Source organism: Nostoc sp. CHAB 5836 (assembly GCF_020829445.1).
GTDB lineage: Bacteria > Cyanobacteriota > Cyanobacteriia > Cyanobacteriales > Nostocaceae > Nostoc.
In genome coordinates this window covers 1-53,185 of sequence record NZ_JAIVFV010000032.1, presented here as the reverse complement: position 1 = coordinate 53,185, position 53,185 = coordinate 1, and the positions used below count along the sequence as shown (strand labels likewise).

The 53,185-nt window shown below is 41.7% G+C and carries 49 protein-coding genes, 1 other RNA gene and 1 pseudogene; 30 read left to right on the top strand and 21 right to left on the bottom strand.

What is annotated here, in order from left to right:
• Positions 1–288: 288 nt before the first annotated feature.
• The 3 genes from ssrS to LC605_RS09440 all read right to left on the bottom strand — a co-directional run bounded on the left by ssrS (position 289) and on the right by LC605_RS09440 (position 2,211).
• Positions 289–472: non-coding RNA, 6S RNA (gene ssrS / locus LC605_RS09450), on the bottom strand.
• A 60-nt stretch (positions 473–532) separates the two neighbouring features.
• Positions 533–1,723: a 5-(carboxyamino)imidazole ribonucleotide synthase gene (locus LC605_RS09445; RefSeq protein ID WP_229547305.1), complete on the bottom strand. Its 1,191-nt coding sequence runs from the start codon at positions 1,721–1,723 to the stop codon at positions 533–535.
• A complete protein-coding gene (locus LC605_RS09440; protein ID WP_229547304.1) occupies positions 1,720–2,211 on the bottom strand; it encodes a pentapeptide repeat-containing protein in 492 nt (163 codons plus the stop codon). The genes LC605_RS09445 and LC605_RS09440 overlap by 4 nt, the downstream gene beginning before the upstream one ends.
• Before the next feature lie 1,086 nt (positions 2,212–3,297).
• On the opposite strand from LC605_RS09440, the gene LC605_RS09435 reads away from it, so the two are divergent.
• Positions 3,298–3,621, top strand: a complete 324-nt coding sequence (locus LC605_RS09435) for a hypothetical protein (RefSeq protein ID WP_229547303.1) — start codon at positions 3,298–3,300, stop codon at positions 3,619–3,621.
• Positions 3,622–4,006: 385 nt separating this feature from the next.
• Here LC605_RS09435 and egtD read toward each other — a convergent pair whose 3' ends face one another.
• From egtD to nagA, 10 genes are all read right to left on the bottom strand, one after another.
• On the bottom strand, positions 4,007–5,041 hold the full coding sequence (gene egtD / locus LC605_RS09430) for an L-histidine N(alpha)-methyltransferase (RefSeq protein WP_229547302.1): 1,035 nt from the start codon (positions 5,039–5,041) through the stop codon (positions 4,007–4,009).
• A gap of 190 nt (positions 5,042–5,231) precedes the next feature.
• Positions 5,232–6,542, bottom strand: coding sequence for an ergothioneine biosynthesis protein EgtB (gene egtB / locus LC605_RS09425; protein ID WP_229547301.1), 1,311 nt, complete (start codon positions 6,540–6,542; stop codon positions 5,232–5,234).
• Entirely contained in the window at positions 6,517–7,305 is a 789-nt protein-coding gene (gene egtC, locus LC605_RS09420) for an ergothioneine biosynthesis protein EgtC (protein ID WP_229547300.1), read from the bottom strand. The genes egtB and egtC overlap by 26 nt, the downstream gene beginning before the upstream one ends.
• A 745-nt stretch (positions 7,306–8,050) precedes the next feature.
• A complete protein-coding gene (locus tag LC605_RS09415) occupies positions 8,051–8,530 on the bottom strand; it encodes a hypothetical protein (protein ID WP_229547299.1) in 480 nt (159 codons plus the stop codon).
• A gap of 501 nt (positions 8,531–9,031) precedes the next feature.
• Complete coding sequence (gene bchM / locus LC605_RS09410; protein ID WP_229547298.1) at positions 9,032–9,718, bottom strand: magnesium protoporphyrin IX methyltransferase; 687 nt, start codon at positions 9,716–9,718, stop codon at positions 9,032–9,034.
• Between the two features lie 146 nt (positions 9,719–9,864).
• Positions 9,865–10,233, bottom strand: coding sequence for a DUF4288 domain-containing protein (locus LC605_RS09405; protein ID WP_229547297.1), 369 nt, complete (start codon positions 10,231–10,233; stop codon positions 9,865–9,867).
• Positions 10,234–10,252: 19 nt separating this feature from the next.
• On the bottom strand, positions 10,253–10,600 hold the full coding sequence (locus LC605_RS09400) for a DUF5615 family PIN-like protein (RefSeq protein ID WP_229547296.1): 348 nt from the start codon (positions 10,598–10,600) through the stop codon (positions 10,253–10,255).
• Positions 10,597–10,917, bottom strand: coding sequence for a DUF433 domain-containing protein (locus LC605_RS09395; protein ID WP_229547295.1), 321 nt, complete (start codon positions 10,915–10,917; stop codon positions 10,597–10,599). Before LC605_RS09395 ends, LC605_RS09400 begins: the two co-directional genes overlap by 4 nt.
• 429 nt (positions 10,918–11,346) lie before the next feature.
• Positions 11,347–13,035 (bottom strand): tetratricopeptide repeat protein, encoded by a 1,689-nt coding sequence (locus LC605_RS09390; RefSeq protein ID WP_229547294.1) that lies wholly within the window; start codon positions 13,033–13,035, stop codon positions 11,347–11,349.
• 99 nt (positions 13,036–13,134) lie between these two features.
• The gene (nagA, locus tag LC605_RS09385; protein ID WP_229547293.1) at positions 13,135–14,298 is read right to left on the bottom strand and encodes an N-acetylglucosamine-6-phosphate deacetylase; all 1,164 of its coding nucleotides are present in this window, start codon (positions 14,296–14,298) and stop codon (positions 13,135–13,137) included.
• 394 nt (positions 14,299–14,692) lie between these two features.
• Here nagA and purE point away from each other — a divergent pair, with 394 nt between their 5' ends.
• Positions 14,693–15,211 carry a 5-(carboxyamino)imidazole ribonucleotide mutase gene (gene purE / locus LC605_RS09380; RefSeq protein WP_229547292.1) on the top strand — a complete coding sequence of 173 codons (519 nt, stop codon included), beginning with the start codon at positions 14,693–14,695 and terminating at the stop codon, positions 15,209–15,211.
• Between the two features lie 408 nt (positions 15,212–15,619).
• On the top strand, positions 15,620–16,399 hold the full coding sequence (locus LC605_RS09375) for a class II glutamine amidotransferase (RefSeq protein WP_229547291.1): 780 nt from the start codon (positions 15,620–15,622) through the stop codon (positions 16,397–16,399).
• Between the two features lie 87 nt (positions 16,400–16,486).
• Here LC605_RS09375 and LC605_RS09370 read toward each other — a convergent pair whose 3' ends face one another.
• Positions 16,487–17,047, bottom strand: a complete 561-nt coding sequence (locus LC605_RS09370) for a transposase (protein WP_229547290.1) — start codon at positions 17,045–17,047, stop codon at positions 16,487–16,489.
• Positions 17,048–17,530: 483 nt separating this feature from the next.
• On the opposite strand from LC605_RS09370, the gene LC605_RS09365 reads away from it, so the two are divergent.
• The 4 genes from LC605_RS09365 (at position 17,531) to LC605_RS09350 (ending at position 21,138) form a co-directional block, all read left to right on the top strand.
• Complete coding sequence (locus tag LC605_RS09365; protein ID WP_229547289.1) at positions 17,531–18,766, top strand: sulfate ABC transporter substrate-binding protein; 1,236 nt, start codon at positions 17,531–17,533, stop codon at positions 18,764–18,766.
• Between the two features lie 244 nt (positions 18,767–19,010).
• Positions 19,011–19,871 carry a sulfate ABC transporter permease subunit CysT gene (gene cysT, locus LC605_RS09360; protein WP_229547288.1) on the top strand — a complete coding sequence of 287 codons (861 nt, stop codon included), beginning with the start codon at positions 19,011–19,013 and terminating at the stop codon, positions 19,869–19,871.
• The gene (gene cysW, locus LC605_RS09355; RefSeq protein ID WP_229547287.1) at positions 19,858–20,733 is read left to right on the top strand and encodes a sulfate ABC transporter permease subunit CysW; all 876 of its coding nucleotides are present in this window, start codon (positions 19,858–19,860) and stop codon (positions 20,731–20,733) included. Before cysT ends, cysW begins: the two co-directional genes overlap by 14 nt.
• A gap of 156 nt (positions 20,734–20,889) precedes the next feature.
• Positions 20,890–21,138 (top strand): NIL domain-containing protein, encoded by a 249-nt coding sequence (locus LC605_RS09350; protein WP_229547286.1) that lies wholly within the window; start codon positions 20,890–20,892, stop codon positions 21,136–21,138.
• Between the two features lie 494 nt (positions 21,139–21,632).
• Here LC605_RS09350 and LC605_RS09345 read toward each other — a convergent pair whose 3' ends face one another.
• Positions 21,633–23,138 (bottom strand): hypothetical protein, encoded by a 1,506-nt coding sequence (locus LC605_RS09345; protein WP_229547285.1) that lies wholly within the window; start codon positions 23,136–23,138, stop codon positions 21,633–21,635.
• Positions 23,139–23,938: 800 nt separating this feature from the next.
• Here LC605_RS09345 and LC605_RS09340 point away from each other — a divergent pair.
• The 3 genes from LC605_RS09340 to LC605_RS09335 all read left to right on the top strand — a co-directional run bounded on the left by LC605_RS09340 (position 23,939) and on the right by LC605_RS09335 (position 25,546).
• Positions 23,939–24,370, top strand: a complete 432-nt coding sequence (locus tag LC605_RS09340; protein ID WP_229547284.1) for a GFA family protein — start codon at positions 23,939–23,941, stop codon at positions 24,368–24,370.
• Between the two features lie 130 nt (positions 24,371–24,500).
• A complete protein-coding gene (locus LC605_RS32875; RefSeq protein WP_267868480.1) occupies positions 24,501–24,632 on the top strand; it encodes a hypothetical protein in 132 nt (43 codons plus the stop codon).
• 17 nt (positions 24,633–24,649) lie between these two features.
• The gene (locus LC605_RS09335; RefSeq protein WP_229547283.1) at positions 24,650–25,546 is read left to right on the top strand and encodes a phosphorylase; all 897 of its coding nucleotides are present in this window, start codon (positions 24,650–24,652) and stop codon (positions 25,544–25,546) included.
• Positions 25,547–25,760: 214 nt separating this feature from the next.
• Here LC605_RS09335 and LC605_RS09330 read toward each other — a convergent pair whose 3' ends face one another.
• The 4 genes from LC605_RS09330 to LC605_RS09315 form a co-directional block, all read right to left on the bottom strand.
• Positions 25,761–26,507: a phycoerythrobilin:ferredoxin oxidoreductase gene (locus LC605_RS09330; protein WP_309143260.1), complete on the bottom strand. Its 747-nt coding sequence runs from the start codon at positions 26,505–26,507 to the stop codon at positions 25,761–25,763.
• A gap of 5 nt (positions 26,508–26,512) precedes the next feature.
• Positions 26,513–27,247: a 15,16-dihydrobiliverdin:ferredoxin oxidoreductase gene (locus LC605_RS09325; RefSeq protein WP_229547281.1), complete on the bottom strand. Its 735-nt coding sequence runs from the start codon at positions 27,245–27,247 to the stop codon at positions 26,513–26,515.
• An 83-nt stretch (positions 27,248–27,330) separates the two neighbouring features.
• A complete protein-coding gene (locus LC605_RS09320) occupies positions 27,331–27,468 on the bottom strand; it encodes a hypothetical protein (protein ID WP_229547280.1) in 138 nt (45 codons plus the stop codon).
• Complete coding sequence (locus LC605_RS09315) at positions 27,455–28,033, bottom strand: phycobiliprotein lyase (protein ID WP_229547279.1); 579 nt, start codon at positions 28,031–28,033, stop codon at positions 27,455–27,457. Before LC605_RS09315 ends, LC605_RS09320 begins: the two co-directional genes overlap by 14 nt.
• A 116-nt stretch (positions 28,034–28,149) precedes the next feature.
• Here LC605_RS09315 and LC605_RS09310 point away from each other — a divergent pair, with 116 nt between their 5' ends.
• On the top strand, positions 28,150–28,998 hold the full coding sequence (locus LC605_RS09310; protein WP_229547278.1) for a pentapeptide repeat-containing protein: 849 nt from the start codon (positions 28,150–28,152) through the stop codon (positions 28,996–28,998).
• A 225-nt stretch (positions 28,999–29,223) separates the two neighbouring features.
• Here LC605_RS09310 and LC605_RS09305 read toward each other — a convergent pair whose 3' ends face one another.
• The gene (locus LC605_RS09305) at positions 29,224–29,892 is read right to left on the bottom strand and encodes a HEAT repeat domain-containing protein (RefSeq protein ID WP_229547277.1); all 669 of its coding nucleotides are present in this window, start codon (positions 29,890–29,892) and stop codon (positions 29,224–29,226) included.
• Positions 29,893–29,964: 72 nt separating this feature from the next.
• Between LC605_RS09305 and LC605_RS09300 the strand changes: the two genes are divergently transcribed.
• From LC605_RS09300 to LC605_RS09270, 7 genes are all read left to right on the top strand, one after another.
• Positions 29,965–30,762, top strand: a complete 798-nt coding sequence (locus LC605_RS09300; RefSeq protein ID WP_229547276.1) for a phycobilisome protein — start codon at positions 29,965–29,967, stop codon at positions 30,760–30,762.
• A 632-nt stretch (positions 30,763–31,394) separates the two neighbouring features.
• Entirely contained in the window at positions 31,395–32,258 is an 864-nt protein-coding gene (locus tag LC605_RS09295) for a phycobilisome linker polypeptide (protein WP_229547275.1), read from the top strand.
• 37 nt (positions 32,259–32,295) lie between these two features.
• Positions 32,296–33,054, top strand: a complete 759-nt coding sequence (locus LC605_RS09290; protein WP_229547274.1) for a phycobilisome rod-core linker polypeptide — start codon at positions 32,296–32,298, stop codon at positions 33,052–33,054.
• 718 nt (positions 33,055–33,772) lie between these two features.
• Positions 33,773–34,531, top strand: a complete 759-nt coding sequence (locus tag LC605_RS09285) for a phycobilisome rod-core linker polypeptide (RefSeq protein ID WP_229547273.1) — start codon at positions 33,773–33,775, stop codon at positions 34,529–34,531.
• Between the two features lie 184 nt (positions 34,532–34,715).
• Positions 34,716–35,252, top strand: a complete 537-nt coding sequence (locus LC605_RS09280; RefSeq protein WP_229547272.1) for a phycobiliprotein lyase — start codon at positions 34,716–34,718, stop codon at positions 35,250–35,252.
• Between the two features lie 92 nt (positions 35,253–35,344).
• Positions 35,345–35,974: a chromophore lyase CpcT/CpeT gene (locus tag LC605_RS09275; protein WP_229547271.1), complete on the top strand. Its 630-nt coding sequence runs from the start codon at positions 35,345–35,347 to the stop codon at positions 35,972–35,974.
• Positions 35,968–36,306: a CpeR family transcriptional regulator gene (locus LC605_RS09270; RefSeq protein WP_229547270.1), complete on the top strand. Its 339-nt coding sequence runs from the start codon at positions 35,968–35,970 to the stop codon at positions 36,304–36,306. Before LC605_RS09275 ends, LC605_RS09270 begins: the two co-directional genes overlap by 7 nt.
• Positions 36,307–36,986: 680 nt before the next feature.
• Here LC605_RS09270 and LC605_RS09265 read toward each other — a convergent pair.
• On the bottom strand, positions 36,987–38,408 hold the full coding sequence (locus LC605_RS09265) for an amidohydrolase (RefSeq protein ID WP_229547269.1): 1,422 nt from the start codon (positions 38,406–38,408) through the stop codon (positions 36,987–36,989).
• 81 nt (positions 38,409–38,489) lie between these two features.
• On the opposite strand from LC605_RS09265, the gene LC605_RS09260 reads away from it, so the two are divergent.
• The 12 genes and pseudogenes from LC605_RS09260 to LC605_RS09205 form a co-directional block, all read left to right on the top strand.
• A complete protein-coding gene (locus tag LC605_RS09260) occupies positions 38,490–39,278 on the top strand; it encodes a cysteine hydrolase family protein (protein ID WP_229547268.1) in 789 nt (262 codons plus the stop codon).
• Positions 39,279–39,492: 214 nt separating this feature from the next.
• Positions 39,493–40,776, top strand: a complete 1,284-nt coding sequence (iscB, locus tag LC605_RS09255; protein ID WP_229547267.1) for an RNA-guided endonuclease IscB — start codon at positions 39,493–39,495, stop codon at positions 40,774–40,776.
• Positions 40,777–41,331: 555 nt separating this feature from the next.
• Entirely contained in the window at positions 41,332–41,787 is a 456-nt protein-coding gene (locus tag LC605_RS09250; protein WP_229547266.1) for a cupin domain-containing protein, read from the top strand.
• Positions 41,788–42,365: 578 nt separating this feature from the next.
• A complete protein-coding gene (gene dusB, locus LC605_RS09245; RefSeq protein ID WP_229547265.1) occupies positions 42,366–43,421 on the top strand; it encodes a tRNA dihydrouridine synthase DusB in 1,056 nt (351 codons plus the stop codon).
• A gap of 178 nt (positions 43,422–43,599) precedes the next feature.
• A complete protein-coding gene (locus LC605_RS09240; protein ID WP_229547264.1) occupies positions 43,600–44,154 on the top strand; it encodes a Uma2 family endonuclease in 555 nt (184 codons plus the stop codon).
• Between the two features lie 743 nt (positions 44,155–44,897).
• Complete coding sequence (locus tag LC605_RS09235) at positions 44,898–49,706, top strand: CHAT domain-containing protein (protein WP_229547263.1); 4,809 nt, start codon at positions 44,898–44,900, stop codon at positions 49,704–49,706.
• 202 nt (positions 49,707–49,908) lie between these two features.
• On the top strand, positions 49,909–50,169 hold the full coding sequence (locus LC605_RS09230; protein ID WP_229547262.1) for a hypothetical protein: 261 nt from the start codon (positions 49,909–49,911) through the stop codon (positions 50,167–50,169).
• A 531-nt stretch (positions 50,170–50,700) separates the two neighbouring features.
• The gene (locus LC605_RS09225) at positions 50,701–50,889 is read left to right on the top strand and encodes a hypothetical protein (protein WP_229547261.1); all 189 of its coding nucleotides are present in this window, start codon (positions 50,701–50,703) and stop codon (positions 50,887–50,889) included.
• 118 nt (positions 50,890–51,007) lie between these two features.
• A complete protein-coding gene (locus LC605_RS09220; protein WP_229547260.1) occupies positions 51,008–51,316 on the top strand; it encodes a hypothetical protein in 309 nt (102 codons plus the stop codon).
• A gap of 73 nt (positions 51,317–51,389) precedes the next feature.
• Entirely contained in the window at positions 51,390–51,719 is a 330-nt protein-coding gene (locus LC605_RS09215) for a hypothetical protein (RefSeq protein WP_229547259.1), read from the top strand.
• Positions 51,720–52,209: 490 nt separating this feature from the next.
• Positions 52,210–52,830, top strand: a complete 621-nt coding sequence (locus LC605_RS09210; protein WP_229547258.1) for a hypothetical protein — start codon at positions 52,210–52,212, stop codon at positions 52,828–52,830.
• A pseudogene (locus LC605_RS09205) lies at positions 52,779–53,185 on the top strand (hypothetical protein); the annotation flags it as partial. The gene LC605_RS09210 and the pseudogene LC605_RS09205, both read left to right, overlap by 52 nt.

Genomic DNA, 53,185 nt, shown 5'->3' with positions numbered 1-53,185 from the left:
ACTGTTCCCAGGTCAGATTGCTACGGTATGCTTTAGTCATTCGCTCACAGGGTGCTGGTTTCTACAAAATTCAGCATACGCCTTGTGAGCTTTCTTACACTAGCCCCCCACTTTTAAAACATCCTCTAAGTTAATAAAGATTAAATTTGTTTGATTCATACAGCCAACAGGGCTTAATCTGCGTTCTTTGAGATTTTTAGTTTGAAATTTCTTATTTATCCTATAAGTAATACTGATTTCAATAATTAAGCTCCCAAGTTATAACTAACTTTGGGAGCTAAAAATTTTAAGTTCACCGCGACGCCGTTTTACCTAAGTTTATGACCTGGTTTAACCAGGTGGGAACCTAAATTCCTCGTTTAAAGTTTCCGGGTACGTGCCCGGTCTACTGCCACGAGAACTGTTTGACTCCCTTGTCTTTAAAGGCATAGATCAAAAAACTTGATGGCAGTCACCAACGTCGTAGTGCAACTCACCCATTATAGCTTTTCAAAAGATGTTGTGTGTTGAACATCAAAAGTTTATGATCAATTTACCTGGGATACCAGATAGATTCGATGGTATGGGCGATGTTGTTAGCGATCGCTGCGCCGACGCCAAAGGCGATCGCACTTCCCAAATCTCGATTTTCATTATCCAGCAAAACGGTGACGTGTCCTAGTTTTCGCCCAGGACGCGATTCTGTCTTACCATACCAGTGGAGGTGCGCCTGGGGAATCTCTGCTATTTGTTGACGCTGGCTTTGGTAGTCGCTGTGAGAATTTTCATACCCCAGTAGGTTGACCATCACAGCGCCAGCGCACTGCAAAGCTGGGTTTCCCAAAGGTAAACCACAAACAGCTCTCAGGTGTTGCTCAAATTGAGAAGTTTCACACGCATCAAGAGAAAAATGCCCAGAATTGTGAGTACGGGGTGCAATTTCATTTACCAGAATTTTGCCATCAGCACCCAGAAATAGCTCAATTCCAAAAATTCCCACTACTTCTAGGCTATTTAATAGAGTATGTGCGATCGCTTGGATTTCTGCTACTTGATTGGGCGTAATTTGGGCTGGCGCAATTACCCGCCGACATACTTGTTGTTCTTGTTGGGTTTCTACTACTGGGTAAGTGACAATTTCTCCCTCTACAGAACGAGCTGCAACTACTGCTAGTTCTCTTTCAAAAGGGACAAATTCTTCTAACAAGAAAAATGATTGATTTAAAGTTTTTGTTGTGATTTCATAACTTAGCTTTTGCTCGAAAGTAGCAAAATCCGGAATGATGAAAGTACCTTGACCATCATAACCGTGGCGGCGGGATTTGAGGACTGCTGGAAAACCGAGAGATTCTATTTTTGATTTGATATTTTCCACCTCGTCAAGGGCGAAAAATTGTGGAACTGGTAAGCTCAAGTCGCGTAAATAGCAACGTTGGTGATATTTATCTAAGAGAGGAGCTAAAGCTTCTAATCTGGGACGAAAACAAATGCCTTGCTGTGCTAAAACAGATAAAGCTTGCAGGTTAACAAATTCATTTTCAAAGGTGATGACATCGCATTTTTTAGCTAATATTTCCGTAGCTGTTGCATCATCAACTAGGGCGAAAATAGTTTCTTTAGCAATTGATACAGCCGGGTCGTATTCACTAGGAGTTTGTACTACCAATTCTACTCCTAACTTCTCTGCTGCATCCGCCATCATCCAGGCAAGTTGTCCGCCACCAATTACACCAACACGCTTCATTGACATCCTAGAGAATCACGAGTTTGCACGCCTGTTTTGGTATTCACACCACTGGCTTTACTGCACAGTTCTTTGATTTGTGCCCTATCCAAAATTGCATCTGTAAAATCTGCACCGTCTATATTCACATCATTAAAGATCGCACGGAGCAAAAGAGCTTCTTTGAAAACTGCATTACTCAAATCTGCCTTAGTCAAGTTTACCTGATCAACCATTGCATTAGTTAAATCTGCTCCGTGGAGATTTGCTTTTGTCATCACCGAAGCACTCATGACTGCTCCCCGCAAGTCAGCGTTAGAAAAGTTAGCCAGTTCCATATTGGCGTTAGAAAACTCCGCAGCTTGCAAACTTTCACCCGAAAAATCACGTCTTGACAACTCTGCATTGCTAAATGACAGTGGATGAGTCCAGTCTACTGCCAGTGCGGGATCAGCCACGCACCATATAATAATTCCTAGAAGGAACGCCAACCCTTGTCGCCAAAACATATCGAGAGCCAATTTGGTACTTAATCGCTGCATTTAAGCTTACCGCATGGGAGCATCCCAATTTTGCTTAAATCTTTTCCCTCACCCCCAGCCCTTCCCTTGGAGGGAAGGGGGGTAAGATTCAAAGCCTCTCTCCTTTTAGGAGGGAGGTTTGGAGAGAGGTCAAAGTGTATTGCTTCCATTCGAGAAGCGCTATAGTTCCCCGAATCCCATGTTTGGGATTCGGGGTTAGGGCTATCAAGGGAATGGCACATTTGGGATGCTCCCTACCGCATTTGAATATTAGACATCTCCATAAATTAAATATGCTAGGACTTACGCACTATACAAATTAACCAGAATATGTACTACGCAAAATCAAGGTTTCAGGCGCAGAACATAACCCTAATTTGGTCGCATATTGACTGTTTTGGGTGTTAGATTTGGCTCAAAAGCCCAAATTTACTATAGTACGTATGTACGATGCGTAAGTTCTGTATGCTTTACCCAGAACCGTTGTAGAGACGTAGCAGTGCTACGTCAAAACAATTCTTTTTCACCAGATTGTCCTTTGCGTCCTTCTCCCAGGGGGAGACGCGCTCGCGTTTGCGGTTCGTTTTTTCATTATTTTGCGTAAATCCTGTATTAGCAAGACTGGCTGATCATAATTGAGACTCACAGCCTTGCTACTGGATTGGGGGGATGTGTATTTCCCTTGCTTAATATTTTGTAACGCAAAAAGGGCAAATGCGTAACCAGTCGTAGACATCGCTTATCACCTTTAGCTAGAGAGCGGCAATATCGGAGCGTCTTCGTTTTTAGATCTTAATTTTAGGATGGAAAGAGTCTTATTAAGCAGTAATACTCACTGACTTATTTACAATTCTTGACGTTCAATTTTTCAAGTAAAGTTTATTGTCTTTTAAAGTAAACAGATCAGATAAACTGTTAGTCTTTGAATTAACGAGAGCAAGGTTTGAGCGCAGTTTTATGCATCTCAATTGCTTAACAACGTTAATTTTATAGCGATTAATTAGTTGTTCCGGAATCTCCAAGAGTTTACATTCACCAAGTACACAACTTCCACAAACCGAACTCCGAAACTCGATGATGAATCATTACTCACTTCAATGGATTGAGGCATGGTGCCAAGAAAATGGCTGGACAGATTTATTTGTAGAGCGACGTAACAACTTCTGGGCTTTCCCTCCGGGTGGGGTAATGCCGGAACCAATTCCAGTTCACGTTCTTAAAGTGATTAAAGCCGAAAAAGGATTGACTTTTGAAGAACGATTGTGGTCAATGTCAGCAGTAATTGGCACAATCCTAGCTATTATTTTTACCTTTTGGTTTCAATCGCCGATGCCATTAGTTTTAGCTTTCGCTTTGAACGCGGTTACGGTGGCTCAACTTGAACTTGAAGATGCCTAAATTCTTATTTTGGGCTTTGCTATTAAAAACTGCTCTTGTCTACTTTCAGCAAAAGCAGTAGCTCATCAGGCGATCGCAGATTTAGAACGCAATACACTTGGGTTAAGCATTTCTTCCCTCTCTTTCTCTCTTCTCTCTGTGCCCTCTGCGCCTCTGCGGTTCGTTAAAGAAAAAGAGTTTTAGCCATTTTGTGAACCGTATTGATTTAGAACGGACTTAAAACCTTCTTGGATAGCTTGCTCAAGCTGTTAGTCATTGTACCCCACCCCTTAATCCCCTCCCCGCTCTTCGGGAGGGGAGACAAAGCCACGCTTTGGCGGGGTGGGGTTCTTAAGGTTTAATAAATAATCAAGGGGACATGATATGAGGCATACCCTGATTCGCTTTATCCTTGCAACTGACAGAGCAGTAAACCAAACCATTGATTTGGATCTGTCCACAGATTAAGAGGTAATAAACCCCGTGCCGTGAGTTGGTGCTTGATGGTATTGAGGTCAAATTTGCGAGAAATTTCGGTGATAATAGTCTCACCTCGTGCAAAATTAACCTTGAGGTTAAGAGCGCGTAATTCTACAATTTGCGATCGCAGGCTACGTAAATGCATTTCTATTTGATGCTCACTTTCATTGTAGAATGCCCAGTGTTCAAAGTCGGTGGTGTTAAAATTCCCCTCAAATCGGTGATTTAAATGCTCCAGCATATTGAGATTAAATGCTGCTGTGATTCCCTGACTATCGTTATAAGCTGGTTCCAAAATCTCTTTCGGCTTTCGTAAATCTATCCCCAACAATAAATACTCACCTATTTGTAGAGCATTTATAATTTGAGAGAAGAATACATCACACTCATCAAGTGTAAGATTACCTAAAGTGCTACCAATAAAACAAATCAGCCGACTGGGTAATTGCGTCGGTAAGAGTTGTGCAAGGGCTAATTCATAAGTTCCTGCTAGTGGATCAATTTGCAGTAAGGGATAATCTCCTAATAACTGCTTGGCACTACTTTCCAATATACCTGCACACACATCAATTGGTAGGTAGTGCAGGGGATAACCTAGTTGCTGGTAAGCATTTAGTAAAATGCGGGTTTTGCTAGAACTGCCACTGCCAAGTTCTACCAATTCACAAGGGCCAGTTATCTTGGCAATTTCACTAGCAAACTGCTGTAAAATCGTTGTTTCTGTGCGTGTAAGGTAATATTCTGGTAAATCACAGATTTGCTCAAACAGATTAGAACCACGGTCATCATAAAAGTAACAGGGGGGTAGAGATTTAGGTGTTTGAGTTAATCCCTCTATTACATCACTCCCAGCACTAGGTGCAACTATCTGAGTTGCTCCTACCAAACGCTCTATCTGCAATCGTTTTTCAACGCTGTATTTAGAAGTAACATTGCTTTTTACAGCTTTAGATATCGACATTAAACCTCCGTATGTTTGGCGTAAGAAGTTACCTTTAATGGCAGACTTTTACCCCGACCAGTGAAACACATCCTCATAGCCCATAAAATCATGCCTGAGCTATATTTATCAAGCTTTAAAGCTATTTTTAGGCTTTTTGCTATTAACATGATAGCAATTAAGCGCCTACGTGCTATTACTAGCCTGTTAGTTAATCAGCAGCACAACGAAAACCGGCAAAAAGTTGGCGCACGCCAGGATGATACCAATTGCGAAAACTAGAACGCATTACCCAAGGACGAGTTGCCCAACTACCACCTTTTAAAACGCGGTGCTTGTGGTCAAAATAAACTTGCGAGTAGCCGATGTAAGGGTAACTTTGGAAACCTTTATAGCCATCAAACCAAGAAGCCGTCCACTCCCAGACATTGCCGAGAGTATCATACAAACCATAGGCACTTTGCCCAGCAGGGTAGGCATCTACTGCTGTTGTTTTACCAATTAAGCCATGTCTATGACGGGCTACGCCTAGGCAATTACAGTGTTGAGCGGTTGGTTCTTCATCTCCCCAAGGATATGTGCGGTGACTATTAGCTTGTGCATCCCAACTAACTGCTTTTTCCCATTCAGCTTCTGTGGGTAGCCGTTTACCCACAAACCGCGAATATGCCTCAGCCTCATACCAACTTACACCGCAAACCGGGTGATGATCATAACTGCGTAGCTTGCCACCGTAGGCATCGCTGCACCAGTAAAGTGGTTGAAACACTGGCTCTGTTTGTAACCATTGCCACCCAGCTTCTGACCACCAGCGAGAATTTTGGTAGCCTCCCGCCTCCATGAATGCCCCATACTGTCCACAAGTCACCGGGTAGCGGTCAATGAGATACGTATCTAAATACACTGGATGGGCAGGGCGCTCGTTATCTAGTGCATCAATTGAGTCACTCCCCTGCTCAAATTCACCAGATGGGATTGGAATCATTTCTGTGAAAGTGCTGAGTTTTGAGCTTTGAGAAGAAAGTGAAACACAAGAGTAACTAGTTTCCCTCCCCATTCCCCATTGCCCATTCCGTTCGCCTAATTCCAACACGAAGCTAATAATTTCGCAGTGCTGGCTTTCGTGCTGAATCAAAAAGCGCCAGAGACGTTCTTGTTGCTCGATATCAGCTACTTCTAAATATTCGAGAACTTTTTCTCTAACTGTGTCCAGATAATAACGGATTTCCTCTAAACTTGGTAAATGAACGCGTTCTGATTTGGGTAAACTATCAGCCGCAAACAGCTTACGGTATTGCGGGAACAAACAAGAGCTACCTCCACTGCGTTCTAATAGCCATAAAGACTCGATATAGGCAATATGCCCCAAGTGCCAGCCAACAGGGCTAAAGTCAGGATGAAACTGACTAGAGAATGTGGCTTCGTCCATATCCTGGAATAGTGCAAAAGTTATCGACCGACATTCATCGAAGGCTTGAGAAATAGCCTCTTTCACCCTAGATTTGCGCAATTTTGATCTCACAGTCTGCTCTCACACTAATAATGCTATTTTCTGGGCAAGCAATCCAGTTACCTATAAATAAAGGTTCGGACGCAATAATTACAGATTTTGGGAAAGTGGGATCATCTCTTATCCAGTAAAGAGATGGAGCGGGTGAATTGGTAGCAAAACGAGAAGCTATCAGGCGATTTCCGTCACTAAAGATTACATTGGCTGAGGCTTCTATTTCATAGCGCTTTGCCATCTCTAAAAGCGTTAATAATGTGGTACGTAAAGTATACTCTGGAGGTCGGTGTTTGTTAATTTTACTTTCTGAAAGTAACAATGCAAAAATGTGTTCAGAGTCAGTATTGCCATTAATTTTTTCGTAAAAATCTTGGGTTAAAGTGCTGCGGATTTTTCTGTGTAATGTTTTGCGGAAATTCTCGATTCGTCCATTGTGAATAAATAGCTGTTGTTGATGGTTAAAGGGCTGACAATTAGCAAAATCTACGGCTTGGCCTGGTGTAGCACTGCGAACATAAGCAAGTACACATTTTGATTCAACGTAACGGCTGAGACTGGGAAGGTTTATATCATTCCAAATAGGTAGGGTATTTTTGTAGATAAAAGGGTCAGTATCTTTTTGATTATGATACCAACCCACACCAAAGCCATCTGCATTCACCACCCCAGAGAGCATTTCGCGAGGTTGATAACTCTGGACTATCAGTGAGTGTTCTGGTTTATATAGAAGATGTTCTAAAGAAACAGGCGAACCGAGGTAAGCAAGTAAACGGCACATTATGAATATTCCACCTTTTATTAACACAATTAAGTAGGTCGGCGCAATTAAAAATGACTGGTGATGGCTGTCATTTGTCCTTAGTCATTTGTCATTGGTAAGGGCTTTAAGCCTATTTACGTTTTGTCACATAGTTTGATTTATTTTCACTGACTTACTTATTGGGCAACAGCCTTACCCGCTTTTATTCACCAGTAAGGTATTTGAACAGAAATGTTCTCCCGCAGTCCCCACCTAAAAATACTTGGAGATGTTTACATTTTAGGTGGGGTTAGGGAGAACCAAAATAAAAGTGAATCTTCATTGTAGTAGAATAATACTGGTACGGCAAAGCGAAATTTCGTAGAGGCACGACCATTTACAGCAATTATTTATTTAGGAATTGCTAGTTTTTCTGGGGTTTGCGTAGACAAAAGTTTCTACGATGCACTGAGGACGCCAGTATGTCTGGGAACGCTTAGAAGTCTTTTGGCTTCAAAAGCGCAAGAATCCCCAACCATAATCGCAAGATTTGGTTGGCGGTGCGTTCAATCATATAAAATCTGCTGTAAAAAGGAAGGAATTGAGCTTCAAAAAAATGGAGTTAAGATTTAAAAACTCTTAACTCCTAACTTTTTTACAACTTCAAATTCCAAGGGGCAAAAGCTAAAGCAATTGGTCATTGGTCATTGGTCATTGGTCATTGGTTATTGGTTAATAACAAAGGACAAAGGACAAAGGACAAATAACAAAGGACAAAGGACAATTAGACATCAAAATGATATGATACAGCCCCTTCTTCGTTCACCTTAAAGTTTGCATTGAACTCTTGAGCTTTTTCATCTAAATATTGTCTGGCGTGGGCTGCGGGTAGTTGTGACTGCATTGCAAAGCCTAAAACAGTTACGCGCCCCTGATTTTCTTGTAGCATCTGATAAAAAATCGATTGCAGGCGATCGCTAACTTGTTGATTAAGTGCCTTTTTCTCCTGCCGACTTTGACGGTATAATCCTAATGCCAACCATGTGCCCAGTGTTAGGGTAGGAATGCCAAAAATTATACCACCAACGGCAGAATCATTTGTTTCATAAGTAGCATCTGGTGCGTTAAAATCATAGGCATCTTTCACTGGTATGTACACCTTGCGTGTAGCAAATTTTTCCAATGTCGCTGTTGCTGATAGCATTAAAAACATGAACCCGAGTGTCAGTAGCCAGCCCGCAGCTAATTTTTCAGCAGTTTTCATAGTTTCACTTCAGATTTACACTTTGCTAGCGATTTTAACCTGACTTTCGCAAAGGTTCTAGTATATCAATCTAATTGCCGCCACAGTTTTTTAGCTTTTGCACTAGACTTGTTTACCTATATTGCTTGAAGAAGCGAGATTCTTAACCCGGATTTCTCACCAAGATTGAAAAAAGAGGGATCAAAAACTGCCAAAATGTATATTGCAAAACAGTTCCAGCAGCTTTATTGTATGACCCAAAATAAAAATAATTCTATACCGTAAAAGTTTGTATTTGCACAAGTGGAGTCACGTGCAGTAGTGGTTAGTTGCTTTCACTGTTGTCTTGGGAGCAGATGCGATCGCTTCCTTTGTAATAATGTATAACTATGCAAAACAGAACAACAGTTATTTAGAAAAAAAACAAAGCTTGATGCCAATTGCAGTATCTACCATATCTCAGATTTGAGATTGTCAAATCGCAGCAAAAGTATAGATAGACCCCTTGCTGCGATTCTAACCTCACTTACGTGTAGCTTCCAGTAGGCGGGAAAAATAGAAGCGAGTCTTCGTCATCGCCTTTCGTTGCAATGAAAAGCCATTACTTTCTAAAATTTTCACTACATCAGCCTCACGGTGTAAATATGCACGAGTCGCTTTACTTGGCCCAGGAAAGAAACTGCCAATTTTTTTGAGTATACTCAGGGCGCAGGTCTTCGGCGCAAAACTGAGAATTATCCGCGACTGTGCTAAAGAACAGAGGTGAGATATCATCTCATCGGCTTTTTCTTGGGGGTAGTGGATGAGAACATCTAAACAAATGACGGTATGGTAACTACCGCTCAACGATTCCAAATCCTGCACAGCAAAAGTCGGATTTTCACCATTTGGCAAGGTTTGTTTCGCTCTATCCTTACCTTCTTCTACCATTTTTTCAGAAATATCGGTGGCATAGATTTTAGCACCATCTACCGCCAGAGGGATGCTGAGACTACCGACACCACACCCTGCATCACAGATTGATAGCTGTGGTAAATTGTTATCAGCCTTCAGCCAACCGAGTACGGTATCCACGGTTTGCTGGTGTCCATTGCGGATGTCTAGTTGGACTTTGTTAACTTCGCCATCACCGTAAATTCGCTTCCAACGGTCAAACCCTGTGGAATTGAAATACTCGCGAACAATCGTTTTGTCGTCGGCTACGTTCATACACTTTGATTTTGAGGGTTCCCAATGCTTAAAATTATCATTGATAGGAACCCATAAGAGTGGTCTTCCAGATTTTTCTAGATATGACTTGCGATCGCTTTTGGGTCAGTGATGGGAATCGACAAGAGCGATCGCATGGTTTTATCCTATTCTCCAAATTGCTCTTGAGATAATAACGGCTCAAATGATTGGTAAGCCTCATAGTTCTCAAAATGTCGAGCATATAAATCAACAATATCCTCAGATGAATCAAAGTCATCATCCAAAACTGAGTTTACGTCTACTACTTGCTGCAAAGACCAAGTAATAGTTTCTCCATTTTCATTTGTATAGCTGACACTTTCATTTTTACCATGATTCAAAGCCTTTGCTTTTGCTTCCTCTAAAGAAGCGGCTTTAATCAAAACAAAGCTTTCTTGGTACCAGGGTTGATAACTAGGTGCATCTGAAGATGATTTGTAGAGAATTATAGCAATGTAGAAGGATTCAGCTTTATTTGCACTTTCAGTTTTCATCTCATGTTCTCCACGAGTCTTATAAAGGTAAGTATTGAACACGATTTATTAATTCTTCAAGATAGGCGGTTTTAGCAATAATTTCTAAATCACGAACACAATCGCCAACAGTAACTCTGAGTTTATGGGCATAAATAACACCAGCAAAACTTATTTGTTTGTCTTGACGATGGTTGGCTTCAGCTAGAAAATCGTCATCTTGGGAAAACAAAACACGCTCAAGTTCTGTCGCACGGTCAAGTATAAGAGGATCAGGAAAGCTAGTCCGCCCATCTTCTTGTACTGTTAATACATCTACACCCCGAATCCGTAATCCATCTGTAATTCCTCGATGCACATTCTCATCAATATAAAGAGCAACACTCATTTAATTAATCCTTCTGCACGGAGTCTTTTTCCTAATGGAGATTCTCCTGTTTCTAAACGTAATCTTTCCGCATACTCAAAACGTTGCTGCATATCAGCATCAATTTCTTCTTTATGTTCCCAATAATAAGCTAAAGCCGAATAAATCTGGCTCATGCTCAAATGTGGATATTGAAAATGTAATTCTTCTGGACTCCAACCATAAGCATGAATGGAAGTAATTAATTCTACAAGTTTCATAGATGTTCCTTTAATGAAAGGAACATTGTTTTGATCAACTAGAATATGTTTGTATTCAGTAGTTGTTGCTTGAGTCATAATTTTTACGTTCAAGGATTTGGAGTTATTTTAATTTTTTTACAAATCAGAAAGCTCATCTTTATACTAATATCAATGATTATCTTGATTATTTTGTTTTCTGGCATAAATTTGAGAACATTCCTACACCTTATTTTACTGCCGAAACCAACTGCGTACCCAATGCCACAATCGACGCAACCACACCCAAAACCCACGACGGGAGACTACAGCCTTTTTGGTTAAGAAAGACGCTCAATTGCATTGTTGCAATCTTGCACTTTAGTATCGAGTCCCATCGCTTGATATAGTTCACGGGCATTGCGATAAGCACCTAGCGCGTCTGATTCTCGGTTAATGTTTTTTAATAACAAACCTAAATTAAGTAGGTTGGCGCAATTAAAGTTAACTGGCTAAGGCTGTCATTTGTCATTAGTAAAGGTTTTAAGCTTATTTACGTTTCGTAACATACTTGACTTTTTTTGCACCAATGTACTTAAACCAGGCGATCGCTTCAGTATTGCGATCGGCTATTTCCCTAGCGATATCCAAAGACTGCTGGGAGAAATCTATCGCCTGTTGGTACTGCCCCAGAGATAAGTAAGCAAGACCCAAATTACCTAAGGAATTGCCTTCAGAATTGCGATCGCCTATTTCCCTAGCGATATCCAAAGACTGCTGGAAGAACTCAATCGCCTGTTGGTACTGCCCCTGATAATTGTAAGCAAGACCCAAACTCATTAAAGATTTGCCTTCAGTATTGCGATCGCCTATTTCCCTAGCGATATCCAAAGACTGCTGCAAGAAAGCTATCGCCTGTTGGTACTGCCCCTGATATAAGTAAGCAAGACCCAAACTCATTAAAGATTTGTCTTCAGTATTACGATCGCCTATTTCCTTAGCTATCTCCAAAGACTGCTGCAAGAAAGCTATCGCCTGTTGGTACTGCCCCAGAGATAAGTAAGCAAGACCCAAATTCATTAAAGATAAGCCTTCAGAATTGCGATCGCCTATTTCCCTAGCGATATCCAAAGACTGCTGCAAGAAAGCTATCGCCTGTTGGTACTGCCCCTGATATAAGTAAGCAAGACCCAAACTAGCTAAGGATTTGTCTTCAGTATTGCGATCGCCTATTTCCTTAGCTATCTCCAAAGACTGCTGCAAGAAAGCTATCGCCTGTTGGTACTGCCCCAGAGATAAGTAAGCAATCCCCAAATTCATTAAAGATAAGCCTTCAGAATTGCGATCGCCTATTTCCCTAGCGATATCCAAAGACTGCTGCAAGAAATCTATCGCCTGTTGGTACTGCCCCTGATATAAGTAAGCAATACCCAAACTCATTAAAGATGAGCCTTCAGAATTGCGATCGCCTATTTCCCTAGCGATTTCCAAAGACTGCTGGAAGAAATCTATCGCCTGTTGGTACCGCCCCAGAGATAAGTAAGGAAGACCAAAATTACCTAAGGACCTGCCTTCAGAATTGCGATCGCCTATTTCCCTAGCGATATCCAAAGACTGCTGCAAGAAATCTATCGCCTGTTGGTACTGCCCCAAAGATAAGCAAGCAATACCCAAACTCATTAAAGATAACCCTTCAGAATTGCGATCGCCTATTTCCCTAGCGATATCCAAAGACTGCTGGAAGAAATCTATCGCCTGTTGGTACTGCCCCAGAGATAAGCAAGCATTACCCAAATTACCTAAGCACTTGCCTTCAGAATTGCGATCGCCTATTTCCCTAGCAATATCCAAAGACTGCTGGAAGAAATCTATCGCCTGTTGGTACTGCCCCAGAGATAAGTAAGGAAGACCCAAATTACCTAAGGACTTGCCTTCAAAATTGCGATCGCCTATTTCCCTAGCGATATCCAAAGACTGCTGCAAGAAAGCTATCGCCTGTTGGTACTGCCCCAGATATAAGTAAGCAAAACCCAAATTCATTAAAGATAAGCCTTCAGAATTGCGATCGCCTATTTCCCTAGCGATATCCAAAGACTGCTGGGAGAAATCTATCGCCTGTTGGTACTGCCCCAGAGATAAGTAAGGAAGACCCAAATTACCTAAGGACTTGCCTTCAGAATTGCGATCGCCAATTTCCTTAGCTATCTCCAAAGACTGCTGCAAGAAAGCTATATCCATTGGTTTATGATGTCTATCTCAGAAATGTACATACATTTTTACTGAATATATTAACGCTTTTTCCCCTATCACCTTAATTCTTTTACCTTGACGCGAAATTTAGTCCAATAATCGTTGCCAAGTTAGTTCTTTTGTCACTTCATCCCAATGCCAGCGTAATAAATTAGCGGGTTTACTCTTGGCAATTCCAGGTAAAGCGATCGCTTGTCTAGGTGCATCGGTAGCTAATAAAATGGCAGTCTCCACGTCACAAATCCCCCACTTCACCAAATTCTGCACTCCCACTAATAAGGGTAAAGTCGTCCCCGATAAGGTGCCGTCAGCCAGTCGTGCTGTACCGTTTTTAACTTGAATTTGCCGACTGTCCCAAGGATAGACGCCATCAGGTAGCCCCAGAGGTGAAAGGGCATCACTCACAAGAAACAGCCCTTTTTCTTGATAGCTAGCGCGAAGTAATATTTGCAGCATGGTGGGCGAAACGTGTTCACCATCAGCAATAAAACCACACATGACATCAGGATGGGTAATTGCTGCCCCTAATAATCCTGGTTCGCGGTGATGTAATGGTGGCATGGCATTGAAAGCATGAGTTACCATCGTTGCACCGAGTTCAAAAGCAAGTTGGGCTTGGGCTGATGTTGCCTGAGAATGTCCTAAACTAACGGTAATTCCCAAAGAACGCAAATATGGAATTACTTCGCCAGTGGGATCTAACTCCGGTGCTAAGGTGATGACTTTTACGATCGCCCCATAATCTCCCAAAACCCGCTTTACCTCGTCAATTGTTAAGGGTAATAAGTACTCTGCTGGGTGTGCACCCCGCTTTTGGTAATTTAAAAATGGGCCTTCTAAATGTACTCCGAGAATCTTCGCACCTGCTTGTTGACTGGGGATAATATCAGCCATGACTGCTAGCGATCGCTGAATCTTTTCTACTGAAGTTGTCACAAGTGTCGGTAAAAATCCATCTACCCCCACATCCCACAAAAATTTCGTTATTTTCTGGAGTATATGAGCATTTTCAGTCGTCAAATCAGGAAATGCCAATCCCAACGCACCGTTAATTTGCAAATCAACGCCACCCAATGATATCCAGTCGCCTGTTACATCTATTGCAGATGTAAATCTGTGCGCCCCTACTGTACCCATTGGCAAGATTTGCTCAATTATGCCCTCTTGATTCACCAAAATCATCTGCAAATCTTTGTAACCAGGCACTCTAGCATTGATAATATCTACGGCACTTTCTGTTACTTGAGTCATCACATTGGCGAGAAGATAGCTAAATTTGATTTTAGGTGCAATCTATATCAATGAATCAATAGACATCTGGTGAAAAAGAATCAGGACTTACGCAAAATCATGAAAAAACGAACCGCAAACGCGAGTGCGTCTCCCCCTGGGAGAAGGACGCAAAGGACACAAAGGAATAAGAGTTTCAGAGAGTTATTGCGTAAGTCCTAAGAATGTAGAGACGTAGCAGTGCTACGTCTCTACAAAGGTTCTGGGTAACGCATATTTAATTTCACCAGACGTCTAATTAAAGCAACGCCAATAGATGAGATGATGATCGGCATCACCTAGCTTCTATAAGCTAACTCAAACAATTTTGAATACTTCGGCTACGCTCAGTACAAGTTTTGAATTTTCAAATATTATGACTCCCCTAGTTGCTATTATCATGGGCAGCGATTCCGATTTGCCCATCATGAAAGATGCGATCGCAGTTTGTGAAGAATTTGGCGTTGAGAGTGAAGTGGCGATCGTTTCAGCTCACCGTACCCCAGAACGTATGGTGCAATATGCTCAACTCGCACACCAACGCGGTATTAAGGTAATTATTGCTGGTGCCGGTGGTGCTGCCCATTTACCTGGAATGGTAGCATCTTTAACTCCACTTCCTGTGATCGGTGTTCCTGTACCCACTCGTAACTTACAAGGTGTAGATTCCTTGTATTCTATTTTGCAGATGCCTGGTGGTATTCCTGTGGCAACAGTGGCCATCGGCAATGCCAAAAATGCCGGACTTTTAGCAGTACAAATCCTCGCAACTCATCAACCAGAATTGTTAGAAAGAGTACAACAATATCGCCAAACCTTATGTGAATCAGTAATTGCAAAGCAAGGGAAACTAGAACAACTAGGCTATGAGCAATATTTACAGCAAATGTCTTAAGTAGAGCGACGCAAATAAAGCTAGCTAAGGCTGTCATTTGTCATTTGTCCTTCGTCATTTATTTATAAGGGTTTAAGGTGTGTTTACGTTTCGTAATATAGGTTAGTTTATTTTTACCGACTTACTTATACCAATTCTTTGTGAAGTTGCATAGAATTTGACCCCACACGCCAGATGCACAACGAAGGGGAGACCCCTGTCCCCGCACTGGCTCCCCAAAGTCGCCCAACGAAGAGCAAAGAGGGTAAAATCCAGTTCCCTCCCCGATTTCGGGGAGGGTTAGGGTGGGGTTCTTTATGCCCAATGCCCAATGAAATTTTAAGATTGAAGCGATCGCTCCAGAATCATGCAGCATTCTGAAGTATCTTGATCCTGAGGCCTTAGTTAAAAATTGAGAGCTACACATCCATGTGCCAATTGCTCGGAATGAATTGCAATGTTCCAACGGATATTTGCTTTTCTTTTGAAGGGTTTTCTGCACGGGGAGGAAAAACGGATCATCATAGCGATGGTTGGGGCATTGCTTTCTTTGAAGGAAAGGGATGTCGAATGTTTTTAGATGCCCAACCTTCTGTTGCTTCTCCGGTAGCGGAGTTGGTGCGGAGTTATCCCATCCACTCAACCCACGTCATAGCCCATATCCGCAAAGCTACTCAGGGTGAAATTGCCTTACACAACTGCCATCCTTTCCGCAGAGAATTATGGGGTCAATATTGGGTGTTTGCCCACAATGGTAATTTGCCAAATTTTGAACTGGAAAATTTGGGCTTTTATCAAGCCGTAGGTGACACCGATAGTGAAAAAGCATTCTGTATGATCCTAGAAACACTGCGATCGCGCTTTCCTAAAGGTAAGCCTGACATCAAGGAACTATACCCTGTGCTGCAAGAAATTACGGACTTAATTGCAAAACTGGGTATATTTAATTATTTATTGTCAGACGGAGTACACTTTTTTGCTTATTGCTCAACTAAACTCAGCTACATTGTTCGCCAAGCGCCTTTTGCAGCTGCCCATTTAATTGACCAAGATATGACCGTAGATTTTCGAGAGGTGACTACTGAACGCGATCGCGTTGCTGTCATTGCTACCACTCCCCTGACAGATAACGAAGTTTGGACACAAATTCAACCGGGAGAATTACTAGTTTTTCAGGACGGTTTGCCCATGAAATATGCATTCAGTTAGACGGAACGTCGTAACGCACCAAATCCTTATGAAGGGTACGTTACGCTTCGCTAACCGCACCCTACAAAGCCTACAAAAATCTAATAATTACTCGAATTCTTCATCTGCGATCGCTTTTGGTATGTTAGGAACCTGGTTTATTCCCCAATCTTCGGGATAAATTCTTTTTTTGACAAATCGATGAAAACTTGAAAATTTCCAATCTTTGGGAGAAGCACACAAACCATGTTTGACAGGATTGTAGTGAATATAATTACAATGTGCGTAAAAATCTTCTTGATCACGAATTAAATGTTCCCAAAATCTCCTTTGCCATAAATTACTTTCTTGACGCTTTTGCCGTGACTTGCTAATCGGATATTCTAAACTGAGCTTATCCTCACAATGTTTTGTGACAAAAGTTTTAATCAGTCGCCAACGTGTAGAAAAATCGCGATCGCCATCGGGTAAAGTCCAAATACAATGTAAATGTTCGGGTAAAAGAATAAAAGCATCTATTGCAAAAGGGTACTTTTTGCGTACTTTTTCAATTCCTTCTCGAAGAGTGAAACGAGCAATATCATTACACAACCAAGGATAACGCTTGTAGGTAACAAGCGTAAAAAAGTATGTACCACCTGAAACTCTAAATCTTCTATATTCAGGCATATTTGTGAAAAAATCAGATTCTTCTCCATCAAGATAACCCTGTAGGGTGTGTGACGGCTACGATCAATCATGAAGCACAACGAAATAATCAAGTTTGCCGTCACGCACCAAATGCGATTCAATGAAAATGGTATGATAAATATATGGTGCGTTACGCTTCGCTAACCGCACCCTACAAGATTTGAGATTGTACGCTCTCCCTTACCTCTAAACCAAGCTTCCAAATTAGCTATTCCCTAGCAAGTTGCTTGATATACTAAGTAGGCAATCGCGATGCCTAGGTTGGACTGCGCCTACGCAATTTGATAGCTGAAAACGAAAGCATTTGTAATTCCTCACAGAACGGGTATAATCACCATATTCTTGATCAAGAATGTGAGGTTTTCTGGTATTTGCAACTAGATATCTGGAATAATCCAGTATTATAAACAGAATATAACTGTATTCCCATCAATTATTTGTAGATTTAGTGGAGGAAATGAAATGAATTTATGGCAACGCTCACTCAAAAGATTACAAGCGATGCCTCGGGTGGTCACTGAGCTACTTGCCTTGACTTGTACTGAGCGCAGCCGAAGTAGGGAAGTCGAAAGGAGCCGAAGTGGGGGCTACGCCGACGCTGAACATCGAACCTATCGGTTCAGACTAAATTCGCTCAAAAGCTTTGTATCACTCTTTTTAGTAGGTACTGTATTGAGTGTGGCCCTTGCCGCCTGCTCCGGTGGAACTGGGAGTAATTCTACCACAGAACCCCCTAATGCTACTCCTGTGGCTGCAACCAAGGATAATGTTGAATTAACTCTGGTTTCCTTTGCAGTTACCAAAGCGGCTCACGAAGCCATCATTCCCAAGTTTGTGGAACAGTGGAAGAAAGATCATAATCAAACTGTCACCTTCAAGCAAAGCTATGGCGGATCTGGTTCCCAAACTCGCGCCGTTATCGATGGTTTGGAAGCAGATGTTGTCCACTTGGCGCTAGCTGGAGATACCTCAAAGATTGAGAAGGCTGGATTGATTCAATCAGGGTGGGAAAAAAAAGTTCCCAACAATGGTATTGTCTCCAAATCAGTTGCAGCATTAGTCACCCGTCCAGGAAATCCTAAAAACATCAAGACCTGGGAAGATTTATCTAAAGACGGTATAAAACTAATTACTGCTGATCCGAAAACATCAGGAGTTGCTCGCTGGAATTTCTTAGCTCTTTGGAATTCAGTGATTAAAACTGGTGGAGATGATGCTAAAGCCACTGAGTTTGTTACTAAAGTGTACAAAAACGTGCCATTGCTGACCAAAGATGCCCGTGAAGCTACGGATGCTTTTTTCAAGCAGGGTCAAGGTGATGCCCTGATTAACTATGAAAATGAGATTATCTTAGCAGAACAAAAGGGTCAAAAGCTGACTGCGATTATCCCTGATGTGAATATCTCTATCGATAATCCCATCGCAGTGGTAGACAAAAATGTTGATAAGCACGGTACGCGTGAAGTGGCCGAAGGTTTTGTCAAATATCTATATACTCCAGAGGCTCAACAGGAGTTTGCAAAATTAGGATTCCGACCGACGGATGATACTTTGACCTTAAGTAAAGAAATTGCAGACAAATTTCCTAAAGTGAAAACTTTGGGTACAGTCGCAGATTTCGGCGCCTGGGATGGAATCGATAAAAAGTTCTTCGCAGATGGAGCTATTTTTGACCAGATTCAAGCCAAGAAAAAGTAATTTGTAATGGGCTACGCCCCGATGCGCTAATTCGTAATTGAAAGATAGACCAGCTACTCCCTTCCCCCTACAAGATTAGACATAGGAGTGAAAAAAAATGTAGAGACGTAGCACTGCTACGTCTCTACAAGGGTTCTGGGTAACGCATATTTAGGGCGAAAACTAGGGTTCTCAACTTAGATGAGGTTTAATTACGAATTACGAATACGGACAAAAACTTTTGTTAAATTTTTAATTTTTGACTATGACAACTGTATCTCCTTTTGTAGAAGTTGAATGCAAAACGCCATTCTGGAAGAAATTGGGGCGAGTTCCTTGGACTTGGCGAATCACCATTGGATACCTGACAGTAATGTTGTTTATCCCCATAATTGCCATGTTCCTGAAAGCAGGTACAGAACCTCCATCTAAGTTTTGGGCGATCGCAACCAGTGATATCGCATTAGCAACATACAATGTCACGTTTGTTACGGCAATCTTCGCTGCCTTACTCAATGGCGTATTTGGAACTTTGATTGCTTGGGTTCTGGTTCGCTACGACTTTCCCTTCAAATCCTTGATTGATGCCACCGTAGATTTACCCTTTGCCCTACCAACTTCGGTAGCAGGGTTAACTTTGGCAACAGTTTACAGCGATAATGGTTGGATAGGTTCACTACTAACACCACTGGGAATTAAAGTATCTTTTACCCGCACGGGAGTAGCGGTAGCAATGATATTTATCTCACTACCTTTTATTGTCAGAACTGTGCAACCCGTGCTTCAAGAAATGGAACATGAAATTGAAGAAGCCGCCTGGTGTCTGGGTGCTTCTCAATGGCAGACCTTCTGGAAAGTGATTTTGCCGCCTTTATTTCCCACCATTTTGACTGGTGTTGCCTTGGGTTTCTCCCGTGCAGTTGGAGAATATGGTTCAACTGTGATTATCTCTTCCAACACGCCCTACCAAGATTTAATCGCACCTGTACTGATTTTCCAGCGATTAGAGCAATATGATTATTCTGGTGCAACAGTAATTGGCATAGTTTTACTATCAATTTCATTGGTACTGCTATTAGCAATTAATTTCTTACAAGCATGGGCAAGGCGATATGACACTAGATAAGCCAAGTTTTCACTCATCTGCATCTGATACAAATATAGCCAAGACTAAAGAGCAAAAGAGTTGGATGCCAATAGTTTTGATTGGGATAGCGATCGCCTATTTAGCCCTAGTTCAATACATCCCAGCAATTAACGTTTTTGTCCAAGCTTTCAGCAAGGGAGTTGGGCCGTTTCTATCTAACCTGACGCGACCAGATTTTTTCCATGCAGTTTGGCTGACATTTTTGCTGGCTTTGATTTCTCTACCTTTAAATACGGTATTTGGTTTATGTGCAGCTTGGGCGATCGCTCGTCATAAATTTCCTGGACGCACCATAGTTTTGAGCATTATTGACCTACCTTTCTCGATTTCGCCTGTAGTCGCAGGATTGATGCTTGTGCTACTTTACGGACGGCAAGGGTGGTTTGGCCCTTGGCTCCAGGCACATGATATCAAGATTATCTTTGCCTTTCCAGGTATGTTGCTGGCTACAGCCTTCGTGAGTATGCCCTTTGTCGCGCGGGAAGTGATTCCTGTTTTAGAAGAGTTTGGCAAGGATGAAGAAGAAGCTGCTAGAACTCTAGGTGCAAAAGACTGGCAGATATTTTGGCGCGTCACCTTACCTAGTATTCGCTGGGGCTTACTGTACGGTTTAATTTTGACCAATGCCAGAGCAATGGGTGAATTCGGAGCGGTTTCAGTAGTATCTGGGAACATTGCTGACCAAACCCAAAGTCTACCACTGTTTGTAGAAGACGCTTACAAACAATACGAAACCGAAGCTGCTTTCTCTGCGGCTGTACTGTTAGCATTGCTAGCAGTAGTCACCTTGGTGCTGAAGGAGCTTTTAGAACGGAAAACCCGCATTAAAGATGTCCAATAGAAAAATTAAGCGATTATAGTTATCCCAATACGGTTCGGTTAAGATTTTCCCGCCTATGGCGACTCCTTTAAAAAAAAGGGGGGGCAGGGTGGTTTCATACAAGCAGAGAAAAACAACAACTGGGTTTCAAAGCCTCTCCCCGTTTCGGGGAGAGCTTTGGAGAGGAAACGGATTCGACTCAGAATTCCCAAGGATTATCACCAGGAACCTGTCATTTCTCGCCTGGTGTCTGACTATGGGCTGACTGTAAATATCACCGCAGCGATTTTGGGAGCCAATGCTGTCGGTGATGGTTGGTTTGACCTTGAATTACAAGGAACAGATGCACAAATTCAGAGGGGGTTAACCTATCTCCACGATTTAGAGTTGGAAGTTTGGGATGACAGTGACATACTCCTACACTGACTGAGTACAGTACAGTGTAGGCTTCTCACCCAATCCGGCTATTGCTTAGGAGGCGATGAGCTTTATTAGAGAGACGGAATGCCCTGCCGCCCCTATTTGCTAATTTTAACTTAGATTTGTTCGTTTTCTCCATGTTTCCCGACCGCGCTGTCGCATGGGTCGGGAAACTGTCGTCAACTCACTCGCAATTCATCCCACGCTCCTAAAAGTGAGACGTGGGGCTTCTTGCTGTTTCAGCTAAAGTAAGCGATTGGTAAATAAGCCACTCCACCCATTAAATCAGTGAACAGTTAACAGTTATCAGTTATCACAGTAACTCTCTCGGGGATTTGGCTTATCTTCAAAAGGATAGGACTTACGCAAGTGTCACAAAAAATAAAAGCTTTTAGTTTGTAGTAAGGACTACCCTACGGGAACGCTCCGCGAACAGCCCTGATGAAAGAGGACTAAAGTCCTGACTACAAACTCAAAATAATATGCCAGTTGCGTAAGTTTTAAAGGATATACCAAGTACCGTGATTATTTTGACGTAAAATACGATATCTTTGCTGTATAAATTCCAGCATTTTTGGGAAGTTTTTTTTGATAGTAGGCTCCTGAACATAATCAATAAAGATATAAGGAGGCTTTGATGAATCTAACTGCTCTAGAAGTTTGATCCATTGCTCAGGCAGAAAATATTCAAGTGCCCAACCACGTAGTGATGTTGCCTGAGTACGATTAGAGAAGTAATAAATAGACGGATCACCAGCTACATAAATCTCACCAGGAAGACTTCCTGGTTGCGAGATCAACTCAGCCTCTGAACGAAGGGATGGATATTTATCTCTAAAAATACTTTGATATTTCAATCGTGTATCTTCAGCTAAAGCAAAGTTGTGATTAACTAGAGAAACACTCTTTTTTGTAAGATTGTAAGATAAAGGTAAGAAAAATAAAAATATGAGCAGAATTGTAGTCATTGGGGAAGTCAATTGTTTTAAAGGTTGCCATAATACATCTAATCCTTTAGTTGCTAAAATACCCACAGGTACAAACAAGAGTAAATAATGGTACTCCCAAAATGCCCCACGTTGTAGAAAAATAACGGCACAAGCAAAAATACACCAGATAACAAGTAACAAAGTCAATGTATTCTTAGACTTCCGCAATGATATATCTATTGCAACAGTACCCACTAAAAGTAGAGGGTAAAAAGTATTTAAGAACCATTTTATTCCCGAAAAAAACTTACTTGGATCAAATGGAGAATTAGCAATAATCCGAGGTGGATATAAAAAGAATGTCTCATATAAAATTGATAAACTATTAAACCAAGCAAAATAGCTAAGAACTAATAGAAGAGGAAATATAATTCCTATGAAAGTTGGAAGACATATTCCTATAAAAACTTTTTGAAGTCTCTGTCGTTTAATTACAGAATATATTAATAGAGTTAGCCAAAGCGAAAGCAATATTAGTAATAATATAAATTTAAAAATGAGGACAATTCCACCAATCAAGCCTGACATTAAAAGTAGAAAAAATCTTTGCTTCCCTTCAACTTTAAAAGATTGATAAGTCAGCCAAAGACAAATGAATAAAGGAAAACCAACCAGTGCTTCCACTTGAGTGAGATGCCAAGCCCCTGAAACAGTATAGTAAACGCCAACCGTTAACAAAGGTACTAGACTTGCGATTATCTGATGCTGAAAATAGCTTTTGAGACTCAGCAACAATACTATAGAAAAAAACACCATGTAAATAAGTTCAAAGATATGAATGCCAATTTCATTAAAACCAAATAAAGTTCCCGCCAGAAAATAAAAGCAAAAAATCCCCGGTTGCTTTACATCCCAAAAATCACGATAGAGTACCTTTCCTTGTTGCATCTCCAAAGCGCCTAGCCTAAAAAATGCTTGATCTCCGTCAAATGGAAAAGGTAAATGTATAAGACCAATTAGGACAATCACAATCAAAACTATAAAGTCACTTCTATTGAATTTAGTAATACTAATCATGAAATTGTATAATTCAAGCTTAAGAGGTTGTTTGAAAAGTTTTTCACTGTGACTTTAGGCACTTTTGGATCCCCCCTAGCCCCCCTTAAAAAGGGGGAAGAATCAAAGCTGACAATTCAGGTTATGTGGAAAAGTCCACCAAAAACCTAACCCCCTAACCCCCTTCCCGATGCTCTAAGTGGGAAATTCAAAGTCTCTCTCCTTAAAGGAAGAGAGAAATAGAAGTGAGGTTTTCCAGATTGACCTGAATTGTCAGGAATCAAAGTCCCCCTTTTTTAAGGGGAGCCACTGCGGTCTTCTCCCTTGGCGCTAGCCTCTCCCCTTGGGAGAAGGGGAGACGCCAAGGGCGATAGCGCAGCGTTAGCGAGTCTGCGTTCGCTTTTAGCGTCTCGTAGAGAGCGTCTGGGGTCTCCCCAAGTGAAGCAAGTGGCGTGGATTTAGGGGGATCTAAAACGTTTTGTTACCGACAAGAGGACTTTTAAAACTTAGGAGAGATTTAGAAAGAGGTTTTCTAGATACCGTAAAAAGTGAGACTTGATATATGCAGTATGCCCACTATCATCTAAAATCTAACAAGATTATTACAACACCACTTAACCTGACTTCAGAAACCCTTTAATTAAGTACGTTGGTGCAGAAAAAAGTTAAGTATGTTACGAAACGTAAATAAGCTTAAAACCTTTACTAATGACCAATGACAAAGGACAAATGACAGCCTTAGCCAGTTAACTTTAATTGCGCCAACCTACTTACTTGATAATTGACCAATTGTTTAGCATTTTTTGGATCGGAGAAAAAATATGTCTAATGTGAGCATTGCAAAAGGTAGCTGCCTGTGTGGAGTAGTAAACCTGTCCACAACCCCTATGAATAATCAGGTGGGAGCGTGTCATTGTAGTATGTGTCGCACTTGGGGTGGAGGCCCTTTGTTAGTAGTTGAGTGTGAAAGTGATGTTAGCTTCTCTGGTGAAGAAAATATCGGAGTTTATCAATCTTCAGAATGGGCAGAGCGTGGATTCTGTAACAAGTGCGGTAGCCATCTATTTTACAAATTGAAACAAAGTAACCAGTATTTCATACCTGCTGGACTTTTTGATAACTGTGAAGATTTTGTTTTCGATCATCAGATATTCATTGATGAAAAGCCGAAATATTACTGTTTTGCCAATGAAACTAAGAATCTGACAGGAGCAGAGGTATTTGCACAGTTTGCACCTCTATCAGAACCGTAAAGATTGATCTTTCTAACTGAAGTTGACAGCAATGCGCAAGGTCTTGCGCCCCTACCGTGTGGTCTATTTACCTGAAAATTGCTGTAAGTTGACACCAATGATAAGTAAGTCGGTGAAAAAAAACAGAGCTATGTTACGAAAAGTAAATACACCTGAAACCTTTACCAATGACAAAGGACAAATGACAAATGACAGCTTTCACCAGTTAGCTTTATTTACGCCGACTTACTTAGATGTGCGCCCCAATTGCGTGTTCCATTGATGCCTGAAGGAATAAAAATGGTACAGGATAAAATCTTACTTCAGCCTGGTACTTTATGGACAAGTGTCAAACAACGGACTGAACATGGTTTAAAATGTGGGGCGTTGCTGTCGATCGCGACGGAATTTGAATTTGTCGAACAGGATAACGTGCGCTTTTTAGTACGGATTTTGTCTAACTTGAATCGCAAAAAAGCAGCCAAGGAGAAACAGGAAAAACAATCTGCTACATCTGGTCAAAAATTTAATCCTTTCTTACCCTACGAAGAGGATTTATTTGTGGCAAATATTTCCGATACTCATGTATGTATTTTAAATAAATTTAATGTTGTCGATGATCACCTGTTAATCATCACCCGTGCTTTCGAGGAACAGGAAAGCTTACTCACTCTGGAAGATTTTACGGCTATGTGGGCGTGTTTGGCTGATTTTGATGGTTTAGCATTTTATAACAGTGGTAAAATCGCAGGTGCTAGTCAGGGACACAAGCACTTACAATTAGTGCCACTACCACTTGCACCTTCAGGGCCGCAGATACCTATTGAACCTCTGCTAACATCAGCCCAATTTCATGAATCTAACCTAACTTTACCAAGACTTCCTTTCATACACGCTTTCGCACCACTAAATCCCCATTGGGTACAATCGCCATTTACAGGGGCACAAACAACATTGGAAGTTTATCGCACCTTGCTAGATGCAGTGGGTTTAGATGCAATGCAATTGGGTGCTTACAATCTGCTGATGACACGAGAATGGATGTTGATTGTACCGCGATCGCAGGAGCATTTTCAATCTATCTCTGTAAATTCATTAGGATTTGCTGGTGCTTTGCTTGTGCGAAACGCAGCAGAAATGGAGATTCTTAAAGCCCAAGGGCCGATGACCATTCTCAAAAATGTTGCTGTATCCTAAGAACCCCACCTCGCCAAAGCTACGCTTTGTCTCCCCTAAGAGGTTGAATGAACAAGTCTAATTTACTACTCACCGGGCGACTAGAAGTCGCGGCTATACAAACAAAACCCACCTCCGTGGGTTAAAAATAAGCTTTACCATTATTGGGTTCAACTTGTAAAACATTAGATACAAAAGCGATCGCCTAAATAATTCTTACCATGCGATCGCTCGTCTAATTGATGGCTGTTAATTTTCTCTCTAGGTCAAATAAGAAGCCGTGGATATATTCTTCAGTCCATTCGGCACCATAAAAGCGTTTAAACATCCCTCGTGCTGGGTCTTTTTCAGCCCGATATCGCAGGTATCGCAGTTGGGCTTGCTCAATGGCTAATAAATTTTGGGAATCTGTGACAGCTTCCGCTTGCTCTACGAAATCTAGATAAGCTTTCAAATAGTCTTTGAAAGCAGCAAACACTTGAGTTTCTACTACAGCCGTTTCTTGGGGACGAGTCCACAGAAAAGCGGGAGAGAAAAATGGTCGTGCTTCTTCGGGAAAATCTCCTCCCCAAGATAGATGCTGTTGATGGGCGTGGAAAATCGGCAGAATTGGTTCAGTATATTTTGCCTGATATGCTGGATCATCGCGAAATAAGGGCTGCATATCCAAAGCAATTAGATGTCCTCCAGGCAATGTCACCAAATCCGCCCCAAAAAAGGGTAAATCGTAGTTGAGGCGGGGGAAAATCACAAAATTCAGCACTTGCAGCGAATTGCCACCTTGTACATGAGCTGCACGAATTTGCCGTAATTTTGCGGTTTGAAACCCATAACTAGTGGTGACAACCTCTTCCTGATTTTTTCCCTTACCCACAACAGCACTCTTGGACTCAAACCCGGTGGGGATAGGATAGGGTTGTAAATCCAAGCGCGATCGCATATAGGCGATCGCATAATCGAGAAACGGCTGATAAAGCGTCACTTCGGTCATTTTTTGCTGACACCGACTGCTAAGGGAACAGCATCTTCAAATAAGAATTCATGGAGAAAGCGCTCTGCCCATTCATGACCAAAGTAACTGCTAAACAAACCAGATGCTGGATCTCGGTCTGCACTATATTGGTCATAATCTTTTTGGACTTTGACAATCCTCTGGATATCTTCAGGGTCTTGGAGCGGTTGGGCATCTGCTAACATTTGCCAATACAAGTTTAAATAATCCTGAAAAGCTTCAAATACCCGCGTTGCCACCGTTTCGGCATCTGTTTTGGCAAACAATAGGTACTTAGAAAAATACTGATTGGCATCGTAAAACTTCATTTCTAAGTTTTGCGCCAAATCCGGGTATTTATCATGGAGAGATTTGAGCTGAACTATATATTTTTTTTGATAATCTTCATCCTGGAATAAAGGCTGAAAATCAAGCACAATCAGATTTTTGACTTTACCAAAGGATAAAAAATCAATCCCTAACAGAGGTAAATCGTAGTGATGACTCGGATAAACCACGCTGTTAAAAATTTGAGCGCTTTCCCCAGCATCAATGTAAGTATAGCGAATTTTCCGCAACTCTTGACATTGGTAACACCAACTGCGAATAGTTGCTGGGTTTCTGCCGCGATCGCTAACTTTGAATTCCAAACCAGGGGGAATGGCCCTACTTTGTAAATCAAAACGCTGAAATAGCTCTTTTTCTAAAAATTCCAGGAAAGGCTTATACATGGAACATGATTTGTTAACCCTTGCATGAAAATAAGTGATGGCAATCATGCACGTCTCATTTATGAGAAACAAAGCAACATTCCTTAATAGCCCATTCGGCATAAGAAAAGACTTGTTGCAAGTTCTCCCTCATCTCCCCCATCTCCCTCATCTCCCTCATCTCCCTCTTCTCCCTCATCTCCCTCATCTCCCCCCTCTCCCCCATCTCTATTCCTTAGCATAATTGCGACTGATCATTTGCTCCAAGACTTCTTGGGAAACACAACGACGCTCAGAACAATAAGTCATCAAGTTGACTCCGTTCATCATTCGCACGGTACTCACCCTAACGCGAAAATCATCCGTAACAAACCAACAACGTTCCTGACCTTGATTATTGTCATAGTCAGTATCAATCGTCAGCACTCCATCATCAGCAAACCTATACCGACTCACAACCGGAATACTCTCAACATAGCCTTGGTTGCGGATCAGTTTTCCAGAACGCCTGGTTTCGTCAGGAACATCAACCAAAATGGCAGCATTATCGGTATTGGGTAGCCTGGTATCTAAGTTAGCTTGCCATGCAAAGCTAGCACCACCTGTTGCTTTAGTCGAGTCTATTCCTTGCGCTGTACAGACTTCTTGGACTTTGGGATCATTCTTTTCCATAACTTTAATAATCAAATTCGACTCCCCCGACTCATCCGCCGCCGAGTCAAAATGATGAACGGAGCGTTCCGTAAACCATGTCCCCTCACTTTTACGGAAGAAGTCGATCATTGTCAAGGGCGGTATTAGATACATCTGTTTTGAAACCTCGTTTGATCAAATTTTGGCGTTATTGAATACTGAGTGATGAGATGAAGTCCCCATTTAGCTAAAGTGTAGGATAACTCCAAAAGTTATATTTTAATCAGCTGATGACAAATAGTGAAATTCAACTTATTACTAGCGATGCCTACGGTAACGGCTTTGCCCAACACCCCAGTCCAACTTCAGAAATCTTAACAGCCCTGAAAGCAGGAATTCCTCTGGATTCGGTCGATTTGTACCAATTCAATCTCAGGGAACTAGATTTACGGCAAGCTAACTTGAGTAAAGTCAGGCTACTAGGAGCCGATCTCAGTCAGGCGGTCTTGAGTAATGCCAATTTGAGTGGGGCTGATTTGCGAGGCGCTAATCTGCGAGGAGCCGATTTGAGTGGGGCTAATTTGCAAGGAGCCTATTTAAACCGTGCTAATCTCCAGCAAGCAAATCTCAGTGGTGCAAATTTGGAGGGAGCTAAACTCCAAGTAGCACGTTATGATGCACATACGAAATGGCCGCAAGAATATAACTACAAGGCTTCGGGAGCAGTGGGGCCAGGTGCGAATCTGAATGGTGCTTTTCTCAATACAGCTTCTTTACGATACGCAGATTTGCAAGGCGCTAATCTGCGTGGAGCTTACCTGAGTGGCGCTGACTTGACAGGAGCCAATTTGCAAGGTGCGGCTTTGAGTGGCGCTGATCTAACAAAAGCTTATTTGACAGGGGCTTGCTTACGGAATGCTCGATTGACTGGAGCGGATTTGCGGGATACAGACCTGCGAGCAGCTGACTTCAGTGATGCAGAGATGGAGCATCTTCAAAGTATTGCTGGAGCAGATTTTACTCTTGCCCAAGGACTTACACAAGCAACTAAAGCCATGCTTTCTAGCCGTCCACATTCAGAACTCGATGTTTGGAACGCTTACACCCGCACGACAACTCGTGAGAGTTTGAGTGCTTGAGCAAGCTAATTACTAGTAGACATCTCCGAAAATGTAGAGACGTAGCACTGCTACGTCTCTACAAGGGTTGTGGGTAACGCATATTTAATTTCTACCAGATGTCTAGTACAGGTCGGCGTAAATAAGCAGACCATTAAAAAGCCCTAAAGAGCTTATTCCATAATACTTTTGACTTTTGACTTTTGACTTTTGACTTCCGCCTTGCGGTACTAGTGTTCTGTCCCCTTAATTTGATTGTGGTAACAAGTCTTCTAAAGCAGCTCCGACAACTCGGTGATCTTCATCTTGTCTGAGTTGGTTCAGGGCTGCTTTTGCATTTGGCTCGTCAAATCGTTTGAGGGCATAGCTAACTCGCACACGCATCCGCCAAGATTCATCATTCACCAACGTTAGTATTTGAGATAATGCCGCAGTATGTTGGTTAGAATTCGCTAACAAGCCGAGTGCATCGACAGAGGATTCCTGAACTGTGAAATCTTCATCTTTTAAACCCTGAACGCAGATATCAAATAGTTCTTCAGGGCAATCCATTTCAGCGATCGCCGCCAAAATGCTCCGTCGTACAAGCCAGTGGTCATCCTGATAAAATGCCAAAACTAGATGAGAAACTGCGACTCTGCCAAATAGCGATAAAGAATTAGCCGCCTCAGCTCGCACGTTGGGCGTATCGTCGAATTTCATAATTTGCATCAAAGCCGCAAAAGATTCGGCTGATTGTTGATTACCCAAACCCCTGGCGACAAAAGAACGCACCAAAAATTCTGAGTCATGAAGTTTACTCGTTAGCAGAGGAACTGCAACTTCTGACTCATAATGATCGAGGGCAGCGATCGCCTTCAAGCGATAGTGAAAATCTGGGTTCTTCAATTCAGTTTGAATTTTATCGATTTCCATAGGTGCATTTAGTAGAGCTTTTCTTTACTTTATTTTACAGATGTCACCAAATGGCGATCGCATTCTAAAATAATGGGTATTTGTCATTTGTCATTGGTCATTGGTCATTTGTCATTGGTCATTTGTCATTGGTCATTGGTCATTGCTTATCCTCCCCCATCTCCCTCATCTCCCCCATCTCCCTCATCTCCCTCATCTCCCCCATCTCCCTCATCTCCCTCATCTCCCCCATCTCCCTCATCTCCCCCATCTCCCCCATCTCCCCCATCTCCCCCATATCCTAAATCAATGACTCAATTAACCGAAACCGTCAAAGAATTAATAGCCAAAGCTCGAATTGTTAGCTTTGCAGAGTGGGAACAGTCCCATCCAAAAGCCGCAATCGCCATATTCCAAGCTGCGGATGATGCTTTTCGCTACCTGGACGACGAAGATTTATCCCAAGTTAAAACCTTGTCACCCGATAATTCTGAGTTGATTCCTGTTGCTCAATTATTACGCGATCGCGCAGCCGAAATCGTTGATGAAGCTAGGGAGCAAGTTTTAGCGACTTATCCCGAAATTACCCAGGCTGGAGGCGGCCTTTATCCACCGGAACGCGCCCAAGCTTGCTGGCGAGATTTTTGGCATTTTCTTCGCTGTATTACCTATGGCATCGCAGGTGGTCACACTAAGTATACCAATCCCACAGGACTGCACTATATGAATTTGCTCTATCAGGAATTACAAGTTCCTTTAGAAGCAATGCTTTTAGGCTTAAAAGGCATCAAGGCTGCTAGTTTGAAACGCTGCCAAAGCAATCAGCAGGAAACTCTTGCTCCCTATTTTGACCATTTAATCAGCCAACTGGCTACTTTCCAAATTCCATAAGTTAAGTGGACTTAAAACCTCGCTCGAAGTCAAGGGAAAAAATCCGCATCATCGCAAGGTAGGTTGAAACCCCACCCCTAGTGGGTGGCTTATTTCCCTGTTAAGAGTTGAGAGTTCCCTTTCATTCTTGCCTACTTACCGATATGAGCTTCGGTAACTCAGCACAATTACTCCCTTCCCCCTACAAGATTACCTATTAATTTTTCTCTCTCTTCCTTGGTGTCCTTGGCGTCCTTCTCCCAGGGGGAGACGCACTCGCGTTTGCGGTAGCCTGCGGCAAGCCGAAGCGTCTACGTAAAAAAAATTAGGTATTCTTCTGGCAGGAAGGGAGTAGTACTCTTACTCAAAGGAAGAAAACAATACCATCATCTGTATCCCAATCCTAAATGCAATACTAAAAAAAAGCTGAAATTTCTCTAAAGTATGATTTAACTTCACAAATTTTAATAAATATGGCTTCACCATCGTATCAGAATGTGTAAAGGCAAAGGATGTAAAAACTTAAAATCATTAAGACTAATAAGGATTTAAAGTCTGTATGGACTGTACTTCGTCACAATGATGTAAAGTTTTTTAACATTTGCTGAATATCGTTCTCATAAAATTTAGTTGTTAACTGGGAGATAGTTGGAATGGCTTTCGGACCAGCATCACGATTAGGGGTCGCTCTGTTTGAAGATACCGATCCTATTGATCTGTGGCCAAATCGCTCTAATGAGGAAGTTGAAACCGTAATTAACTCCGTCTATAAGCAAGTTCTAGGCAATGCTTATGTAATGGAGAGTGAGCGGCTTGCCGTTCCTGAATCTAAACTCAAACAGGGTGAAATCAGCGTTCGCGAGTTTGTACGTCAAGTCGGAAAGTCCGAGCTTTACCGATCGCGGTTTTTTGATAGCGCCCCCCGCTATCGCGCGATTGAATTAAATTTCAGGCATTTCCTTGGGCGTGCGCCATTAGATCTAGAAGAAGCGCGTATACACAGCACTATTCTGGATACAAAAGGCTTTGAGAGTGAGATTGATTCCTATCTAGATAGCGACGAATACCAAGAAACCTTTGGGGAAAACATAGTCCCTTATATTCGGGGCTACAAAACCGAAGCTATCAAGAGTTTGGTTCAGTTTACCCACTTATTCCAACTGGTACGTGGTTCCTCTAGCAGCAGCCTGAAAGGTGACTTAGCTGGCAAACAACCAAAATTGAACAGTCTGCTAATTCAAAGCACACCTACCCCCGTAATTTCACCAGCTAGCAAGGGTGCTGCATTCCGCAACCCGACATCTGCTCCTCGCACCCGTCAAGGTGTAGGATCTGGTGAGGATGGTAAAGTCTATCGGGTTGAAGTCACTGGCTACAAGGCAAATGTGGTAAATAGCATTTCCAAGTTTCGCCGCAGTAACCAGGTGTTTTTCGTGCCATACAATCAGCTTTCACAAGAGTATCAACGGATTCACAAGCAAGGTGGTGTAATCGCCAGTATTACTCCTGTAAACTAGAGAATCAATCTACAAACTCAGCTTGGGAAAAAGATAAATGGGAAGCATCGTTATAAATTCCCCGAAAGTGGAGCTATGGCAAACTAGCTCGAATGAAGAAGTGGAAGCGGTGATTAGAGCCGTGTATAAGCAGGTTTTGGGTAACGCTCACTTGTTAGAAAGTGAGCGACTCGTGAATGGTGAATCACAATTGCGCGATCGCAAAATCACCGTGCGTGACTTTGTGCGAGTCGTTGCCAAGTCTGAGATTTACCGGGCCCGTTTTTTTGAAACCACTGCTCCCTATCGGTTCATTGAACTAAACTTTAAGCATCTTCTAGGTCGTGCGCCTCTAGATCAGACAGAGGTTTCTGAGCATATCTGTCGTACCGTTGAAAGCGGGTATGATGCCGATATCGACTCTTACATTGATAGCGATGAGTACCAAGCTGCCTTTGGCGAAAATACTGTACCCTACTATCAGGGAAACAGTAGCCAGGTAGGGCAAAAGCAGGTCGGTTATAACCGGATTTTTAGTCTTGTCCGTGGTGTAGCTGAAACCTCAAGTGCCATCAAGTCCTCTCAGTTGGTGTATGCAGTCGCAACCAACAGCGCTAGCAAGATTACCTCACCCTCTGCGGTTGGTAGTACTGAAAAGAGGTTTAAAATCCTCGTTCGGGGTGGAAGTGGAAAATTTGACAATCCTCGCCGTCGTGCTACAACCGAGTACATCGTTCCTGCTAATAAGATAACACCACAAATTCAGTGGATTAATCGCAATAATGGGAAGATTGTGAGCATCACAGAGATTGTTTAAGGATAGGACTTACGCAAGTGTCACAAACAATAAAAGTTTTTAGTTTGTAGTCAGGGCTTCAGCCCTGATGAAAGAGGACTAAAGTCCTCACTACAAACTAAAAATAATATGCCAGTTGCGTCAGTCCTAAAGGAATAGAAATTGGGGATTAGAGATTAGAGATTGGGGAAGAATTTCCATCGTACTCAGTCTCCACTCTCTAATACCCAGTGTTGATCATTCATCAAAAGTTAACCAAAGCGATCGCTGATCTGGGGTTTGATCAATTACGCCGTTAGTTGTCATATCCAAAGATATTTAACGCAATTTAACAAACTAAAGTTTTACAAAAGCTAGTTAGTGGCAAAAAACTGACAACTGATGGCAAATTCCACCTCTATAGCGCTTCTCCAATGGAAGCAATACACTCTGATACCAATTTAATATCAAGCTGCATAATAAAGAACCCCACCCTAACCCTCCCCGAAATCGGGGAGGGAACTGGATTTTACCTTCTTTGCTCTTCGTTCGGCGACTTTGGGGAGCCAGTGCGGTCTTCTCCCTTGGCGCTAGCCTCTCCCCTTGGGAGAAGGGGAGAGGCTTTGAGTCTTACTCCCCAACGCTAGTAGGGAAGGGGCTGGGGGTTAGGTCTGTATTCCATGCAATTGCGCCAACGTACTTATAAGGGATAGGATGCTTGGAAATTTCATTTAATTAGAGTTTTTCAGGAGATACCTCAATGTCACTTTGGGCTATTGATTCACCTAAGATTGAACTGCGTCCAAACACCAGCGAAAGTGAATTACAAACACTAATTCGGGCAGTTTATAAACAGGTTTTGGGCAATGCTCACTTGTTGGAAAGTGAGCGACTAGCCAGTATTGAATCGCAATTGCGCGATCGCAAAATCAACGTCCGCGAATTCGTCAAGCGCGTTGCGAAATCAGAGCTTTATCAATCGCTGTTTTTCAACTCTTCTTCCCAGTATCGGTTTATTGAACTCAACTTCAAACACCTACTAGGCCGTCCTCCTGCTGATCAGGCAGAAATTTCTGAACACGTGCGCATCTACAACGAACAGGGCTATGATGCTGAGATCGAATCCTATATCGATAGCGACGAGTATCAGCAGAATTTTGGCGAGAATATTGTTCCCTATGTTCGCAGCACTACCTCCCAAATCGGAATTAAGAATGTTAGCTTTAACCGCACCTTTACCTTAGTGAGAGGAGTAGCTAGCAGCGATCGCGATCGCAAAGCCAAACTGATCAGCGATATCGGTTCCAATTTACCCACATCCATCAAGGCTCCCGTTGCTGGTTCTAGTGTCAGCAGCACCAACAAACGCTTCTTGATTAAGGTAGTCAAAGGTGTAGCTAATGTCCGTAGTCGTCTGGGAAACCTGGAATATCTAGTTAACTACAACCAACTGTCTGAACAAGTGCAAAACATTCATCGAATGGGCGGTAAAATCACCAGTATCACTGAAGTTGCTTAGGGAATATCCCAAATGTGCCATTCCCTTGATAGCCCTCATCTCCTAACCGCGAATGCCATGTTTGGAATTCGGGGAACTAGAATTATGTCTCCCCTCTCCCATCTTTGGGAGAGGGGCTGGGGGTGAGGGAAAAGATTTAAGCAAAATTGGAATTTGTAAGCTACTTTTTAAAATCATTTTTCTAATGGAAATTACTGAATTCTTTGAACTTTCAATTGGACGATGGCGATCGCAGCGTAGCGGTCATCATTTAGCATTCGCCCACTTTGAACAAGTCTTATCTAACATTGACATTGAGTCTCTACCCACAAATGATCCGGCGGTGCTAGCAATCTGTCAATTGTATGACACTGACCCCGCCACTATCACCCACCCTTTTCGGATGACTTGGGAAGGTGAATCAGACTGGGACGATAAACCAATCTCTGGTAGTACTGTGCTGGTGCCAATTCCCGATGTCGAAAATCCTTCTAGAGGAAAACTCTTGCGGGATCAGGGATACGCTGAAACAATTCCAGCAGTGGCTAAATATCATCTCAGTGACGATGGTATTTTTACCTTGCTAACAGAGTATGACCTCGCTGCTGCTGAGGAGCGAATTTGGTTTGCTAACCCAAATCTGCGATTTCGCGTAGCGACGATTAAAACCGGTGATGGCAAAGGCGTGACAACAGCTTCCTTTTCTTCAGAGATTCGCTCTTTGTCAAGTTCAACAAGTTAATAAATATCAGGTTAAAACATAAAAGGATGCAAGCTCCTAAATTTATTTATGAGGATTGTAATCCGTGACTTTTGAATTCGGAGCGAAGCGACGTGACGATAGCGCCCAGTGAATCTAGCACCAATGCTAGCGATTTGCTCACTTTAGCCTGTTGGATGGCAGGAGATTTTAGCAATTACCAGCAATCTTTTGCAAATCCGCAACTTTACGCCCACATTCACATTTATTTTCGTCCTTTACCGATTGAATTTTTTTCTGCCATCGGTTTTTATTCTGAACAAGCATATGACCACGATTTATGGACACCCTATCGCCAGGGAGTACATAGACTAGTCGATTTAGGCGATCGCATTTATATCGAAAATTACAGCTTGAAAGACCCTATGCTTTATGCAGGTGCTGCTCGTGAATTAGATATCCTCAAAACCATCACCCCAGAGACCATCGAACGGCGTTATCACTGTTCAATGGTTTTTCAACGAGAAGGTGAAATGTTTCGAGGTAGTGTAGAACCGGGCAATCAATGTCTGATTAAGCGCAATGGATGCCAAACATATCTTGTCAGCGAAGTTGAAGTAACCGAGGGGACTTGGATAAGTCTAGATAAAGGTATGGATATTGAAACCCACGAGCAAATATGGGGATCAACTGCTGGCCCATTGCGGTTTGAAAAACGCGAAAGTTTTGCTGATGAATTACGTGCGGTGAGCGCATTATGTTGATTCAGCTTCAATCTGTTAAAACCAAAATGTTACCTCCACTAGCTGAAAAAAAGATGCGTTGCTGGATTCGCAGCCGTCACTTGATTTGTTCGGGTAACTTTTTCATCTTCGAGACGTTAGAATACACGACGATTGAGAGATTCTCTGAATGTGTCGCTTCTTTAGGAGGAACAATAATATCCGTTGACCCCATTAATAAAATTTGGATGGGGGATCATCGTCAAGTTATTTTATATCAGGCAAAAGCTAGTTTACATACGCCTCATCATACTTTGAAACAATACTGGATAAAATACGGTGGTTTCTACACGAGATTTGATGAGCGGGCTTGAGAGTTACGATCCTGGGGAAGTTCTTCTGACAGGCTTCGACACTCCAATTCAACATTAAGTTTTGAGTTTTTAATTTTAAATACTCCCCAAGGGGGTTGACGGCTAATTGTTAATATCTAATTGCTAATTTTTGATGATGATTAGCTGTTGGTTATTAACAGTTAGCCGTCTAAGTTTGTTAGAAAATGTCACGAAAAAAGTCCCCAAAACTTGATAAATTAATCCTGGCTGTGAAGGCAGGGCTATTTCATTCTAGACATAAACCAATACGCTTGGGTTAAGGCTAAAACTCTGAGTAAAAGTCAGTTTTTTTAACGAACCGCAAACGCGAGTGCGTCTCCCCTTGGCAGAAGGACGCCTTCGCGCAGCGTCTCGTAAGAGAAGGACGCAAAGAGAAGAAAGAAATGCTTAACTGAACTGTATTGGGGTTTGTTGGGTTTCACGACCTTCAACCCAACCTACAATTATCCTTAACCCAAGCGTATTGGACTATAACCTTGTTGAGTAAGTCGGCAAAAATAAACCAAGCTATATTACGAAACGTAAATACACGTTTAACCCTTATAAATGACGAAGGACAAATGACAAATGACAGCTTTAGCCAGTTAGCTTTATTTGCGTCGCTCCACTTAAGTGGTTTCGTTGAAGCAAGAATCCCCGTCGATTTATCGCGGGGAGAGTCATAACTCCATAACCGTACGATAATGTGCTTCCATTTGTGCGACGGTTTCAGACTTACGCTTAGTTTCCCATTGACTGCGATTAAATAATTCTTGTCGCAATTGATCAACGTTAATTGTTGTCACTTTACCATCGGCAACAATTTGCTTGCCATTCACCCAAGCACTATCAACAACATTAGTAGGACGACCTAAGACTAATAAGCCAATGGGATCTGTACGGGGTAATAATGATAAATTGGTGAGGTCATAAAGTACCAAGTCAGCTTGTTTGCCAACAGTTAAAGAACCCAATTTGTCTGCAATATTCAATCCTTTTGCACCTCCCAATGATGCCATTTCCACTGCTTGCCGGGGTGTAATCCAATGCTGATAATCTGAGTCTGTAACGTTGTGTAAGATTGAACCAATTTTGATCGCTTCTAACAAATCTTGAGAGTCGTTACTCGAAGCACCATCACAACCAAAAGTGACATTTATTCCAGCTTGGCGATATTTTAAAATCGGGGCTATGCCACTGCCTAAACGCAGATTACTTAAGGGGTTATGAACAACTGTAGATTGAGTTTCGGCAAGGATGGCGATATCAGCATCATTTAACCAGACGCAATGAGCAAGTGTTGTGCGTTGGCGTAGCCCGTTGTAGACATCGCTCAAAAACCCGATTCTTTTAAGATGTGTAACAGCAGTACAACCGTACTTTTCTTGGGCAAGTTTTTCCTGTGCTTTAGTTTCGAGTAAATGAGAGTGACGACAAAGATTATAGCGATCGCTTAACTCGATACATCCCTCAAATAAAGCATCCGTACATAATTGTATCCCTGTTGGTGCAACTAAAATACTCACACCCTCGTCCGGGCGATGAAATTGTCGTACCGCCTCTTCAATAATTTCCAATGTTGCCGCAGTTGAGCGAAAATAAGGCTCATGACTTTGGGCTGATTCCCCAGATGGTATACCTGCGGTCAGGGATTCATCTTGAATTAGAGGGGCGATAAAGGCGCGAATTCCCACTTCTGTGTAAGCGCGAACTGCAATGGCGATGGTTTCTAACTCAAGTCCGGGAATTAACACCAGATGATCTACCACACTCGTCCCGCCCGAAAGTAGGGTTTCCACCGCAGTACCCAAGGCCCCCAGATAAATCTGTTCCGGATCGAGAGGGGCAAAATCATACAGTTCTGCTAACCATAATTCTAAAGGGAAAACTGACATGATCCCCCGTTGCCACATCTCTGATGAGTGGGTGTGAGCATTGAAAAAGCCTGGTAGCAACAGTTTATTTTTACCATCTATGGCAGTGCCGATTACTTGTAAATTAGGGGAAATGGCTGCAATTCTACCATCTACAATCTGTACATCTACCGTTGCATAATCATCACTGGCGGCAATCAAAACATTCTCAATCGTAAAATTGACCATATTTAACCTTGATTAAGTAATTGTATTTTCAACTGAATTTCAAGTTACAAAATAGAGAATGGTGTTGGGTATTGCAATTTTATGAATTTACCATTACGGACATTGGGAGTTGCACCAAATGCGTGGACAGTGAATGATGCGATCGCAGATATTACTCGTCCTCAAAAGATCCCACAACCCGTTATTTTATCAACAGAAACTAAAATCCTGCGCCTAGACTTGGCAAAAACTGCTATCCTCGTCATTGATATGCAAAACGACTTCTGTCATCCTGATGGTTGGTTGGCGCATATCGGCGTGGACGTAACTCCGGCGCGTCAGCCGATTGAACCTTTGAACAACTTACTTATCGAACTGCGTGAAGTTGGTGTTCCGGTAATTTGGGTAAATTGGGGAAATCGTCCCGACTTGCTCAATATTAGTGCTAGTTCGCGTCACGTCTATAATCCCACAGGAGAAGGCGTGGGATTGGGCGATCCACTGCCAAGCAATGGTGCTAGAGTACTGATGGCAGGTAGTTGGGCCGCAGCAGTAGTAGACGAACTAGAACAACTTCCCGAAGATATTCGTGTGGACAAATACCGCATGAGTGGATTTTGGGATACGCCATTAGATAGTATCTTGCGGAATTTGGGAAGGACAACATTGTTTTTTGCTGGTGTGAATGCTGATCAATGTGTGCTAACCACGTTATGTGATGCCAACTTCTTAGGATATGACTGCGTGTTAGTTAAAGACTGTACCGCTACCACTTCTCCTGAATATTGTTGGATGGCGACATTGTATAACGTCAAACAATGCTTTGGTTTTGTCACCGAATCGCAAGGGATTTTAACAGCGCTGCAAAACAGTCAGAAACCCCACGCCTAAAGGCGGGGGCTTGAAAAAGCCCACATCTGACCAGACTAAGCCTTAAGTGGCTACGTTAGAGGCAAGAGTTCAAGACCTACCAAGGGATGCGAAGCTAGTTCCTTGCTCTAGAACCGAACGATTAAACAGGCTTAAAGGGTTAAACCAGTGTCGCGCGTGAAAGTACCGACCTCTAACATTGTCAAAGCTAACATTACCCGAAAGGAGGCACTTTATGTGCAAAGTATTTGTTTTAGACACCGAAAAAAGACCATTAAACCCAATTCATTCAGCACAAGCAAGACTTCTATTAAGAAACAAAAAAGCAGCAATATTTAGACGCTTTCCGTTCACCATTATTCTCAAAGAATCAAAGCCTGAATCACCTATATCACCACTCAGACTAAAGATTGACCCTGGCGCAAAAACAACTGGAATTGCATTAGTTAACGATTCAACTGGAGAGGTCGTCTTTGCAGCAGAATTAAAACATAGAGGCTTTGCCATCAGAGATGCTTTAACTTCTAGGCGACAATTAAGACGTAGTAGACGGGCAAGAATTACTCGTTACAGGAAACCAAGATTCAAAAACCGCCCACATCGAGATGGATGGTTAGCACCAAGCTTACAAAGTCGTGTTGAAAATATCAAAACTTGGGTTGAAAGATTACGTAAACTTGCACCAATCAAAGCCATTAGCCAGGAATTAGTTCGCTTTGATATGCAGCTAATGCTTAAGCCAGATATTCAAGGAGAAGAGTACCAACAGGGAACTTTAGCTGGCTACGAAACCAGAGAATATTTACTTGAAAAATGGGGTAGACAATGCGCTTACTGTGGCATAAAAGACATTACCTTTCAAGTTGAACATATTCATCCCAGAGCAAAAGGAGGCTCAAATTCAATTACAAATATCACTCTAAGTTGCGAGAAATGTAATATTAAGAAAGGCACTAAAGACATCAAAGAATTTCTCAAAAAAGACCCAACTAAATTAGAAATAATCTTGAAGCAAGCCAAAAGACCTCTGACTGATGCAGCCGCAGTTAATGCAACTAGTTTTGCATTACTATTCGCTTTAAAAGCAACTGGCTTGCCAGTAGAAACAGGTTCAGGAGGCTTGACTAAGTTTAATCGTAGCCAACAAAAGATACCAAAAAGTCACTGGGCTGATGCTGCTACTATCGGCAAGTCAACCCCCAAATTGATTATTAAAGGTATTAAACCATTGTTAATTACAGCTAATGGTCACGGTACTCGCCAAATGTGCGGTACTGATAAATTTGGAATTCCTTGTCGTCACCGCACAAATAAACAAATCCATTTTGGTTTTCAAACCGGAGACATCATCAAAGCGGTTGTTACCAAGGGAAAGAAAGTTGGCGAATATATTGGACGTGTTTTATGTCGGGCTACGGGTAGTTTCGATATCGCTACTAAGGCGGGAAGAATTGCTGGTATCAGCCACAAGTATTGTTCAGCAACTCATAAAAAGGATGGATATAGTTATGCTTTTTGAAGCCAACTTGACGGCGAATAAATTCGCCTACGCCTTGCCCCCATGCTTGAAAGCAGGGGCTTCCACGGCGAGAGGTGTCTGGTGAGGAATGACTCAATTTTGGACTTCGGCTTACCTCGACTCCGCTCGGCACGAGTCGCTCAGTCGAAGGATTTTGGATTTTAGATTGACCCTATGCATGAATCCTCTTTCTTTGATTAAGAATTTTAGATTTTAGATTTGTTCTCGTGTTTAAACTCACTTGCTCTCAGACCTTCTTAAATTTTGGACTTTGGTGTGAGCGCTTAGTCGAAGCTTTGGAATTATTCAATCCCAAATCCAAAATTTAAAATCTAAAATTCTAAGTAGGTAGGCGGGAATAAACCAAACTATATTACTAAAAGCAAACACGCCAAAAACCCTTACCAATGACGAATGACAAATGACGACCATCACCAGTTAACTTTAATTGCGCCGACCTACTTGTGATTTAGAGATACAACTAACAACTCAATATTCAGGACTTGGATTTTAGGAATTTTCGTACCCATCGATAACTTCAGAGGGGATAAATAAATGTACGCTACTCGTTGTGTAATTCCGGTGATCAAATCTCCCAAAGATTACCAAGTATATCGCATCAGTCCCAACGACTCTAATCGATTAGCAATTATCTTCGATTCGACAAATGCGAATACTTCTTTGACTTGCTGCATAGAAATTTTTGATGTTGGTGGACAAACACCGCCAAATCGCCATCAGTGGGCCGTGGAAATGTTTTTTGTCCTCAAAGGGGAAGCGATCGCTATGTGTGACGGCAAGAGTGCCATAATCAAAGCTGGAGATAGTTTATTAGTGCCTCCTACTGGTACTCATTTGATTAAAAATACTGGTTCTACTCGCTTGTACACTTTGACCGTTATGGTTCCCAATGAAGACTTTTCGGAACTAATTCGCAGTGGTATTCCGACGGAGTTAGATGCAGAAGACATGGCAGTATTGGGCAGATTCAATGCTTTGATGCCTTGTTAAAATAATTCGGAATTCGTAATGACGCTCCTGCGTCGCTACCACTACCCTCACGTAATTCGTAAGACATAGGAGTGGAAAAGAATTGTTTTGACGTAGCAGTGCTACGTCAAAACAAGGGTTCTGGGTAACGCATATTTAATTTCACTAGATGTCTATAATACCAATTCTGCTTCAAAGTCTCTCTCCTAAAAGGAGAGAGATTTAGAGAGAGGTTTTCCAGATTACTTGAATTGTCAGATAAGTCAAGATATATCAAGTGACATACTTCTACACTGACTGAGTACAGTACAGTGTAGGCTTCTCACCCAATCCGGCTATTGCTTAGGAGGCGATGAGCTTTATTAGAGAGACGGAATGCCCTGCCGCCCCTATTTGCTAATTTTAACTTAGATTTGTTCGTTTTCTCCATGTTTCCCGACCGCGCTGTCGCATGGGTCGGGAAACTGTCGTCAACTCACTCGCAATTCATCCCACGCTCCTAAAAGTGAGACGTGGGGCTTCTTGCTGTTTCAGCTAAAATTAACAGTATCTCTAAATATACTTGCTATTTTCCCAGGTCACAAATTTTAATTTTTTGTATGATTTCGCTCTCTCCCCTTCTCCAAGCTAGACTCTCCCAACCCCTCAAAATTGGCTCATTTGAGGTAAAAAGTCGGGTTCTCCAGTCGCCTCTATCTGGAGTAACTGATCTGGTGTTTCGCCGGATTGTGCGTCGCTATGCGCCAGATTCGATGATGTATACCGAAATGGTAAATGCTACAGGGTTGCATTATGTCAAGCAGTTACCCAAAATCATGGAGGTAGACCCCAATGAACGCCCAATTAGCGTTCAACTATTCGATTGTCGTCCAGATTTCCTGGCAGAAGCAGCAATCAAGGCAGTTGCAGAAGGTGCTGATACTGTTGATATTAATATGGGTTGTCCGGTAAATAAAATCACTAAAAATGGTGGTGGTTCTTCGCTGTTGCGACAACCGGAAGTGGCAGAGGCAATTGTGCAAGAAGTAGTGAAAGCTGTTGATGTACCTGTGACAGTAAAAACCCGTATTGGCTGGAATGACAACGAAATTACTATTCTCGACTTTGCCAAGCGGATGGAAGATGCAGGGGCGAAAATGATTACGGTACATGGGCGCACTCGTGCCCAAGGATACAATGGCAATGCTCGTTGGGAATGGATTACCCGTGTGAAAGAAGTGCTTTCTATCCCAGTGATTGGGAATGGAGATATTTTTTCCGTGGAAGCGGCGGTGAAATGTTTAGAGCAAACTGGGGCTGATGGTGTAATGTGTTCCCGTGGGACTTTGGGTTATCCGTTTTTGGTGGGAGAAATTGATCACTTCCTCAAAACTGGTGAGATATTACCGCCACCAACCCCAATTGGGCGCTTGGAATGTGCAAGAGATCATTTACAAGCCTTGTGGGAATATAAAGGCGATCGCGGTGTGCGTCAAGCACGTAAGCACATGACTTGGTATGCTAAAGGTTTCGTTGGTGCTGCCGAACTCCGAGGACAGTTAAGTTTAGTTGAAAAGGTAGATCAAGGTTTGGCAATGATTGACCAAGCAATTGAAAAATTAGCTAATGGTTATGAATTAGAGGAAGAAACGCAAAGTAGTTTGGTAATGCTTTGAAAAATGAATATTACTCTAAGTACGTTGGTGCGAAAAAACTCAAGTATGTTACGAAACGTAAATAAGCTTAAAACCCTTACTAATGACAAATGACAAATGACAGCCTTAGCCAGTTAACTTTAATTGCGTCGATCTACTTATACTTTGTATATTTAACTAGCCAAAGTGGAGGCTCACAATGTTAGTTTCCAAACACAAAGATGTTGTATCCGTCCCTGAAATCCTCTCATTAGAAGACTTCATAGCAAATCCTCCAGAGGGGATGGAGTGGGTAGATGAGCAACTAGTAGAAAAAACAGGGATGACATTAAAACATAGCGAAATTCAAGGCAACATCTACTTTTCCTGGAGAAGTTACATTAACTCCAATCAGCAAGGTGGGAAAGTTTACACTGAAGTACCTTGTCGCACATATAAACAAGGTCGTCGTCCTGATGTGGCTTATCTGACGCCGGATTTGGTAGCTCAGTTTGGTAATGTTCCCACTTTACCACAGAGTTTTCCGTTGATTGCTGAGATAGTTTCACCCACCGATTTAGCTGAAGACTTATTTCTCAAAGCGCAGGAGTATTTGCAGTCTGGTTGCGAGGAAATTTGGCTAGTATTTCCTGAAAGTCAGTTAGTTTTTGTAATGACTGATAATCAGGTTTTGGGGTTTAAAGCTGGTGATGTGGTTAGTACTCAAAAAGTATTACTGGGTTTTAGCGTAGTTGTAGACGAATTGTTGGGTTGAAAAGGCGATCGCTTTAGTTAAATAATTTTAAATTATAAGTAGGTCGGCAAGAATAAACTAAACTATATTACGAAACGTAAATACACCTGAAACCCTTATGATTTCGTCAATTTTTAAAAGTTTTCGATCTACTGAATGTCTGTATAATTACTCCGCCAAACTTTTGTTAACTTTTATACCAGAGGATGTTTTAAAAGTGGTTGGCTGTATCTTTGCACTTTTAGATCCCCCCTAACTCTCTGATAAATTGGGGGAAGAATCAAAGTCCCGCAATTCATCGGGGGATTTCAGGGCTATTTCATTCTCATCTAGCCCGCCTCAGAATGAATTCACCAGTCTAAGAGGATGTTTGAAAAGTATTTCACTGTGATTTTAGGCACTTTTAGATCCCCCCTAACCCCCCTTAAAAAGGGGGGAACCGGAATCAAAGTCCCCCTTTTTAAGGGGGATTTAGGGGGATCTAAAACGTTTTGCTACCGACCAGAGAACTTTTAAAACATCCTCTCAGTAAGTGGGGATGGCTTTGCTAGCGATCGCTCACTTTTAATCTAAACTTTAGTAATAAGTGATTAACGCTCTTTTATTCCTCTCCTCAGATTAAATTTGAAACCCTATTTTGGCGTTAGTCCGCGTAGGCGGACTTTGTTTGTGTAGCCGCGATTTCTAATCGCTTGGATTATTCTCTCTCCAGAGTCATAGAAGAGCGTTAAGACACCTTGGTAAATTAATTTCAACGGTGGTTTATGGAAGTATGGGTAAATTTGCAATTTGGCGATGGTGATTTTGAGCAGGGATTTAGTAAAATCAAACTTCAGATAAATGCTTTTTCTACTCAAAGTGATACCACGCAACTAGAAACCCAATTACCTCCAGCCGAAGAAATTCCAAATAGCTATGAACGTTGGAAAAAAACCTATAACTTGTTAGTTCAATCTGACAGCAGAGGTTTTAAAAGTAACCAAGTTACAAATGTATCCGCAGATATCTGTTCTGAATATGCTAAGTCTTTACGTGAAAAACTAAATCAATGGCTACTACCAATTAAGTTACAGTTAGAACCAGCAATTACTTCAAATACTAATATTGATATTCGTTTAATTGTCAATACGCACGGAGTTACATCAGAACCGACAAAAAACATTTTACATCGCATACCTTGGCAGGAATGTTATTTATTTGACCAACATTCTTCCTCGGAAGTAGCGCTTTCTTTTAAAGATTACCTGCAAAAAACGGCTGTATCTACAAATAAGTTAAAGTCGGAAATTTTCCGAAGAATTAAAATTATCAGTATTTTTGGAGATAGTAAAAACCTGGATACAGAAACCGATGAAAAATTAATTATCCAGCTAGAAAAACAAGGCGCAGAAATTATTTCTTTGAAAGAACCAAAGCGGGAGTCACTTCAAAAACTTTGGGACGAGCCTTGTGATATTTTGTTTTTTGCGGGACACAGTGAATCTCAAGAGGATGGGAAAAAAGGTGTAATTGCTCTTAATCCCAACGATAGTTTAGATTTAGAAGAAATTCCCAACACTTTAAAATCAGCAATTAGTAAAGGTTTAAAATTAGCTATTTTTAATTCCTGTGATGGTTTGGGTTTAGCACAACGATTAGCAGATTTAAATTTACCTTACGTCATAGTTTGGCGGGAACCAGTACCAGATAAAATCGCGCACAAGTTTCTCAAGTTTTTTCTTTATTCTTACGCTGGTGGAGATTCTTTATTTACTGCTGTTTTGAAAGCAAGGGGTAAATTACAAGAACTGACAGAAAAGTCTGAGGGAGAAAAACCCCTACCAGGAGTGAGTTGGTTACCGATTATTTGCAAGAATACACTAGAACTTCCTCCTAGTTGGTCAGATTTGGGTGGATTATCTGGGAAGTTACCTGAGTGTCCTTATCAGGGTTTGTCGGCCTTTGGGGAAGAAGAGGCAGATTTTTTCTTTGGTCGAGAGAAGTTTGTTGATCAGTTGGTAGCAGCAGTTCAAAGTAAATCTTTGGTTCCTGTGGTTGGTGCATCTGGGAGTGGGAAGTCCTCTGTGGTGTTTGCGGGGTTGGTTCCGAATTTACGAAAAGTTGGGAATGTCGAGATTATTTCTTTTCGTCCGGGGAATAATCCTCTTGGGAATTTAGCGATCGCATTAAATCATCATTGTCATTCCCCAGCACCACTACAAGAAGAAAATTCAACAGATATACAACGCAGATTAGACCAAATGGTTTTAGAGGTAGACTTGCGGGATGATGAGACAAAGTTGTGTGATGCGATCGCAAGTATTGATCAGAACCTAACCCCCCTACCCCCCTTCCCTTCGAGGGAAGGGGGGAGTAAGAGTTCCCCTCCCCTCGCAGGGGAGGGGTTAGGGGAGAGGTCACATCTAGTAATCATCGCCGACCAATTTGAAGAACTCTACACCCTCGCACCGCCAGAGGAACGCCAGCCTTTTTTAAATGCATTAATCTACGCTATCAACCACGCTCCTAGATTTACCTTGGTGCTGACGCTGCGGGCAGATTTTTATGGCTATGCTTTATCTTACCGTCCTTTTAGCGATGCTTTGCAGCAGGGAATTTATAATCTTGGCCCCATGAACCGGGAGGAGTTGCGTAGGTCGGTTGAAAAACCAGCACAAAAAATGAAGGTTGTACTTGAGGAAGGGTTGACAGATACTTTAATCAGAGATTTGGGTAATGAATCGGGACGTTTACCTTTACTTGAGTTTACCCTGATGCAGCTTTGGCTCAAACCAAGAAAATGGTTTCTCACCCACGAAGCCTATCAAGAAATTGGTGGTTTAGAGAAAGCTTTGGCTAACCACGCCGATACGGTAGTAGTTGTGCTGAGTGAGGTTGATAGAAAACGGGCGGAAAAAATATTTATTCAGTTAGTGTGTCCTGGGGAAGGTACGGAGGATACCCGACGTGTGGCGACTCGAAAAGAGGTAGGGGAAGCAAATTGGGATTTGGTGCAACAATTAGCTGATGCGCGTTTGCTGGTGACTGGTTGTGATGAGACTAGCGAAAACAAGGAAGAGACGGTAGAGATAATTCACGAAGCGTTAATTAGGGAATGGGGAACTTTCCGCCAGTGGATTCAAGATAACCGGGAGTTTCGCACTTGGCAAGAGCGCCTGCGAGGAGCAATGCAACAATGGAAAATTAGTAATGACGAAGGTGCTTTGTTGCGTGGTGCAGCGTTGGTAGAGGCCAAAGAAAGGCTAGAAGAACGTCTAGATGACCTAAATCAAGATGAGCAAGACTACATCAAGCAGAGTATTGAACTACGTGAACGTCTAATTAAGCAAGAGAATGAACGCAGAAAGCAACAACTCTTAGCAGCGTCAATAACAACTATATTTTTTGCCGGATTCGCCATCTTTTCTGGTTTTCAATGGAGAAACTCAGAAATTAATCAAATTCACGCCTTGACGGAATCTTCTGAAGCACTATTAGTCTCTAATCAAAAGTTAGATGCGTTAATTAGCAGTTTGCACGCAGGAAAAAAACTTAATCAGCCACTCTTACAAATATTTTCGCCAACTACCACGCTCAAAGATAAAGTTAAAGGAACTTTGCAAAAAGTTGTTTACCAAGTACAAGAACATAATCGTCTCAACGGGCATAAAAATGTCAATAGCATTGAGGTCAGTTTCAGCCCAGATAATCAACATCTAGTGACTGCTGGAGAACATGATACTATCAAGCTATGGAACTTGCAGGGTCAGCAGTTGTTGGATTGGCAAAAAAAACTACAGATACATAGTATTAGTATTAGCCGAGATGCTCAAATACTGGCTACTGCTACAGGAGATGGTACTGTCACCCTGTGGAACTTGAAGGGTCAGCAATTATCTACTTGGGACGGCAATCAAGGCTGGATTAGAAGTATCAGTTTTAGTCCAAACGGACAGTTGCTGGCTACCGGAGGAGAAAAAGGCGCTCGTTTGTGGAATTTACAAGGTCAGCAACTGGCAAAATTAGAAAACGATCAAGGTTGGGTTTGGAGTGTTGGTTTTAGCCCAAAGGGACAGTTATTAGCTACCGGAGGAAGTGACGGCACTACTCGCTTATGGAATTTACAGGGTCAGCATCTGGCAAAATTAACAGGTCATAAAGATCCAGTCAGAAGTGTTAGCTTTAGCCCAAATGGTCAGAAATTGGCTACCAGTGGAGATGATGGCACAGTTCGTTTGTGGAATTTGCAGGGTCGAGAATTAAATAAATGGCAAGGAGCTAGGCGTGGGCTTTGGTTTGTTAGTTTTAGTCCAAATGCTCGGCTGCTAGCGACTGGAGGAGGCAGTGGCACAACTCGTTTGTGGAACTTGAAGGGTGAACTGTTGTCAGAATTTTCTCAGCATAAAGGCGCAATCAGGAGTATTAGTTTTAGCTTAGATGGTAAACGATTAGCAACAGCAGGAGATGACGACACTGTTTACCTATGGGACTTGCAGGGTAAGCATCTGTCAGAATTTTTTCACCATCAAGGTCAAGTCAGAGGAGTCAGTTTTAGCCCAGATGGTCAGCGACTGGCTACAGTAGGAGACGATCGTACTATCCGTTTGTGGAACTTACAGGGTCAAGAATCAATAACAATTAAAGGGCATTTAGTTAGTTTTAGCCAAGATGATAGGCAAATAGCTACCGCAGGAGATGATGGTACTGTTAGCTTGTGGGATTTTCAAAGCAAGCAGTTATTTAAATTTACTGCTCATGAAGGTCGAGTCACAGGAGTCAGTTTTAGCTCAGATGGTCAGCGACTAGCTACAGTAGGAGATGATGGTGTGATCCGTTTGTGGAATTTGCAGGGTCAGCAATTATTTCAATCTCCAGTTTTAGCAGATGCAAACGCTCACTTTGAACGTCTTAGCTTTAGCCCGGATAATCGTTTGCTGGCAGCTGTAGCAAAGAACGGGTCGGTCAGTGTGTGGAACTTACAGGGTCAAAAATTAGTTCAATCTTCGGTTTTAGAAGATCCAAACGCTCACTTTGAACGTCTTAGCTTTAGCCTAGATAGTCGTCTGTTAGCAGCTGTAGGAAACAACGGGTCGGTCAGTGTATGGGACTTGCAAAGTGGTAAAAACACAATATTAGTTGGACATCCAAATGGAACTAATGGTGTCGTTTTCTACTCAAATAGCCAACGATTGGCTACCACAGGAGATGATGGTAGCGTCCGCTTGTGGGATTTGCAAGGTCAGCAGTTATTCAAATTTACTGCCCATCAAGGTTTGGCTAGAAGTCTAAGTTTAAGCCCAAATGGTCAACAACTGGCTACTACTGGAGATGATGGCACAGTTCGTTTATGGAATTTTCAGGGTCAGCAGTTGGCAGAATTTCCAGCAAATTCTTGGAACGTTATTTTTACTCCAGATGGTCAACGATTAGTCACCGTAGGAGTTGATGGCACTGCTAAGTTATGGCAAATTGAAACGTTTGAGGAACTGTTGAAGCGGGGTTGCGATTGGGTACGTGATTATTTGAATAATAATTCTAATGTTAATGAGAGCGATCGCACTCTATGTAACGGTATCGGCACTCAGAAGCGTTAACCGACATCTTGCACCAGTGGCCGACTTCCGTCAAGGGTTATAAATGTAGCTCTTATTTTCGCTAAGAATTTATATCAACTATTTCAACTAAGTGTATAGGTTAATTGAACCTGAACTTATTAAAAAGTGGAGGCAGAGAAAAGAATTATCTTAAGCTTCTCTTTCTGCTCAACAGAAAAATAGAGTAAAAAGGATTTTTATTATGCTGAATAAACGCTTTTTGTGTGGTTTTTTGGCTGCAACATCTGCGATGGCAACTATTGCATTTTGCGCTCCATCTTCATATGCAAATCCAGCTGTGAAGGGTACAAGTTCAGTTGTGAGGAATGTTAGAAAATTACCGCGAATCAAACCACCAAAAAATCCAGCAGGTACAATCAGGCGGATTCAAAATTACGATAATTACTGCAAACAAAATCCGAATGCTTGGCAATGTCCTTTCCATAGAAACAATAGAAAATAAATAGAGTTGCTAAATGCAAGTACTTGGATTTAGTACCTTTCTCTAAATACTCAAACTTCAAGCATATGTTCTTTTTGTCAGGAGCACGATCGCGCTCTTATTTTTTGGGCAATGACTCAAATCTAATTGTTTAATTTCTGAAAAGTTTCAACTAAGTGTATAGGTTGATTGAACCTGAACTTATTAAAAAGTGGAAGCAGAGAAAACAATTACCTTAAGCTTCTCTTTCTGCTCAACAGAAAAATAGAGTATGGACGGCACTCAATACTGCGTAGGTTTTGGAAAATCGTAGGTTGGGTTGAGGCTCTGCGAAACCCAACAAAGCCCCCCAAATGTTGGGTTTCGTTCCTCAACCCAACCTACACGGGTTAAGGTTTTTGGGCTTAACCGAGCAGTATTGGGACGGCACTTTGTTCCAGATACGCTACTTTTCCCCCTAATTGTGGGTAATGAGCCAGAACTAGTTTGGTTAAGCTCTTGCACTTTCTGTCGAAGTTTGTACAGCTTTTTTGCAAATTAGGAGTAAGGATTATGGCTAATAACAGAGATGAGTATGAACTTCAAAAACAAAGATTAGAAATTGAAAAGCAAAAGTTGGAACTCCAAAAGAAACGTTATGAACTTGATAGGCAAAGACACAGTTTACGTAGTTTTGAAAAGTTGGAAAGAATAGATGATGATTTTTCAGATTCTGACGATGATTTTTCTGATAATGAATAGAAGCACTGTGAAATATGACTGAAAATTTTTCGTAACCTTTTTATCTGTTCGGTAAAAACATTATTGTCAGTCAGCGACAATTTGATTTGAACAAATCAACAATCTTGAGGTATGGATTATGGGGATTTTCGATGATTTAATTAATGAGGCTTTTTCATTTCTACCCGACCAGCTTGAAGATAAGCTAGAAGACGGAATTCTCGCCCATGAGGAAGATGGCAAATTAACCGTAGGCGACTTTGATAAGGATGATGATGGTAACCCAGTAGAACCTTATGAAGCTTATCTCCAAAGACAATTTGATGAAGTAAAAGGTTTACCTAGAAAAATAATATCAAATATGGATGACCAAGGAGATCTAGAGAATTTGGCAAATAAACTGGATGATGCCAAAAACGTAGTAGATGATGTTTTTAAGTGGTTATAGATTTTAAATGAAGAAAACCACCAGTGTAAAAAGCTGGTGGTTTAGAAAAAACGATGTATAGCAGAAATCAAATATGAACTATAGGAACAATGATAAGCCCAACTTGATTGAGGACTTAAGTTTTTATGCAGATGAATTTTATACAAAAGGAGATTTAGAAGCAGGTAAGAAGATAGTGAAAGAACTTATAGGACTAGGCACACTTTCACTTTCACTAATGACTATTTTTACAGTTACTTTACCAGGTATAGGTATTGTTTTATCTTCTAGCTCGATGGCTGCAATAGTTTCTAAACTAACCATTGAATACATTCGATCTGGGAAAACCGAAAGAAAACAAATACGTGCTGTTGTTAGTTGGATAAAAGGTGGTTTTGATTTAGGGGATAGATTAATTCAATGAACACAGTTTAATAATCAAAAACCACCAGCATAAAGTTGGTAACTTTTCTTTATCAACTCAAATACTTACAGTACACTTCTCTTAGCTGACATTTTCAAGTGGCGTGGAAAAATTTAACAGGAACGGGTACATTTTTTGGTTTTACTAAATCAAATGGTGATAGTGATGATAGTGAATAAATCGCCATCGAAATAATTAAGAAAGCCCCTACTAAAATCGTTTCTAGTAGGGTTATTTTTATGGATTTGAATGGTTGATATCCCGTAAAAAAGTTCCAAATGAGTTTTGGAGCCGCAACTTTTCCCTCCTATTCCGCAAAAGTGTATAGGTTCCTAAAATAAATCCTATAAATTCTATATATTATATAGTTTAGCCCCCAGAAGATAAATAAAAATAGTCTCTGGTGCTAAAGCTTCGCTGTTAATGTCATGTTTTCAAGAGACTTGAGGTAACTAAAATTACTATGGTGTCACCGTCAAAATATTGGCAAATGCAGATACTTTCTATTGGGGAAGACGTTCAGCTTAAAAAATACAGAGAAATCAGTAGGGCGAAAGAGTTCTTTAAAATACGATTCCCTCACTTAAACAATAAACCCACACTATCGATAGAAGAAAATAAACAAGTTCAAACAGTTCTGTGGGAAATTTTTCGTTCAGATGATGACATTTACCAACGTGCGATCGCAGGGCTTTGTTTGCGGTGCTATGTTTCACACAGAATTCTCATCACCTGCAAAACCATCCCTCACATCTACAACGTCAGTGCAGAAAACCTTTTCAGGTACACCGATTTACTTCCCTTCGTTTTAAACGACGATGGTACAGCACTGGTGATTGTAGATAGTGAGGGTAAAACTCAATATATCTTAAACCATCATGATGGCACAAATAGAGCGATCGCAAAAGGCGCAGAATTTTTTAGCGTTGACATTTTGCAAAGATTTAATCCCAACTTAGGTTCTAACGAAAGCTTAGATAATTGGACTACCAGACTCACCCGCCAGAATCAAGAAATCAAGTCATTTTTGTGGGAGTTTGGGTTAGCCACTCCCAGTGATTGGGGCTATTATGTAAATCTGTTCCTCGTTCTCTATCTGGGCTTCTTTTAACAGAAGACTATGAAATTGTCAAAGCTTTTCAAACAGTTTACCAACGAGATAGACTAAAAACAGGCCAAAAAGGACGCTGTTCTGAACCAACACCAAGCCAACTACAAGAAATATTGCATTTGTTGCAGCAAATAAATATTAATTTTTCTGGAGAAAAACTAATATATCATATTAAACGTATCGCAGAAATCTTACGACAAGACTGGCTTTTTAAAAAAACAGGCACTACCAAAACTATACCCACAGAAGTATATGATGATTCAACAAATGATTATTTTCCTAACCCAGATCTACCTTATTATACAGACCGCGAACCGGAGGATATAGAATTAGACAAATTACAAGAAATCTGTAA

Coding starts and splice junctions, on each gene's coding strand:
- LC605_RS09440 (WP_229547304.1), bottom strand. CDS start 2,211: ATGTTTTGGCGACAAGGGTTGGCGTTCCTTCTAGGAATTATTATATGG.
- LC605_RS09395 (WP_229547295.1), bottom strand. CDS start 10,917: ATGACTCAAGCAACAACTACTGAATACAAACATATTCTAGTTGATCAA.
- LC605_RS09280 (WP_229547272.1), top strand. CDS start 34,716: ATGGAAATTACTGAATTCTTTGAACTTTCAATTGGACGATGGCGATCG.
- LC605_RS09325 (WP_229547281.1), bottom strand. CDS start 27,247: ATGTATAAGCCTTTCCTGGAATTTTTAGAAAAAGAGCTATTTCAGCGT.
- cysT (WP_229547288.1), top strand. CDS start 19,011: ATGACAACTGTATCTCCTTTTGTAGAAGTTGAATGCAAAACGCCATTC.
- LC605_RS09210 (WP_229547258.1), top strand. CDS start 52,210: ATGCAGATACTTTCTATTGGGGAAGACGTTCAGCTTAAAAAATACAGA.
- LC605_RS09290 (WP_229547274.1), top strand. CDS start 32,296: ATGGGAAGCATCGTTATAAATTCCCCGAAAGTGGAGCTATGGCAAACT.
- egtD (WP_229547302.1), bottom strand. CDS start 5,041: ATGTCGATATCTAAAGCTGTAAAAAGCAATGTTACTTCTAAATACAGC.
- LC605_RS09225 (WP_229547261.1), top strand. CDS start 50,701: ATGGCTAATAACAGAGATGAGTATGAACTTCAAAAACAAAGATTAGAA.
- LC605_RS09270 (WP_229547270.1), top strand. CDS start 35,968: ATGTTGATTCAGCTTCAATCTGTTAAAACCAAAATGTTACCTCCACTA.
- dusB (WP_229547265.1), top strand. CDS start 42,366: ATGATTTCGCTCTCTCCCCTTCTCCAAGCTAGACTCTCCCAACCCCTC.
- cysW (WP_229547287.1), top strand. CDS start 19,858: ATGACACTAGATAAGCCAAGTTTTCACTCATCTGCATCTGATACAAAT.
- LC605_RS09235 (WP_229547263.1), top strand. CDS start 44,898: ATGGAAGTATGGGTAAATTTGCAATTTGGCGATGGTGATTTTGAGCAG.
- LC605_RS09320 (WP_229547280.1), bottom strand. CDS start 27,468: ATGCTAAGGAATAGAGATGGGGGAGAGGGGGGAGATGAGGGAGATGAG.
- purE (WP_229547292.1), top strand. CDS start 14,693: ATGACTCCCCTAGTTGCTATTATCATGGGCAGCGATTCCGATTTGCCC.
- LC605_RS32875 (WP_267868480.1), top strand. CDS start 24,501: ATGTTACGAAAAGTAAATACACCTGAAACCTTTACCAATGACAAAGGA.
- LC605_RS09250 (WP_229547266.1), top strand. CDS start 41,332: ATGTACGCTACTCGTTGTGTAATTCCGGTGATCAAATCTCCCAAAGAT.
- LC605_RS09415 (WP_229547299.1), bottom strand. CDS start 8,530: ATGAAAACTGCTGAAAAATTAGCTGCGGGCTGGCTACTGACACTCGGG.
- LC605_RS09265 (WP_229547269.1), bottom strand. CDS start 38,408: ATGGTCAATTTTACGATTGAGAATGTTTTGATTGCCGCCAGTGATGAT.
- LC605_RS09215 (WP_229547259.1), top strand. CDS start 51,390: ATGAACTATAGGAACAATGATAAGCCCAACTTGATTGAGGACTTAAGT.
- LC605_RS09260 (WP_229547268.1), top strand. CDS start 38,490: ATGAATTTACCATTACGGACATTGGGAGTTGCACCAAATGCGTGGACA.
- LC605_RS09305 (WP_229547277.1), bottom strand. CDS start 29,892: ATGGAAATCGATAAAATTCAAACTGAATTGAAGAACCCAGATTTTCAC.
- LC605_RS09310 (WP_229547278.1), top strand. CDS start 28,150: ATGACAAATAGTGAAATTCAACTTATTACTAGCGATGCCTACGGTAAC.
- LC605_RS09340 (WP_229547284.1), top strand. CDS start 23,939: ATGTCTAATGTGAGCATTGCAAAAGGTAGCTGCCTGTGTGGAGTAGTA.
- LC605_RS09335 (WP_229547283.1), top strand. CDS start 24,650: ATGGTACAGGATAAAATCTTACTTCAGCCTGGTACTTTATGGACAAGT.
- LC605_RS09435 (WP_229547303.1), top strand. CDS start 3,298: ATGATGAATCATTACTCACTTCAATGGATTGAGGCATGGTGCCAAGAA.
- LC605_RS09390 (WP_229547294.1), bottom strand. CDS start 13,035: ATGGATATAGCTTTCTTGCAGCAGTCTTTGGAGATAGCTAAGGAAATT.
- LC605_RS09295 (WP_229547275.1), top strand. CDS start 31,395: ATGGCTTTCGGACCAGCATCACGATTAGGGGTCGCTCTGTTTGAAGAT.
- LC605_RS09220 (WP_229547260.1), top strand. CDS start 51,008: ATGGGGATTTTCGATGATTTAATTAATGAGGCTTTTTCATTTCTACCC.
- LC605_RS09300 (WP_229547276.1), top strand. CDS start 29,965: ATGGGTATTTGTCATTTGTCATTGGTCATTGGTCATTTGTCATTGGTC.
- egtC (WP_229547300.1), bottom strand. CDS start 7,305: ATGTGCCGTTTACTTGCTTACCTCGGTTCGCCTGTTTCTTTAGAACAT.
- bchM (WP_229547298.1), bottom strand. CDS start 9,718: ATGAACGTAGCCGACGACAAAACGATTGTTCGCGAGTATTTCAATTCC.
- LC605_RS09345 (WP_229547285.1), bottom strand. CDS start 23,138: ATGATTAGTATTACTAAATTCAATAGAAGTGACTTTATAGTTTTGATT.
- LC605_RS09230 (WP_229547262.1), top strand. CDS start 49,909: ATGCTGAATAAACGCTTTTTGTGTGGTTTTTTGGCTGCAACATCTGCG.
- LC605_RS09445 (WP_229547305.1), bottom strand. CDS start 1,723: ATGAAGCGTGTTGGTGTAATTGGTGGCGGACAACTTGCCTGGATGATG.
- LC605_RS09370 (WP_229547290.1), bottom strand. CDS start 17,047: ATGCCTGAATATAGAAGATTTAGAGTTTCAGGTGGTACATACTTTTTT.
- LC605_RS09400 (WP_229547296.1), bottom strand. CDS start 10,600: ATGAGTGTTGCTCTTTATATTGATGAGAATGTGCATCGAGGAATTACA.
- nagA (WP_229547293.1), bottom strand. CDS start 14,298: ATGACTCAAGTAACAGAAAGTGCCGTAGATATTATCAATGCTAGAGTG.
- LC605_RS09285 (WP_229547273.1), top strand. CDS start 33,773: ATGTCACTTTGGGCTATTGATTCACCTAAGATTGAACTGCGTCCAAAC.
- LC605_RS09405 (WP_229547297.1), bottom strand. CDS start 10,233: ATGAAAACTGAAAGTGCAAATAAAGCTGAATCCTTCTACATTGCTATA.
- LC605_RS09375 (WP_229547291.1), top strand. CDS start 15,620: ATGTGCCAATTGCTCGGAATGAATTGCAATGTTCCAACGGATATTTGC.
- iscB (WP_229547267.1), top strand. CDS start 39,493: ATGTGCAAAGTATTTGTTTTAGACACCGAAAAAAGACCATTAAACCCA.
- LC605_RS09315 (WP_229547279.1), bottom strand. CDS start 28,033: ATGTATCTAATACCGCCCTTGACAATGATCGACTTCTTCCGTAAAAGT.
- LC605_RS09365 (WP_229547289.1), top strand. CDS start 17,531: ATGAATTTATGGCAACGCTCACTCAAAAGATTACAAGCGATGCCTCGG.
- LC605_RS09240 (WP_229547264.1), top strand. CDS start 43,600: ATGTTAGTTTCCAAACACAAAGATGTTGTATCCGTCCCTGAAATCCTC.